The 42,628-nt window shown below is 71.7% G+C and carries 44 protein-coding genes and 4 tRNA genes; 26 read left to right on the top strand and 22 right to left on the bottom strand.

What is annotated here, in order from left to right:
* Positions 1–121: 121 nt before the first annotated feature.
* The 9 genes from QQZ14_RS09715 (at position 122) to QQZ14_RS09675 (ending at position 7,737) form a co-directional block, all read left to right on the top strand.
* Positions 122–1,273, top strand: coding sequence for a molybdopterin-dependent oxidoreductase (locus QQZ14_RS09715; RefSeq protein WP_284534058.1), 1,152 nt, complete (start codon positions 122–124; stop codon positions 1,271–1,273).
* Entirely contained in the window at positions 1,270–1,716 is a 447-nt protein-coding gene (locus tag QQZ14_RS09710; protein WP_284534057.1) for a hypothetical protein, read from the top strand. Before QQZ14_RS09715 ends, QQZ14_RS09710 begins: the two co-directional genes overlap by 4 nt.
* A complete protein-coding gene (locus tag QQZ14_RS09705) occupies positions 1,673–2,350 on the top strand; it encodes a response regulator transcription factor (RefSeq protein ID WP_284534056.1) in 678 nt (225 codons plus the stop codon). Before QQZ14_RS09710 ends, QQZ14_RS09705 begins: the two co-directional genes overlap by 44 nt.
* Positions 2,350–3,516, top strand: a complete 1,167-nt coding sequence (locus QQZ14_RS09700) for a sensor histidine kinase (protein WP_284534059.1) — start codon at positions 2,350–2,352, stop codon at positions 3,514–3,516. The genes QQZ14_RS09705 and QQZ14_RS09700 overlap by 1 nt, the downstream gene beginning before the upstream one ends.
* A 211-nt stretch (positions 3,517–3,727) precedes the next feature.
* Positions 3,728–4,780, top strand: a complete 1,053-nt coding sequence (gene recA / locus QQZ14_RS09695; protein WP_284534055.1) for a recombinase RecA — start codon at positions 3,728–3,730, stop codon at positions 4,778–4,780.
* Between the two features lie 245 nt (positions 4,781–5,025).
* Positions 5,026–5,676, top strand: coding sequence for a regulatory protein RecX (locus tag QQZ14_RS09690; RefSeq protein WP_284534054.1), 651 nt, complete (start codon positions 5,026–5,028; stop codon positions 5,674–5,676).
* Positions 5,666–6,157, top strand: coding sequence for a phosphoribosyltransferase (locus tag QQZ14_RS09685; protein WP_284534053.1), 492 nt, complete (start codon positions 5,666–5,668; stop codon positions 6,155–6,157). Before QQZ14_RS09690 ends, QQZ14_RS09685 begins: the two co-directional genes overlap by 11 nt.
* Entirely contained in the window at positions 6,154–6,858 is a 705-nt protein-coding gene (locus QQZ14_RS09680; RefSeq protein WP_284534052.1) for a GNAT family N-acetyltransferase, read from the top strand. The genes QQZ14_RS09685 and QQZ14_RS09680 overlap by 4 nt, the downstream gene beginning before the upstream one ends.
* 36 nt (positions 6,859–6,894) lie before the next feature.
* Positions 6,895–7,737, top strand: a complete 843-nt coding sequence (locus QQZ14_RS09675) for a PPK2 family polyphosphate kinase (protein WP_284534051.1) — start codon at positions 6,895–6,897, stop codon at positions 7,735–7,737.
* 19 nt (positions 7,738–7,756) lie between these two features.
* Here QQZ14_RS09675 and QQZ14_RS09670 read toward each other — a convergent pair whose 3' ends face one another.
* Positions 7,757–8,416: a hypothetical protein gene (locus QQZ14_RS09670; RefSeq protein WP_284534050.1), complete on the bottom strand. Its 660-nt coding sequence runs from the start codon at positions 8,414–8,416 to the stop codon at positions 7,757–7,759.
* Between the two features lie 142 nt (positions 8,417–8,558).
* Between QQZ14_RS09670 and QQZ14_RS09665 the strand changes: the two genes are divergently transcribed.
* On the top strand, positions 8,559–9,338 hold the full coding sequence (locus QQZ14_RS09665) for a HipA family kinase (protein WP_284534049.1): 780 nt from the start codon (positions 8,559–8,561) through the stop codon (positions 9,336–9,338).
* A complete protein-coding gene (locus QQZ14_RS09660) occupies positions 9,335–9,730 on the top strand; it encodes a DUF3037 domain-containing protein (protein ID WP_284534048.1) in 396 nt (131 codons plus the stop codon). The genes QQZ14_RS09665 and QQZ14_RS09660 overlap by 4 nt, the downstream gene beginning before the upstream one ends.
* A gap of 34 nt (positions 9,731–9,764) precedes the next feature.
* On the opposite strand, the gene QQZ14_RS09655 is transcribed toward QQZ14_RS09660, so the two are convergent.
* From QQZ14_RS09655 to QQZ14_RS09640, 4 genes are all read right to left on the bottom strand, one after another.
* Complete coding sequence (locus QQZ14_RS09655; RefSeq protein ID WP_284534047.1) at positions 9,765–10,508, bottom strand: sirohydrochlorin chelatase; 744 nt, start codon at positions 10,506–10,508, stop codon at positions 9,765–9,767.
* A 100-nt stretch (positions 10,509–10,608) separates the two neighbouring features.
* The gene (locus QQZ14_RS09650) at positions 10,609–11,355 is read right to left on the bottom strand and encodes a phosphoadenylyl-sulfate reductase (RefSeq protein WP_284534046.1); all 747 of its coding nucleotides are present in this window, start codon (positions 11,353–11,355) and stop codon (positions 10,609–10,611) included.
* The gene (locus QQZ14_RS09645) at positions 11,352–11,549 is read right to left on the bottom strand and encodes a hypothetical protein (RefSeq protein WP_284534045.1); all 198 of its coding nucleotides are present in this window, start codon (positions 11,547–11,549) and stop codon (positions 11,352–11,354) included. The genes QQZ14_RS09650 and QQZ14_RS09645 overlap by 4 nt, the downstream gene beginning before the upstream one ends.
* Positions 11,546–13,303, bottom strand: a complete 1,758-nt coding sequence (locus QQZ14_RS09640; protein WP_284534044.1) for a nitrite/sulfite reductase — start codon at positions 13,301–13,303, stop codon at positions 11,546–11,548. The genes QQZ14_RS09645 and QQZ14_RS09640 overlap by 4 nt, the downstream gene beginning before the upstream one ends.
* A gap of 386 nt (positions 13,304–13,689) precedes the next feature.
* Between QQZ14_RS09640 and QQZ14_RS09635 the strand changes: the two genes are divergently transcribed.
* The gene (locus QQZ14_RS09635) at positions 13,690–15,141 is read left to right on the top strand and encodes a glycine hydroxymethyltransferase (protein ID WP_284534043.1); all 1,452 of its coding nucleotides are present in this window, start codon (positions 13,690–13,692) and stop codon (positions 15,139–15,141) included.
* Positions 15,142–15,145: 4 nt separating this feature from the next.
* Here QQZ14_RS09635 and QQZ14_RS09630 read toward each other — a convergent pair whose 3' ends face one another.
* Positions 15,146–16,813 carry an acyl-CoA dehydrogenase family protein gene (locus QQZ14_RS09630; RefSeq protein WP_284534042.1) on the bottom strand — a complete coding sequence of 556 codons (1,668 nt, stop codon included), beginning with the start codon at positions 16,811–16,813 and terminating at the stop codon, positions 15,146–15,148.
* A 17-nt stretch (positions 16,814–16,830) separates the two neighbouring features.
* Here QQZ14_RS09630 and QQZ14_RS09625 point away from each other — a divergent pair, with 17 nt between their 5' ends.
* The 3 genes from QQZ14_RS09625 to QQZ14_RS09615 all read left to right on the top strand — a co-directional run bounded on the left by QQZ14_RS09625 (position 16,831) and on the right by QQZ14_RS09615 (position 21,018).
* A complete protein-coding gene (locus tag QQZ14_RS09625) occupies positions 16,831–17,814 on the top strand; it encodes a YihY/virulence factor BrkB family protein (protein ID WP_284534041.1) in 984 nt (327 codons plus the stop codon).
* A 10-nt stretch (positions 17,815–17,824) separates the two neighbouring features.
* On the top strand, positions 17,825–18,925 hold the full coding sequence (locus QQZ14_RS09620) for a potassium channel family protein (protein WP_284534040.1): 1,101 nt from the start codon (positions 17,825–17,827) through the stop codon (positions 18,923–18,925).
* Between the two features lie 125 nt (positions 18,926–19,050).
* Positions 19,051–21,018, top strand: coding sequence for an ATP-binding protein (locus QQZ14_RS09615; RefSeq protein WP_284534039.1), 1,968 nt, complete (start codon positions 19,051–19,053; stop codon positions 21,016–21,018).
* Here the strand turns inward: QQZ14_RS09615 and QQZ14_RS09610 are convergent.
* The gene (locus QQZ14_RS09610; RefSeq protein ID WP_284534038.1) at positions 20,996–21,343 is read right to left on the bottom strand and encodes an STAS domain-containing protein; all 348 of its coding nucleotides are present in this window, start codon (positions 21,341–21,343) and stop codon (positions 20,996–20,998) included. The genes QQZ14_RS09615 and QQZ14_RS09610 overlap by 23 nt on opposite strands.
* Positions 21,344–21,761: 418 nt before the next feature.
* Between QQZ14_RS09610 and QQZ14_RS09605 the strand changes: the two genes are divergently transcribed.
* On the top strand, positions 21,762–22,058 hold the full coding sequence (locus QQZ14_RS09605; RefSeq protein ID WP_284534037.1) for a hypothetical protein: 297 nt from the start codon (positions 21,762–21,764) through the stop codon (positions 22,056–22,058).
* Between the two features lie 65 nt (positions 22,059–22,123).
* Positions 22,124–23,428: a hypothetical protein gene (locus QQZ14_RS09600; RefSeq protein ID WP_284534036.1), complete on the top strand. Its 1,305-nt coding sequence runs from the start codon at positions 22,124–22,126 to the stop codon at positions 23,426–23,428.
* Between the two features lie 7 nt (positions 23,429–23,435).
* Here the strand turns inward: QQZ14_RS09600 and QQZ14_RS09595 are convergent, their stop codons facing one another.
* Genes QQZ14_RS09595 through QQZ14_RS09580 form a run of 4 tightly spaced genes read right to left on the bottom strand, consistent with a single transcriptional unit; the run spans position 23,436 to position 27,879 of the window.
* Positions 23,436–25,070: an NAD(P)-binding protein gene (locus QQZ14_RS09595; protein ID WP_284534035.1), complete on the bottom strand. Its 1,635-nt coding sequence runs from the start codon at positions 25,068–25,070 to the stop codon at positions 23,436–23,438.
* Between the two features lies 1 nt (position 25,071).
* Positions 25,072–26,112 (bottom strand): thiamine pyrophosphate-dependent enzyme, encoded by a 1,041-nt coding sequence (locus tag QQZ14_RS09590; RefSeq protein ID WP_284534034.1) that lies wholly within the window; start codon positions 26,110–26,112, stop codon positions 25,072–25,074.
* Complete coding sequence (locus QQZ14_RS09585) at positions 26,109–27,314, bottom strand: transketolase C-terminal domain-containing protein (protein WP_284534033.1); 1,206 nt, start codon at positions 27,312–27,314, stop codon at positions 26,109–26,111. Before QQZ14_RS09585 ends, QQZ14_RS09590 begins: the two co-directional genes overlap by 4 nt.
* Positions 27,307–27,879 (bottom strand): 2-oxoacid:acceptor oxidoreductase family protein, encoded by a 573-nt coding sequence (locus tag QQZ14_RS09580; protein ID WP_284534032.1) that lies wholly within the window; start codon positions 27,877–27,879, stop codon positions 27,307–27,309. Before QQZ14_RS09580 ends, QQZ14_RS09585 begins: the two co-directional genes overlap by 8 nt.
* Positions 27,880–28,046: 167 nt before the next feature.
* On the opposite strand from QQZ14_RS09580, the gene QQZ14_RS09575 reads away from it, so the two are divergent.
* Positions 28,047–28,700, top strand: coding sequence for a hypothetical protein (locus QQZ14_RS09575; RefSeq protein ID WP_284534031.1), 654 nt, complete (start codon positions 28,047–28,049; stop codon positions 28,698–28,700).
* Here the strand turns inward: QQZ14_RS09575 and QQZ14_RS09570 are convergent.
* Positions 28,688–29,752, bottom strand: coding sequence for an NAD(P)-dependent alcohol dehydrogenase (locus QQZ14_RS09570; RefSeq protein ID WP_284534030.1), 1,065 nt, complete (start codon positions 29,750–29,752; stop codon positions 28,688–28,690). The genes QQZ14_RS09575 and QQZ14_RS09570 overlap by 13 nt on opposite strands.
* Positions 29,753–29,851: 99 nt before the next feature.
* Positions 29,852–30,376: a cupin domain-containing protein gene (locus tag QQZ14_RS09565; RefSeq protein ID WP_284534029.1), complete on the bottom strand. Its 525-nt coding sequence runs from the start codon at positions 30,374–30,376 to the stop codon at positions 29,852–29,854.
* A gap of 58 nt (positions 30,377–30,434) precedes the next feature.
* On the opposite strand from QQZ14_RS09565, the gene QQZ14_RS09560 reads away from it, so the two are divergent.
* Positions 30,435–31,085, top strand: coding sequence for a TetR/AcrR family transcriptional regulator (locus tag QQZ14_RS09560; protein WP_284534028.1), 651 nt, complete (start codon positions 30,435–30,437; stop codon positions 31,083–31,085).
* On the opposite strand, the gene QQZ14_RS09555 is transcribed toward QQZ14_RS09560, so the two are convergent.
* Positions 31,082–31,315, bottom strand: coding sequence for a hypothetical protein (locus QQZ14_RS09555; protein WP_284534027.1), 234 nt, complete (start codon positions 31,313–31,315; stop codon positions 31,082–31,084). The genes QQZ14_RS09560 and QQZ14_RS09555 overlap by 4 nt on opposite strands.
* Before the next feature lie 181 nt (positions 31,316–31,496).
* Here QQZ14_RS09555 and QQZ14_RS09550 point away from each other — a divergent pair, with 181 nt between their 5' ends.
* A complete protein-coding gene (locus QQZ14_RS09550; RefSeq protein ID WP_284534026.1) occupies positions 31,497–32,495 on the top strand; it encodes a hypothetical protein in 999 nt (332 codons plus the stop codon).
* A 237-nt stretch (positions 32,496–32,732) separates the two neighbouring features.
* Here the strand turns inward: QQZ14_RS09550 and QQZ14_RS09545 are convergent, their stop codons facing one another.
* From QQZ14_RS09545 to QQZ14_RS09530, 4 genes are all read right to left on the bottom strand, one after another.
* Entirely contained in the window at positions 32,733–34,361 is a 1,629-nt protein-coding gene (locus tag QQZ14_RS09545) for a class I SAM-dependent methyltransferase (protein ID WP_284534025.1), read from the bottom strand.
* 293 nt (positions 34,362–34,654) lie between these two features.
* Positions 34,655–34,729, bottom strand: a tRNA-Val gene (locus tag QQZ14_RS09540).
* A gap of 25 nt (positions 34,730–34,754) precedes the next feature.
* Positions 34,755–34,828, bottom strand: a tRNA-Cys gene (locus tag QQZ14_RS09535).
* 31 nt (positions 34,829–34,859) lie between these two features.
* A tRNA-Gly gene (locus tag QQZ14_RS09530) sits at positions 34,860–34,932 on the bottom strand.
* Positions 34,933–35,078: 146 nt separating this feature from the next.
* On the opposite strand from QQZ14_RS09530, the gene QQZ14_RS09525 reads away from it, so the two are divergent.
* The gene (locus tag QQZ14_RS09525) at positions 35,079–35,894 is read left to right on the top strand and encodes an aminotransferase class IV (protein WP_284534024.1); all 816 of its coding nucleotides are present in this window, start codon (positions 35,079–35,081) and stop codon (positions 35,892–35,894) included.
* Positions 35,895–35,913: 19 nt separating this feature from the next.
* Here QQZ14_RS09525 and QQZ14_RS09520 read toward each other — a convergent pair whose 3' ends face one another.
* Positions 35,914–36,345, bottom strand: coding sequence for an SsgA family sporulation/cell division regulator (locus QQZ14_RS09520; protein ID WP_284534023.1), 432 nt, complete (start codon positions 36,343–36,345; stop codon positions 35,914–35,916).
* Positions 36,346–36,502: 157 nt separating this feature from the next.
* Here QQZ14_RS09520 and QQZ14_RS09515 point away from each other — a divergent pair.
* The 3 genes from QQZ14_RS09515 to QQZ14_RS09505 all read left to right on the top strand — a co-directional run bounded on the left by QQZ14_RS09515 (position 36,503) and on the right by QQZ14_RS09505 (position 37,724).
* Positions 36,503–36,574 (top strand) — tRNA-Val (locus QQZ14_RS09515).
* A 125-nt stretch (positions 36,575–36,699) separates the two neighbouring features.
* Positions 36,700–37,023 carry a hypothetical protein gene (locus tag QQZ14_RS09510; RefSeq protein WP_284534022.1) on the top strand — a complete coding sequence of 108 codons (324 nt, stop codon included), beginning with the start codon at positions 36,700–36,702 and terminating at the stop codon, positions 37,021–37,023.
* Positions 37,024–37,298: 275 nt separating this feature from the next.
* Entirely contained in the window at positions 37,299–37,724 is a 426-nt protein-coding gene (locus QQZ14_RS09505; RefSeq protein ID WP_284534021.1) for a hypothetical protein, read from the top strand.
* A gap of 469 nt (positions 37,725–38,193) precedes the next feature.
* On the opposite strand, the gene QQZ14_RS09500 is transcribed toward QQZ14_RS09505, so the two are convergent.
* From QQZ14_RS09500 to QQZ14_RS09490, 3 genes are all read right to left on the bottom strand, one after another.
* Entirely contained in the window at positions 38,194–38,523 is a 330-nt protein-coding gene (locus QQZ14_RS09500; protein ID WP_284534020.1) for a helix-turn-helix domain-containing protein, read from the bottom strand.
* Positions 38,524–38,669: 146 nt separating this feature from the next.
* Entirely contained in the window at positions 38,670–39,089 is a 420-nt protein-coding gene (locus QQZ14_RS09495; RefSeq protein ID WP_284534019.1) for a hypothetical protein, read from the bottom strand.
* Between the two features lie 185 nt (positions 39,090–39,274).
* A complete protein-coding gene (locus tag QQZ14_RS09490; protein ID WP_284534018.1) occupies positions 39,275–40,378 on the bottom strand; it encodes a hypothetical protein in 1,104 nt (367 codons plus the stop codon).
* Between the two features lie 615 nt (positions 40,379–40,993).
* On the opposite strand from QQZ14_RS09490, the gene QQZ14_RS09485 reads away from it, so the two are divergent.
* Entirely contained in the window at positions 40,994–41,416 is a 423-nt protein-coding gene (locus QQZ14_RS09485; protein ID WP_284534017.1) for a hypothetical protein, read from the top strand.
* A 76-nt stretch (positions 41,417–41,492) separates the two neighbouring features.
* Entirely contained in the window at positions 41,493–42,230 is a 738-nt protein-coding gene (locus QQZ14_RS09480) for a tyrosine-type recombinase/integrase (RefSeq protein WP_284534016.1), read from the top strand.
* The last annotated feature ends 398 nt before the right edge of the window (positions 42,231–42,628 follow it).

Here is a 42,628-nt window from a genome sequence, read left to right as displayed (position 1 = left end):
ACCGGACCCCGCAGAACTCATGCTGGACCTTGAAGGTCGAGGATCGTTGGCGGTGGCCCGGTGGGGACCAGGGGTGCATCAGAGGCTCATCCGAAGCCGCCGACGCGAGGAAGGTAGACCAGTGAGGATCCCCTCGGAGGCGGACTTCGCCTCACGCCTGCGCAGCGCGGCGGTCACCGCGCGCGTCGGGCTGTGGCTCGGCGTCTGCTTCGGCATCTGCTTCGTCACCGGGCTGGTCAGCCACTACGCCCAGAACGCCGACCACCCGATCGCCTTCCCGGCCAGTCCGGTCTGGGGGTACCGCGTCACCCAGGGCCTGCACGTGACCACCGGCACGGCCGCAGTGCCGCTGCTGCTGGTCAAGCTGTGGACCGTCTACCCGCGGCTGTTCCTCCGCCCCGCGCGCGGCGCCCGCCGGCTGCTGCTCGACGCGCTCGAGCGGGGCTCGATCGGGGTGCTCGTGGCCGCGGCGGTCTTCCAGCTGGCGACCGGGCTCGCCAACGCGGCCCAGTGGTACCCCTGGAGCTTCTCGTTCCGCTCCACCCACTACGCGATCGCCTGGGTCGCGATCGGGGCGCTCCTGCTGCACGTCGCGGTCAAGCTGCCGGTGATCCGCGGCGCGCTGGCAGCCGGCGTCGAGGACACGGCGTACGACCGTCCCTCGGCCACCGAGCCCGGCGTCCTGAGCCGCCGCGGGCTGCTGCGCACCGCCTGGCTGGCCGCCGGGGTGGCGGTGCTCGCGACGGCCGGCAGCACCGTGCCGGTGCTGCGCCGGGTCTCGGTGCTGGGCGTGCGCTCCGGTGACGGGCCGATGGGGATGCCGGTCAACAAGTCCGCCGCGGCCGCCGGCGTGACGGCCTCGGCGACGAGCGCGGACTACCGGCTGACCGTCGCGCACGGCGGCCGCGAGGTGGCCCTGACCCGCGCCGACCTGGCGGCGATGCCGCAGTCGACCCGCACGCTGCCGATCGCCTGCGTCGAGGGGTGGAGCGCGAACGGCACCTGGACCGGCGTGCCCGTGCGCGACCTCCTCGACCTGGTCGGCGCGCCCCGTGGCGCCGACGTGCTGGTGAGCTCGCTGCAGGAGTCGGGCCCGTACACCACCATCGTCCTGCACGCGAGCTTCGCCGACGACGAGCGCACGCTGCTCGCACTGGCGCTCGGGGGCGAGCCGCTCGCGATCGACCACGGCTACCCGGCCAGGGTCATCGCCCCCGACCGGCCCGGCGTGCTGCAGACGAAGTGGGTGCGGCGGATCGAGGTGGCCGCGTGAGGGCCGTGCTCGGGGCGGCCGGCGTCGTGATCGCGTCGTACGGCGGGTGGCTGCTGGTCACCCGCGGGCACGACCTGCGCGACGTGGCGGTGTGGCTGGCCGCCGGGGTGGTGCTGCACGACGCGGTGCTCGCGCTGGCCACGCTGGCGCTCGGGGCGCTGGCCACGCGGCTGGTCCCGCGCGCCGCCCGGGCGCCGGTGGCGGTCGGCTCCGTCGTGCTCGGCTCGGTCACCCTGCTCGCCGTACCCGTGCTCGGACGGTTCGGCGCCCGCGAGGACAACCCGACGCTGCTCGACCGTGACTACACGGCCGGCTGGCTGGCGCTGGCCGGGCTCACGGTGCTGGCGGTGCTGGTGGCCACGCTCGTACGCTCGCGCACGGACCGGGAAGGAGGCGCAGGTGGCCCGGATCCTCGTCGTCGACGACGACCCCACGGTGCGTGAGGTCGTGGTGTCCTACCTGCGCGCGCACGAGCACGACGTCGTCGAGGCCGCGGACGGCGAGGCCGCCCTGCGGGCCGTGCGCGACCGGCCCGTCGACCTCGTCGTGCTCGACCTGATGCTGCCCGGCATCGACGGCATCGAGGTCTGCCGGCGGCTCCGCGAGACCGGTGACGTCCCGGTGGTCATGCTGACCGCCCTGGGGGAGGAGACCGACCGGGTGATGGGCCTCGAGGTCGGTGCCGACGACTACGTCACCAAGCCGTTCAGCCCCCGGGAGCTCGCGCTCCGGGTCGACTCGGTGCTGCGCCGGTCGGGCGCCTCGCCGGCCCCGCAGCGGCTCGCGGACGGCGACCTGCTCGTCGACGAGGCCGCGCACACCGCCTTCCGCGGTGACCGCCCGCTCGCGCTGACCGCCCGCGAGTTCGACCTGCTGCGCTTCCTGATGGCCCACCCCGGCACGGCGTACTCCCGCGACGACCTGCTCAAGGACGTCTGGGGCTGGTCGATCGGCGACCAGTCGACGGTCACGGTCCACGTGCGGCGGCTGCGGGAGAAGATCGAGGACGACCCGACCCGGCCGGCGCGGCTGCAGACCGTGTGGGGCGTGGGCTACCGCTGGGAGGCGACGCCATGATGGGCGGCGTGACGAGCGACCAGGTGCAGATCGTGCTCGTTGCCGCGGCGTGCGCCGTCGGCGTGGGCGTGGTCGGCCTGCTCGCCGCCTGGCTGGTGCGCCACCTCTCGATCCGGTGGCAGCTCGGCCTCGTGGTCCTGGTCTCGGTCGGCTCTGTGCTGGCCGGCGTGGTCGCCGTCGCGCGGCTGATGTTCATCTCCCCCCACGACCGGCAGGTCGTGAGCCTGGTCGCCGGCGTCTCCGGTCTGGTCGGGATGCTCGTCGCGCTCGCGCTGGGCGCGGCGATCGCCCGCTGGTCGGCCGCGCTGCGCGAGGGCGCCCGGCTGCTCGACGCGCACGGGTCGTACGTCGCCGACCCCCGCGGGCCGAGCGAGCTGCAGGCGCTGGCCGCCGAGCTCGAGCGCACCAGCGAGCGGCTGGCGGAGTCGCGCCTGCGTGAGGCCCGCCTCGAGGAGTCGCGGCGCGAGCTGGTCTCGTGGGTCTCCCACGACCTGCGCACGCCGCTGGCCGGCATGCGGGCGATGACCGAGGCGCTCGAGGACGGCCTGGCCGCCGACCCGGCGCGCTACCAGCGGCAGATCCGCGCCGAGGTCGACCGGATGGTGCGGATGGTCGACGACCTGTTCGAGCTGTCCCGGATCCACGCGGGGGTGCTGCGGATCAGCCCGGAGACGGTGCTGCTGGGCGACCTGGTCAGCGAGGCGATCGCGGGGGCCGACCCGGTCGCACGGGCGCGCAGCGTGCGCCTGGGCGGCAGCGTCGACCACGGCATCGAGGTGACCGCGGACGCGGCCGCGCTCTCGCGGGTGATGACCAACCTGATCATGAACGCGATCCGGCACACGCCGGCCGACGGCTCGGTGGAGATCCGGGGCCGTCTCGTGGACGACGGCACCGAGCAGGCCGTCGAGCTCAGCGTGAGCGACCAGTGCGGCGGGCTGAGCGAGGACGACATGGGCCGGGTCTTCGACCTGGCCTGGCGCGGCGGGGGAGCGGCGCGCACCCCGGCACCGGAGACCGGCGACGGGGTCGAGGGCCCCGGGGCCGGCCTGGGCCTGGCGATCGTGAAGGGGCTCATCGAGGCCCACCGCGGGGTCGTCGCCGTCGAGAACGTCGACGGACCCGCCCCGGCCGGATGCCGGTTCCTGGTCCGGCTGCCCGTCTGAGCCTGGATCCAGGCTGAGCCCGCCGATCGGGCCGCGACACGCCGGGTCCTCCTGCTCGGGTCGAACACGTGTTCGGGCTAGGTTGTGTCCACAGGCACGACGCAGGGCGAGGTCGTCCACAGCTTCGGCGGCGCTGATCAGGGCGCTGTCGGTGGCTCGCTCTAACGTCGCCGATGTGCCTGGACCACGACGAGAGAAGAGGAAGCAGCAGATGGCTGGAGGAGACCGCGAGAAGGCGCTTGACGCCGCGCTCGCCAACATCGAGAAGCAGTTCGGCAAGGGCTCGGTCATGCGACTCGGTGACGAGGTCCGCGCCCCGCTCGAGATCATCCCGAGCGGCTCGATCGCGCTCGACGTCGCACTCGGCCTCGGCGGCTTCCCCCGGGGACGCGTCGTGGAGATCTACGGCCCGGAGTCCTCGGGCAAGACGACCGTCGCCCTGCACGCCGTGGCCAACGCCCAGCGGGCCGGCGGCATCGTCGCGTTCATCGACGCCGAGCACGCGCTCGACCCCGACTACGCGAAGAACCTCGGCGTCGACACCGACGCGCTGCTGGTGTCCCAGCCCGACTCCGGCGAGCAGGCGCTCGAGATCGCGGACATGCTGATCCGCTCGGGCGCCCTCGACCTGATCGTGATCGACTCGGTCGCCGCGCTGGTGCCCCGGGCCGAGATCGAGGGCGAGATGGGCGACAGCCACGTCGGCCTCCAGGCGCGGCTGATGAGCCAGGCGCTGCGCAAGATGACCGGTGCGCTCAACAACTCCAAGACCACGATGATCTTCATCAACCAGCTGCGCGAGAAGATCGGCGTGATGTTCGGCTCGCCCGAGACCACCACCGGCGGCAAGGCGCTGAAGTTCTACGCCTCGGTCCGGCTCGACGTGCGCCGCATCGAGACGCTCAAGGACGGCACCGACATGGTCGGCAACCGCACCCGCGTCAAGGTCGTCAAGAACAAGGTCGCCCCGCCGTTCAAGCAGGCGGAGTTCGACATCATGTACGGCAAGGGCATCAGTCGCGAGGGCGGCCTGATCGACGTCGGCGTCGAGGCCGGCCTGGTCCGCAAGGCCGGTGCTTGGTACACCTACGAGGGCGACCAGCTCGGCCAGGGCAAGGAGAACGCCCGCACCTTCCTGCGCGACAACCCCGACCTGGCCAACGAGCTGGAGAAGAAGATCCTCGAGAAGCTCGGGGTCGGCCCGACGGTCGACCAGGACGTCGCCGAGCTGCCCGCGGAGCCGATCGGTGTCGACGCCTTCTGATCGGTGACTTCGAGGCTCGTCGCTAGCGCTCCTCGCACCTCGATCACCGATCCGGTGGTTGAGGTGCGAGCGAAGCAAGCCACACCGGTGGTTGAGGTGCGAGCGAAGCAAGCCACACCGGTGGTTGAGGTGCGAGCGAAGCGAGCCTCACCGGTGGTTGAGGTGCGAGCGAAGCGAGCCTCACCGGTGGTTGAGGTGCGAGCGAAGCGAGCCTCGAAACCACCATGCCTGCCCTGGAGGCACTCATGACTCTCGACGACCACAGGCCACCTCCCGACTGGCTCGGTGACGTCGCGGCGGGGGTGGATGCGTGGACCAAGCGCACCGCCCCCGCCGGACCCGACGGCAGCGGCGACCGGTCCGCGCCCCCGCCGCCGGACCCGGTCGCCGAGGTGCCGGAGGCCGACCCCGAGTCGGTGGCGCGCAAGATCCTGCTCGACCAGCTCACCGGGCAGGCGCGCAGCCGCAAGGAGCTGAGCGACAAGCTCGCGTCGCGCAACGTCCCCGACGACGTCGCGACCCGGCTCCTCGACCGGTTCGAGGAGGTCGGCCTGATCGACGACGACGCGTTCGCCCGCTCGTGGGTCCAGTCCCGGGGGGCCGGCGGCGGCCGGGCCCTGGCCCGGCGCGCGCTCGCCCAGGAGCTGCGGCGCAAGGGCATCGACGACGAGGTGGCCCGCGCCGCGCTCGACGAGGTCGACCCGGCGGAGGAGGAGGCGGCCGCCCGGGTGCTCGTGCGCAAGAAGCTGCGCTCGATCGCCTCCGTCGACGACACCACGGCGACCCGGCGGCTGGTCGGGATGCTCGCCCGCAAGGGCTACGGCTCGGGCCTCGCGTTCGCGGTGGTCCGAGACGAGCTGGGCCGTGCTGGTAGACAATCGGACTGTGGCGAGTGAGCGCGAGGTCCTGACGTACGAGCTGTTCGGCACCGCGGTGCGAGACCTCGCCCAGCAGGTGGTCGACTCCGGCTACGAGCCCGACCTGGTCCTCTCCATCGCCCGCGGTGGGCTCGGCCTCGGCATGGGTCTGGGCTACGCGCTGGACGTGAAGAACCTCTCCGCGATCAACGTGGAGTTCTACACCGGCGTCGACGAGCGCCTCGAGCTGCCCGTGATGCTGCCGCCCACCCCGGACGCGGTCGACCTGGCCGGCCTCAAGGTGCTGATCGCCGACGACGTCGCCGACACCGGCAAGACCCTCGAGATCGTCCGCGACTTCTGCGCTGACCACGTCGCCGAGGCCCGGATGGCGGTCATCTACGAGAAGCCCTGGACCGTGGTGCACCCCGACTACGTGTGGCGCCGCACCGAGGCCTGGATCGACTTCCCCTGGTCGGCCGAGCCGCCGCTGGTCCGCCGCGACCGGAGGCACGGATGACCGGACACCGGGTGGTCGTCCACGACCGCGGTCGCGACCTCACCGGCATGGTGCACGACGGTGAGTCCTGGGCTGCGGCCGCACGGCGCACCGCCGCCAGCCTGCACGCCGAGCCCGTCCCGCTCGACCTCTCCGGCGAGGTCAAGCAGTTCGTGGTCGACCACGACAACCGGGTGGCGGTGCGCGCGATGACCCGGGGCGACCTGCCGGACGTGACCCGCTGGCGCCAGACCGAGCACATCCGCCGGTGGTGGGCCTCGGAGGGCGAGCCGACCGCGGAGCGGATCGAGGCCCGCTACGGCCCCTGCATCGACGGGATGGAGCCGACCCGGATGTGGGTGGCGGAGATCAACGGCCGCTCGGTGGGCTTCGTCCAGGACTACCGGGTCGGCGACTACCCGGACTTCGCGGTCCTCGGTCCGGACCCCGATGCCATCGGCGTCGACTACGCGCTGTGTGAGGAGTGGAGCGGGCGCGGGTTCGGTCCCCGGGTGCTGTGGGCCTGGATGACCCGGGCCCGCCGGCGGTTCCCCGAGGCGACGACGTACTTCGCCGCCCCCGACCACCGCAACACCGCCTCGCTCCGGATGCTCGCCAAGACCGGGTTCACCCAGGGACTCTGGTTCGACGAGCCCCAGGAGGACGGCTCCGTCGACACCGTGGTCGGCTGCAGCCTCGACGTGCGCCGGGTGCTGGGGTGAGGGTGCCGGCTTGACGGGTGCTGGGATGATGCGTCGATGAACGCCCACGCGCAGGCCATCCCGCCCGGCCCGGTCGACGTCACGGCCTTCCGCACCGACCGCACAGCCGGGGTCAAGGGCGGCAAGACGGCCGGCAAACGGGCCCTGGTCGACCTCGGCCCAGAGCTCTCGGACCTCCAGGAGCGGCTGTTCGCGCAGGGCCGCACCGGGTCCTCGCAGCGGGTGCTCCTGGTGCTCCAGGGTATGGACACCTCGGGCAAGGGCGGGATCCTGCGGCACACGGTCGGACTGGTCGACCCGCAGGGCGTGCGGATCATGTCCTTCAAGGCGCCGACCGAGGAGGAGCGGGCCCACGACTTCCTCTGGCGGATCCGCAAGGCGCTGCCCGGGCCCGGCATCATCGGCGTCTTCGACCGCTCGCACTACGAGGACGTGCTGGTCCCACGGGTGCACGAGCTCGTCGATCCCGACGAGATCGACCGGCGCTACGGCGTGATCAACGACTTCGAGCGCGGCCTCGTCGACGACGGCACCACGATCGTGAAGTGCTTCCTGCACATCTCGCCGGCCGAGCAGAAGAAGCGGCTGCTCGCCCGCCTGGCCCAGCCGACCAAGCACTGGAAGTACAACCCGCACGACATCGAGGAGCGGGCCCGCTGGGCCGACTACCGCCGGGCCTACGAGGTCGCGATCGAGCGCACCAACACCGACGTCGCCCCGTGGCACCTCGTGCCCAGCGACAGCAAGTGGTACCGCAACCTCGCGATCGGCGAGCTGCTGCTGACCACCCTGAAGGGCCTCGACCTCGACTGGCCGGTCGCGGACTTCGACGTGGACGCCGAACGGGCCAGGCTGGCCGACGAGAAGCCGGTCACCTGACCCGTTCGTGGCCGTCCGGTCAGTACTTGTAGGTGTAGTACGTGGGGCTCTGCGTGGCCGCGAACGCCTTGCTCGAGCGGATCGTGAACTTCCAGTAGAACTTGCCCCTGCGCGGAGCCGGGAGCGTGAAGGTCGCCCGGCTCTTGGCGTTGGTGCGCACGGACTTGAACTTCTTCCACTGCTTGCCCTGCTTCTTCAGCACCGTGATCGCGCCCCGGTACTTCGGGCTCACCTTGATCGTCACGATGATGCTGCGCCCCTCCTTGACGCTGATGCCCAGCTTGCGCTGGATGCGGGCCGCGACCGCGTCGGAGGACGGCGAGTAGTCGCCGCTGCCGCTGTAGGTCACGCGGTAGATCGCGTTGCCCTTGGCGGTGATCGAGTCGTAGAGGTAGGCGCTGGACGAGGTCGCGACCGTGGTCCAGGTGGTCTGGCCGGCCAACTGACGCTCGACGGTCAGCGTCCCGTCGTACACCTGCTCACCACTGTCGGTGACCACGTTGATCGAGAGCGAGAGGGTGTCGCCGTAGACCGGGACGCCGGGCTGGGTGCGGTAGCCGGGACCGGCGATCCAGGGCTTGCCGTCGGCACCGACCACGTGGGTCGCGGTGACGGCAGCGGCAGGGGTGGCGGTGGCCACGACCGCGAGGGCCGGGCCGGCCAGGAGGGTGGTTGTCACGGCTGCGACGAGGCGGCGAAGGCGCATCAGGATCCTGTCGGTCAGAAGGAGTGGGAGTGGTCGCCGAGGCGGCCAGCCGTCGACTACCCACGGCGGTCCTCCGATAAACCGATCGGCCGGAGGACCTCGCTAGGGTGTGCCGGTGATCCCCACGGTCTCGGTGACCCGCTACGTCACCCCACTGCGTGAGGGCGGCAGCCTGCCCGGGATCGTCGAGGGCGACGACCTGGGCACCTACGTCTGCAAGTTCCGCGGCGCAGGTCAGGGGGTTCGCGTCCTGGTCGCGGAGGTGATCGTCGGCGAGCTGGCCCGTCGGATCGGGCTCAGCACCCCCCAGCTGGTCGCGCTCGACCTGGATCCCGAGATCGCCCGCTACGAGGCCGACGAGGAGGTCCAGGACCTGCTCAACGCCAGCCCTGGCCTCAACCTCGGCGTCGACTTCCTGCCCGGCGCGTTCGGCTTCGACGCAGAGGTCACCACCGAGACCGGGGTCGCCGGCAAGGTGATGTGGCTCGACGCGTTCTGCGCCAACGTCGACCGGTCCTGGCGCAACCCCAACCTGCTGGTGTGGCACGGCGACCTGTGGGTGATCGACCACGGGGCGGCGCTGTACTTCCACCACGCCTGGCCCGGCGGATCGCTGCTGAAGGACGGCGCACCCGGCCGGTTCGCCGCCCAGCCGTGGGACGCCGGCGACCACGTGCTGCTGTCCCGCGCGCACGAGCTCCCCGCTGCCGACGAGGAGGTCCGTGCGGTGCTGTCGGCCGACGTGTTCGCCGAGCTGCTCGCGGAGGTCCCGGACGTCTGGCTCGAGCCGGTGCCCGGGGCCGAGACGCCCGACGCGCTGCGCTCGGCGTACGTCGACTTCCTCGAGGCGCGGCTGGCCAGCAGCCAGTGGCTCCCGGAGGTGGTGGCTCGATGACCGCCGCAGCGGGGGCCAAGCTCGCCTACCAGTACGTCGTGCTGCGCTGCGTGCCCCGTGTGGACCGCGAGGAGTTCGTCAACGTCGGGGTCGTCGTCTACTGCCAGGCCACGGACTTCCTCGAGGTCGCCTGGCAGGTCGACCGCGACCGGCTGCGCGCGTTCGACCCGCGCCTCGACCTCGACCAGGTCTGTGAGGCGTTGGAGTTCGTCGCGGGGGTGTGCGCCGGCGACGAGCGCGCGGGCGCCGCGGCCGGCAAGCCGATCGGCCAGCGGTTCGGGTTCCTCAAGGCGCCGCGCAGCACCGTCCTGCAGCCCGGCCCCGTGCACGGCGGGCTCACCCAGGACCCGGCCCGCCAGCTCGAGCACCTGGTGGAGAAGCTCGTCGGTTGACCCGCCCGAAAGTTTCGGGCGGGTCAACCTCGACTCAGACGGGGACGAGCTCGACCGCGCCGACGGCGTAGCGGGCCAGGATCGTGCGCGCCACCTCGGGGTGGGCGCCCAGCGGCTCGGAGACCGCGATCGCGCCTGCCTCGACGGCGAGCTCGGCGGCCCGGTCGGGGAGGAACCCGGGCGCCAGGAACAGCGAGGCCACCGCGATGTGGCGGCGACCCTCGGCGCGGAACGCGCGGACCGCCTCGCCGGTCGCCGGGGGAGAGGCCGAGGCGAACGCCGCGGTCACCGGCAGCTTGTGGCGTGAGCCCCACACCCGCGCCAGCCGGGCCACCGCCTGGTTGGCCAGCGGGTCGCTGGAGCCGGCCGCGGCGAGCACGAGCGCGTCGAGCTCACGCACCCGGTGCGCCCGGAGCGCGTCGCGCATGCGCACGTCGAGGACCTCGAGGAACTGGGCCTCCAGGCCGAGGATCGACGTCGCGCGGATCTGCAGCCCCGGGTGCCGGGCCGTCGCGTCGGCGATCGCGCTCGGGACGTCGACCTTGGCGTGGTAGGCCTCGGTGAGCAGAAGCGGGACCACGACGATCTCGTCGAAGCCGGCCTTCACGAGCCGGTCGACGACCGTCGTGAACGACGGCCGGGACAGGTCGAGGAAGGCCTGCTCGATGCGCAGGTCTGGTCGCATGGACCGGACCTCGTCGACCAGGGCCTTGATGGTCGTGGCGGACCTCGGGTCACGGCTGCCGTGAGCGAGGGCCACCAGTGCAGGAGCAGCCATCACGCCGCCTCCTTACCTGTGCGTGTGGTTGGTGCAGGGTCGTGCATTGCGGTGCGAGCACTCCCGGCCACGCTGCCGGTCGTGCGGAGTGACGGGGTCCTCATGAGTGGATCCCGCACTCGGTCTTGGTGGTGCCGGCCCAGCGGCCGCTGCGCGCGTCCTCGCCGGGAGCCACGCGGCGGGTGCACGGCCAGCAGCCGATCGAGGGGTAGCCGTCGTACACGAGCGGGTTCACGAGCACGCCGTTGTCGCTGACGTAGCGCGCGACCTCGTCGTCGGTCCACCGCGCCAGCGGCGAGACCTTGACCTTGGCCCGCTTGGCGTCCCAGCCGATCACCGGCGCGATCACCCGGTGCTTGGTCTCGGCCCGGCGCAGGCCGGTCGCCCACGCGTCGTAGCCGTCGAGGGAGGCCGCGAGCGGCTCGACCTTGCGCAGCTTGCAGCACAGGTCCGGGTCGGTCTTGTACAGGTCCTTGCCGTACGCCGCGTCCTGCTCGGCGACCGACTGCACGGGCGTGATCGTGATCAGGTTGACCGGCAGCGTCGCCTGGACCGCGTCGCGGGTGCCGATGGTCTCGGCGAAGTGGTAGCCGGTGTCGAGGAACACGACGTCGACCCCGGGCGCGACCTTCGAGACGAGGTCGGCCAGCACGGCGTCGCTCATCGAGGAGGTCACGCAGAAGCGCTCGCCGAACGTCGCGACGGCCCACTCGACGATGTTCTCGGCGGGCGCCAGCTCGAGCTCGGCGCCCCAGTGGGACACCAGCTCGCGCAGCTCCTCGGGCGAGCGGCCGGCGGTCTCGGTGCCGCGGTAGTCACGCGCGGACCTCGTGGTGGCGGCGGTCATTGCGGGGCTCCCGGGGTGACCGGATCCGGCCGGACCAGTCCGAGCATCTTCAGGGAGAAGGCGCGCAGGCACCCGCGGCAGTGCCAGGTGCCGTGCGGCGAGCTGACCTCGCCGGTCTCGGAGACGACCTCGTGGGGACGCAGGTCCTCCTCGCCGCAGTAGGGGCAGTGGAACGGAGTGGCGCGCTCGCTCATGCCGTCGCTCCGGCGAGCCTGCGGCCATCGGCCCGGTCGGCCTCGTCACCGCGGAGGAGGTCCTCGTCGGCGCGCGCCACCCAGGCGCTGAACGACTCGCCCTCGGTGCGGTCGGCGAGGTAGTTCGCCACCAGGCTGGTGATGTAGTCGTCCAGCCCGGCGCTGGTCACCTTGTGTGCGCGCAGCTTGCGGCCGAAGTTGGCCTGCAGACCGGTCGCGCCGCCGAGGTGCACCTGGAAGCCCTCGACCTGCTCGCCCTCGTGCATGACCAGCTGGCCCTTGAGCCCGATGTCGCCGACCTGGGTGCGCGCGCAGGCGTTGGGGCAGCCGTTGACGTTCACGGTGATCGGGCCCCCAAGATCGGACTCTGTGAGGTCGGGGAAGCGCCGCTCGAGCTCGTCGACCAGGTCGCGGGCACGGTTCTTGGTGTCGACGATCGCGAGCTTGCAGAACTCCAGGCCCGTGCAGGCCATGGTGTTGCGTCGCCAGGCCGAGGGGCGGGCGGAGAGGCCGATCGCGTCGAGCCGGTCGAGCAGGGCGTCGACGGTCTCCGGCTCCACGCCGATCAGCACGATCTTCTGGTACGGCGTGAGCCGGGCGCCGGCGACGCCGTACTCCTCCATGAGGTCGGCCAGCTGCACCAGGAGCGTGCCGGAGACCCGGCCGGCGGTGGGGGCGATCCCGACGTACCGCTTGCCGTCCTTCTGCTCGTGCACGCCGATGTGGTCGCGGTGCCCGACGGGGGAGGCAGGGGACTCGCAGCTCACGAGCGCCCGGCCGAGGTACTCGTTCTCGAGGACCTCGCGGAACTTCTCCACCCCCCAGTCCTGGACCAGGAACTTCAGGCGCGCGCGCGAGCGCAGCCGGCGGTAGCCGTAGTCGCGGAAGATCGAGGCCACGCCCTCCCAGACGTCGGCGACGTCGTCGAGCGGGATCCACACGCCGAGCTTCTGGGCGAGCATCGGGTTGGCCGCGAGCCCGCCGCCGACCCACAGGTCGAACCCCGGGCCGTGCTCGGGGTGGACGGTGCCGACGAACGAGACGTCGTTGGTCTCGGGGGAGACATCGTGGCCCGGGTGTCCGGTCAGCGCGGTCTTGAACTTGCGGGGGAAGTTCGCGAAGTCGGGGTTGCCGATGTAGCGGCGCTTGATCTCCTCCAGCGCGGCGGAGCCGTCGATGATCTCCTCGCGTGCGACGCCGGCGACGGGCGAGCCCAGGAACGGCCGCGGGGAGTCACCGCACGCCTCGAGGGTGGTGAGGCCCGCTGCCTCGAGCCGCGCCCAGATCGCCGGGACGTCCTCGATCCGGATCCAGTGGTACTGGATGTTCTGGCGGTCGGTGACGTCCGCGGTGTCGCGCGCGAAGTCGACCCCGATAGAGCCCAGGGCGCGCACGGTCGCGGGGGCCAGCAGAGCCCCGTCGGTGCGGACCCGCATCATGAAGAACTCGGCGTCGAGCTCCTCCTCGGACAGCATCGCGGTCTTGCCGCCGTCGAACCCCGGTGCGCGCTGGGTGTAGAGCCCCATCCAGCGGAAGCGGCCGCGCAGGTCCGCGGGGTCGATCGAGGCGAAGCCGTGCTTGGAGTAGATGTGCAGGATCCGCGACTGCACGTTCAGCGGTCCGTCGTCCTTCTTCGCCTGCTCGTTCTTGTTGAGCGGCTCGGTGTAGCCGAAGGCCCATTGGCCCTCGCCGCGCTTGGGACGGGGGACGTCCGTGTGGGCCGGCGGCTTGGCGGTGTAGCGCAGGTCGGTCATGGGGGCATTCCTCGGAAGTCTGGCGAACGACGCTCGAACCGGGCGGGCCACGTCGTCGGGGCCGTCTGCCGGTGAGGTCAGCTGCGCCGGGTTGCTGGCGGGCGGCTGATCAGGAATGCCAACACATCATGCTGCGCGTGCGACCGAGGTCCACGTGGCGTCGAACCACGAGGTAGGCGTGCGTCGCAGCGGAGACCATGTCAAGGAGTCTCACGTGGCGGACGCACATCCCACAAGGCGAAATCCCATGATGTGGGACGACTGTCCGAGATATGAGACAGAATCCGGGCGTAGCCGACGTGCCTGGGGGCCGGCATGAGGTGCAGGTCACACCCGCAGGTGGTCGGCCGGGCCGCGGGAAGGCGCGGGACACTAGGATTTCGACCATGACCAACGAGGCCCGCATCAGCTCCCTGACCAGCAGTGCCTACCAGCAGGCTCTCGAGGTGATCGCCTCGGTCGAGCCGCGGATCGCCGAGGCGACCCGCCAGGAGCTGGTCGACCAGCGGGGATCGCTCAAGCTGATCGCGAGCGAGAACTACGCCTCGCCTGCGGTGCTGCTCACCATGGGCACCTGGTTCAGCGACAAGTACGCCGAGGGCACGGTCGGGCACCGCTTCTACGCCGGCTGCCAGAACGTCGACACCGTCGAGGCCCTCGCTGCGGAGCACGCGCGCGAGCTGTTCGGTGCGCCGTACGCCTATGCGCAGCCGCACTCGGGCATCGACGCCAACCTCGTCGCGTACTGGTCCATCCTCGCCCACCGCGTGGAGACCCCGGCCCTGCAGAAGCTCGGCGCCAGAGGAGTCAACGAGCTGACCGACGCCGACTGGGAGACCCTGCGCAACGAGCTCGGCAACCAGCGGCTGCTCGGCATGTCGCTGGACTCCGGCGGCCACCTGACCCACGGCTTCCGGCCCAACATCAGCGGCAAGATGTTCCACCAGCAGCAGTACGGCACCGACCCGGAGACCGGGCTGCTCGACTACGACGTCGTGCGAGCCAAGGCGAAGGAGTTCAAGCCGCTGGTGCTCGTGGCGGGCTACTCCGCCTACCCGCGCCGGGTGAACTTCGCCAAGATGCGCGAGATCGCCGACGAGGTCGGCGCCACCCTGATGGTCGACATGGCCCACTTCGCCGGGCTGGTGGCCGGCAAGGTCTTCACCGGCGACGAGGACCCGGTGCCGCACGCGCACATCACGACCACCACCACGCACAAGTCGCTGCGCGGCCCCCGCGGCGGCCTGGTGCTGGCGCAGCAGGACTACGCCGCCGACGTCGACCGTGGCTGCCCGATGGTGCTCGGCGGCCCCCTCTCGCACGTGATGGCCGCCAAGGCCGTCGCGCTCGCCGAGGCGCGGCGGCCGGAGTTCCAGACCTACGCGCAGAACGTCGCCGACAACGCCAAGTCGCTGGCCGACGGCTTCCTCTCGCGCGGCGCCCGGCTCGTCACCGGCGGCACCGACAACCACATCGTGCTCGTCGACGTGTCCGGGTTCGGGCTGACGGGCCGCCAGGCCGAGACCGCGCTGCTCGAGGCCGGTGTGGTCACCAACCGCAACTCGATCCCGCAGGACCCCAACGGCGCCTGGTACACCTCCGGCATCCGCCTCGGCACGCCGGCGTTGACCACGCGGGGCTTCGGGCACGACGAGTTCGACCGGGTCGCCGAGCTCATGGTGCACGTGCTGCAGAACACCCAGCCGGGCACCACCAAGGACGGGAAGGCCTCGAAGGCGTCGTACGTCCTCGGCGACGGTGTGGCCGACAAGGTCCGCGCTGCCTCCGCGGAGATGCTCGACAAGCACCCGCTCTACCCCGGCCTCGACCTGGCCTGAGCTTCTAGACCTCCGGGGTCGCGCGCGCCACGATGGCCCGCAGGTCGCCGCCCTCGAGGGTGCCGAAGACGCCGTCGTACGACGTGCCGAAGCGCGACGCGCAGAACACGTCCGCGACCTCGGGGGGCGCGAAGCGCACGAGCAGGGCGCCCTGCAGGCAGGTCGCCATCCGCGCGGCCAGCCGGCGGGCGTTGACCTCCATCCGGTCGGGCTCGCCCATCAGCGTCCCGAGCAGGGCCAGCGTCTCCTCCACGTAGTGGTCGAGACGGTGGTCGCCCCCGCGGGCGCGGCCGACCTCGGTGATCCACGCGTCGAGGACCTCGGGCTCCCGCGACAGGGCGCGCAGCACGTCGAGGGCGTTGACGTTGCCCGAGCCCTCCCAGACGGAGTTCAGCGGCGCCTCGCGGTAGAGCAGCGGGAGACCGGACTCCTCGACGTAGCCGTTGCCGCCCAGGCACTCGAGCGCCTCCGCGACGAGGAACGGGGTGCGCTTGCAGACCCAGAACTTCGCCAGCGGCAGGGCGATCCTGCGGAACGCCGCCTCGTGGGGGTCGCCGACCGCGTCGACCGCGGCGGCGAGTCGCATGGCCAGCGCGGTGGCCGCCTCGGTCTCGACCGCCAGGTCGGCGAGGACGTTCTGCATCAACGGCTTGTCGGCGAGCAGCGACCCGAAGGCCGAGCGGTGCGCCGCGTGCCAGCTGGCCTCGTTGACGGCGCGGCGCATCAGCGACGTCGAGCCGAGCACGCAGTCGAGCCGGGTGGCGGCGACCATCTCGATGATCGTCCGCACGCCGCGGCCCTCGTCGCCGAGCCGGTGCGCGACGGTGCCGTCGAACTCGAGCTCCGAGGAGGCGTTGGACCGGTTGCCGAGCTTGTCCTTGAGTCGCACCACGTCGAGCTGGTTGCGGGTGCCGTCGGGCAGCACGCGGGGGACCACGAAGCAGGTCAGTGCCTGACCCTGGGGCCGCCCCTCGGCCTGGGCGAGCACCAGGAAGACGTCGTTCATCGGGGCCGAGGTGAACCACTTGTGCCCGTGGAGGGTGTACTCGCCGTCGACCGACGTCGGCCGCGCGACCGTCACGTTGGTGCGGACGTCGGAGCCGCCCTGCTTCTCGGTCATGCCCATGCCGGCCAGTGCGCCGCGCTTGGTGGCGGCCAGCCGCACCCCGGGGTCGTAGGACGTGGACGCGAGCAGCGGCGTCCACTCCTTGGCCAGCGCGTCGTCGGTCCGCAGCGCGGGGACGGCGGCGTACGTCATCGAGATCGGGCAGCCGTGGCCGGGCTCGGTGTGCGACCAGGCCATGAAGCCGGCGGCGCGCCGGACGTGGGCGTACGGCGCGCCCGCCTCCTGGAGCTCCCAGGGGCGGGCCGCGAGCCCGTGACTCACGGCGCGGTCCATCAGCCAGTGCCAGGACGGGTGGAAGTCGACCTCGTCGACGCGGTTGCCGTGCCGGTCGTAGGGCTTGAGCCGCGGGTGGAACTCGTTCGCGAGCAGGCCGTGCTCGCGCGCCTCGGCGGTGCCGGCCTCGGCGCCGAGCTCGGTGAGGTCCTCGACCACCTCGGCGGAGGCGTGCCTGGTGACCGCCTCGACGAGGGCGAGGTCGGCCGTGACCACGTTGTGACCCACCAGCGGCGGCGCCTGGTTGGTGGCTACCCGGATGTCTGAACGCATGCGCTTACGGTAGTTCCATGTCCGGGGCGGAGGGTGCGGAGAGCCAGGACCAGACGCCCGGCGTCTCCCCGCTCGTGCTGCGGACCCGCCAGGCGCGCGAGCTGACCTGGCGCCTGGTCGTGACGACGGTGGCCTCGTGCCTGCGCCACCGGGTCACCGGCCTGGCCGCGGAGGCGGCGTTCTTCGCGGTGGTCTCCGTGCCCCCGCTGATCTTCGCGCTCGCCGGCGCCATCGGCTTCGTGACCGACCAGTTCAGCGCGGCCCAGGTGGAGGACGTCCAGCAGGCCGTCATCGACCTGTCCCGCCGCGCGCTCACGGACGGCGCGGTCGACCGGATCATCGTCAAGACGATCGAGGACGTGCAGAAGGGCGGCCGGTTCGACATCATCTCGGTCGGCTTCGTGCTCGCCCTCTGGTCGGGATCCCGCGCCCTGAACGTCTTCGTCGACACCATCACGATCATGCACGGGCTCGGTGGCAGCCGGGGGATCGTGAAGACCCGGGCGCTGTCCTTCCTGCTCTACGTCCTCGCACTGGTCACCGGAGTCGTCTCGATCCCGCTGGTCGTCGCCGGGCCGGACCTGGTCTCGGAGTGGCTGCCGGACAGCGCGGGCGTCCTGATGGCGTTCTACTGGCCGATCGTCATCGTGATCTGCATCTGCTTCCTCGCCACGCTCTACCACGTCTCCGTGCCGGTGCGGACGAACTGGAGCTTCAACCTCCCCGGCGCGACGTTCGCACTGGGCTGCTGGATCGTCGGGTCCGGCCTGCTGCGGTGGTTCCTCACGGTCACTGCCGCCGACTCCGGGTCGATCTACGGGCCACTCGCCGCCCCCATCGCGGTGCTGCTCTGGCTCTACCTCGTCTCGATCGCGGTGCTGATCGGGGCGGCCGTCAACGCGGCGTTCGACACCGTCTTCCCGCAGAAGGCCACCACCCGCGCGAGACTCGAGCTCGTGCAACGGCTACGCCGCCTCGGGACGCGGACGGGCACAGACTAGATTCACCCCCGTGGCAGACGACTCCAGCGACATCACGGTCGGCCGGGCGGTCGGGAAGCTCTCCCTCCCGGACCAGGTGCGCTCGCCGTGGTGGGAACTCGGACGCCGGTTCCTGCTCGCGCTCGCGATCCTGGTCGGTACCGTCCTGCTGGTCTACCTGGACCGCCACAACTACCGCGACGGCAACGACCCGACCGGGAGCGTCGACCTGGTCGACTCGATCTACTACACGACGGTCACGCTCAGCACGACCGGGTACGGCGACATCGCCCCGGTCGCTCCGCACGCCCGCATGATCAACGCGTTCGTCGTCACCCCGCTCCGCATCGCGTTCCTGGTGCTGTTGATCGGGACCACCCTGGAGGTGCTCGCCTCCCAGGGCCGCGAGCTGTTCCGCATCGCCCGCTGGAGGAAGCACATGACAAACCACGTCGTCGTGGTCGGCTACGGCACGAAGGGCCGGGCCGCGGTCGACACGCTGGTCAACAACGGCCAGGACCGCGAGTCGATCGTGGTGGTCGACCCGGGCGCCGAGGCGCTCCAGGAGGCGCACGCCGACGGGCTGGCGGTCGTCACCGGCGACGCGACCCGGCAGGACGTCCTGCGCCGAGCGGGCGTGGGGGAGGCGAGCCAGGTCATCATCACCACCAACCGCGACGACTCCAACGTGCTCTCGACGCTCACCGTGCGCCAGCTCAACCCCGAGGTGTGGATCGTCGCCGCCGTCCGCGAGCAGGAGAACGTCGCGCTGATGCGGCAGTCGGGGGCCAACTCGGTGATCACCTCCTCCGACGCGGTCGGCCGGCTGCTCGGGCTGTCGTCGCTCTCGCCCACCCTCGGGTCGGTGATGGAGGACCTGCTGACGTACGGCGAGGGGCTCGAGGTGGCCGAGCGCGACCTGATGGTCAGCGAGGTCGGCAAGCCGCCGCAGAGCCTGCCCGACCAGGTGATCGCCGTCGTGCGCGACGAGAAGGTCTACCGCTACTTCGACCCGGTGGTCACCCAGCTGGCCCGGGGTGACCGGCTGATCGTCGTACGTCCGGCCAAGGAGCTGCCCTGGGCGCCCCGTCCCGGCACGCACGACGAGGACCTCGCCACCGACGAGGACTGATCTGCAGCGCGTTCCGGCGGGCCTGCGTACCGTGGAGGCGACGCAGGGCTAGCCTGCACCTCACACAGGTGGGGACCTAGTGGGGGGTGGGGAGGCCGGGCGACCGGATGGAGACGCATGCACGCGTGCCCCTCGGGGTAGCCGTCGGGCTGGCCGGGTGCTGGGTGCTGTTCGCGCTGATCGTGCGCGAACCCGCCCTCGACAGCCCCGGGTTCGCGACGGTGTGGCCGGCCGGCGGCGTCGCCGCGCTCTGGTTCCTGCTCCGGGCGGCGCGGCCGCTGAGCATCGACACGGCGCTGCTCGCCGCGGCAGCCGTCGGGGTCAACATGGTCCTCGGCGCGGACCCACCGCTCAACGGGGTGTTCACGGTCACCAACGTGGCGCAGACGCTCTTCGCCGCGTGGCTGCTGCGCCGGTGGTGCCCCGGGCTCTGGGGCTGCGGCGGCGACCGGCCGCTCGACCGCCCGCGGATGCTGCCGCGCTTCGGCACCGCCCTCGCGGTGGCGAGCGCCGCCGGTGCGCTGCTTGGCACCGCGGGTGCGGCCCTCGTCACCGGCCAGCCCGACGTGATGGCCGGTGTGCTGTTCTTCGGCCGCAACCTGGTGAGCGCGCTGATCGTGGTCACCCTCGGAATCGTCCTCGGGCACTGGTTATCCCGGCCCCGTCCGCGGCCCTCGCTGCTGCACGATGCGACGGTCGTGGAGCTGGTCGCCGCGACGGTGTTCACCGGCGCGATGTACGGGCTGGCGTTCGCCTTCGACGCCCTGCCGCTGGTGTTCCCGTTGCTGGGCGCGACCGTCTGGTTCGGGCTCCGGTTCTCCACGGTGGTGGGCGCCGCGCACTCGTTCGCGGTGGGCGTCGCCACCCAGACGCTGACGATGACCGGGGTCGGTCCGTTCGCTGCGGTCGAACGCTCCGACGTGGGGTCCCTGCTCGCCGAGTTCTACATCGCCACGATCGTCGTCACCGGGCTCGCGCTGTCCACCGGCCGCGACGAGCGGCAGGCCTTGGCGGTCGAGCTGCGGCGTACGCAGCAGGAGGCGGTCTACCAGGTCAGCATCCGCGAGGCCGTGATCGGGTCGATGACCGAGGGCCTGTTCGTGCTGGACGACACCGGCGAGCTGCTGGTGCACAACGCTGCGGCGGCCGAGATCTTCGGGCTGCCCGTCGCCGGGCTCACGTGGCAGGAGCTCGCCACGCGGTCGGGGCGGTGGGTCGACGGCGTGCCGATGTCCGAGGCGGAGCGGCCCTCGGTCCGGGCCCTGACGGGGGAGGCGGTCCACGACGCCGAGCTGCTGGTCAAACGCGGCGACGGGACGGACGGAGTCGTCTCGGTCTCGGCGATCCCGCTGCCGCGCGACCAGCTGCGTGGCCGCTCGCGCGCGCTCGTGCTCTTCCGCGACATCTCGACCGAGCACGCTCGCCGCGAGGAGCTGGCCACCTTCGCCGGCGTGGTCGCCCACGACCTGCGCAATCCCCTCGCCGCGATCGACGGCTGGACCGAGATGCTCGCCGACGAGCTCGACGCACACACCCTGACCCCCGACCTGACCCGTGAGTTCGTCTCCCGCGTCCAGTCCTCCTCGCGCCGTATGCACCAGCTGATCCGCGACCTGCTCGCGCACGCCACCAGCGGGCAGCGCGACCTCGAGGTCGGCCAGGTCGACATCGCAGAGCTGGTCGGCGAGGTGGCTGCCGCGCGGCACGCCGAGCTCCAGGTGAGCGTCGAACCGGTCCCGCCCGTGCTCGCCGACCCGGTGCTGATGCGGCAGGTGCTGGACAACCTGGTCGGCAACGCTCTCAAGTACGTCGCACCCGGGGTCGAGCCGCAGGTCACCGTCCGCGGCTGTCGCAGCGACACCCGGATGGTCACGGTGAACGTCGCTGACAACGGCATCGGCATCCCGCCGGGGGAGCAGGAGCGCATCTTCGAGGAGTTCCACCGGGCACACGAGCGCGACTACGAGGGCAGCGGGCTCGGCCTGGCGATCGTGCGGCGGATCATCGCGCGCCACGACGGCACGATCGTGGTGCGCCCGAACCCGACCGGCCAGGGGTCGGTCTTCGAGTTCACCCTCCCGGCGTACGACTGACGCTGGGCGGGTCGGCCGCCACCAGCCGGAAGACCACGTCGAGGCCGCTGAGGGTGGACAGCCGGCGGAACGACGGGCTGGCGGCCGCGAGGTCGAAGGTGCCGTCGCAGGCACGGACGACGGCTGCGGCGCGGGCCAGCTCGCTGAGCGCGGCGATGTCGACGAACGGCGTCTCCCCGGCGTCGACCATGATGCTCAGGCAGCCGCTGCGCATCGCGTCGCCGACGCGGTAGCCGACCTGGGCGGCGGAGAACACGTCGAGGTCACCCCGGACGGCGACGAGCGCGCTCGGGGGCGAGAGGTGACACCGTACTGCTGGCTCCATGGGGTTCCTCCCGGTTGCCCTCGACGGTACGGGTCGCCCGAGCCCGGCACCACACCCTTCCGGGCCGGCCCGTTCGCTGCCGGCGGCCCGGGGATTCCTCCAGATTCCTTCAACCGGCTTCGCCGGAGGCCGATCTCTGCCTACAGTCGTCCTGGATCGTGTCGGTGACCCGAGACGCCGGTGTGATCCTCCTCCGGGAGACGGAACCCGGGGAGCGCTACGTCGACAGGGAGGCGGCTCGAGGTCGTCGCTGCCCTCGGGCCACTCCCTGTCCTCGCGCTCCGGTGCCCGTTCGGGCCCGTTCGCGCAGGCCGATCGCCGGCCCTCTCGGTCGCAGGTCCCAGGGTCCCAGGACCATCGACCCTCCTGCGTCATCGCCGCAGCGCGCAGGCTGGAGGCAGAGGACGGAGGTGGAGTCATGCAGCTCCCTTGGCAGTCGCGCCCGCGCGCGCCGCGCCCGCAGGTCGAGCCGATCCGACTCGACCCCGCCGCCGACGTCGAGGTCCAGCGCAGGCTGGTCGGCCGGCTCACCGGCGAGCAGCTGACCGCGGCCTGGTACCTCTCCAACGACGCCCTGAAGGCAGCCCGGGACCCCCGCCGCGCCCAGCAGCTCGTGGTGCTGCGCGGTCTGATGCTCGACGCGCTCGAGCATCGCGACCCGGCCCGCTACAACCGCTGGCTGCGCGCCGGCGGACCGCCGGTCGAGGCCCGTTAGTCGAGTCGGCCATCGTGGGCATCCCGCCCGCGTAGGCTGGCGCCATGTCTCGGACGACGACTCGGATGACGTCTCGGTGGGTCGTCGCGGCCGCGCTCGGTCTCGCCACGCTCAGCGTTCCTGAGCTCGTGGCGCCAGCGACCGCGGCGGGGGAGACCTGTCGCGAGATAGCGGCGACGATCGTGGGTGTTCCCGAGGGGAGCGTCGAGGGCACCCCGGGCGACGACGTCATCGTCAGCAACGGCGCGACCAGAGTCGACGCCGGTGGCGGCGACGACCTGATCTGCACGACGAACACCGCGGGGCGGGTGTTCGTGCTGACCGGCCCGGGCACCGACGTGGTCGACCGCAGTGGCGACCTCGAGCCGACCGACCCGTCGGTCTCCGGCACCATCGAGCTGAGTGGCGCTGACCAGTTCGTGGGCGGGCCGGGCCGCGACGAGGTCTGGGACGTGAACCCCACCACCGGCCGCATCGCGACCGGCGCGGGCCACGACGACATCCGTATCTACGCGGGCACGACAGACCCGCACGTCGAGATCGACGGCGGTGACGGCAGGGATTCCCTGTCGCTGGGGACCCGCCTCCACGGACGGTGGACGATCGACTTCAGGACCGGCGCCCGGCCCACCTCGCCCCGGACGGTCACCGGGGTCGGGCTGGAGACCTTCGCCGGTGGGACGGCTACCCGTCGCCACCAGGTCGCCGCGAGGGACGAGTACCGGTTCTTCGGCACCGCGGCGGAGGAGTTCGTGCACATGCCGGCGGCCCAGGTCCGCCTGATCCGCTTGGGCGGTGGCGACGACGTCGCCGATCTGGAGGTGTCCAACAGGAGCATCCAGCCGAGCGGGCGAGCGCCGCTCATCGATGGCGGGGCCGGCACCGACGAGATCTCGGTCGGACAGTGGGTGCGGGTCGAGGTGCTCATCGACCTCGCCACCGACCGTTTCGACGTCGGCTTCGGCAACGCCGGTCCGCCGCAGTACCGCATCCCGGGCTTCGAGAACGCCTCCGTCACCACGGCCTCAGCACGGATCGCCGGGGACGCGGGGCCGAACGTCCTCACCACGCTCGCGTGTCCGGAGGTGATGCGAGGCCGGGGTGGCGATGACGTCCTCGTCTTCTCCGGCTACGTGAAGTTCACGAAGACCTGCGAGGAGCCCGGCCAGCGCTTCGCCATGTACGGCGGCCCCGGCGACGACGACCTGCGTGGCTCCTGGCTGGGCAACGACGTGCTGATCGGCGGGCCGGGCGTGGACTCGGCGAACGGCAGCGACGGGTTCGACCGCTGTGCGGCCGAGACCATGACCGAGTGCGAGGCCACGCCGCGCAACCCCCGATCAGCGGGGCCCGCGAAAGATCGAGGCTAGCAGGATCCTAGATCTCCTCGGGCACCATCCGGATCGCGCCGGCCGGGCACTCCGCGGCGCACAGTCCGCAGCCCTTGCAGTAGTCGAGGTCGATCGCGTACGGCGCGTCCGGGTCCCCGGTCTTGGAGATGGCGTTGTCGGGACACACGCCGAAGCAGTTGTCGCACGAGAAGCAGTTGCCGCATGACATGCACCGGCGCGCCTCGTAGAGCGCGTGGTCCGCGTCGAGCGACTGCACGACCTCGTCGAACGTCGAGGAGCGGCGTACCGCCTCGAGCAGCGGACGGTGGGCGCGGGGCGCGTCGGCGAAGTACCAGGTGTTGAGCGCCTCGAAGGCCGCGGGAGACCGCACCTCGGTCCGCGGCGCCGACCGGCCGTGCAGCCAGGCGTCGACGCCGGCCGCGGCGCGGCGACCGTGGCCGATGCCGACGGTGGCCGAGCGCTGGTCGGGCACCATGTCGCCGCCGGCGAACACGCCGGGACGGCCGGTCATCATCTGGTCGTCGACGGTGACGACGCCGTGGTCTACCTCGATGCCGGCGACGCCCTCGAGGAAGCGCAGGTCGGTGTCCTGGCCGAGCGCGAGCACGAGCGAGTCGGCGGGCAGCTCCTCGGTGACGCCGGTGGGCTGGGGGAACCCGGTCTCGTCGAGCTCCATCCGCTCGATGGTCAACGAGCCCTGCTCGACCTGGGTGATCGAGGACAACCAGGTGAACCGGACGCCCTCCTCCTCGGCCTCGCGGACCTCGGCGTCGTGGGCGGGCATCTTGTCGCGGGTACGCCGGTAGACGACCACCGAGTCGGCGGCACCCAGCCGCATCGCGGTGCGCGCGGCGTCGACCGCGGTGTTGCCGCCGCCGTAGACCGCGACCCGGCGCCCCAGCAGGGGGCGCTCGCCGTCGCCGAGCTCGTGGAGCAGGCTGACCGCGTCGACCACGTGCGAGGCGGCGCCGGCCGGGAGGTAGGCGCGCCGACCGATCTGCGCGCCGACGGCGAGGAACGCGGCGTCGTAGCGGCCCTCGCGCATCGTCGCGTCGAGGTCGGTGACCGTGACGCCGAGCTCGAGGCGCACGCCGAGGTCGAGGATCCGTTGGATCTCGGCGTCGAGGACGTCGCGAGGCAGGCGGTACTCCGGGATGCCGTAGCGCATCATCCCGCCGGCCTTGGGAGCCGACTCGACGATCGTGACGGCGTGCCCGAGCCGCGCGAGCTGGTAGGCCGCCGACAGACCGGAGGGCCCGGCGCCGACGACGAGCACCCGCAGGCCGCTCGAGGGGTGGTCCACGCTGACCGTCCAGCCCTGCCGGAGCGCCTCGTCACCGAGGAAGCGCTCGACGGAGTTGATGCCGACGGCCTCGTCGACCTGGCCGCGGTTGCAGCCGGTCTCGCAGGGGTGGTAGCAGATCCGGCCCATCACCGCGGGGAACGGGTTGACCTCCATGATCTTGCGCCACGCGCGCTCGTAGGCGTCACCGCCCTCCTCGGCCTCGTAGAGCCAGGTCCGGACGTCCTCACCGGCCGGGCACCCCTGGTTGCACGGCGGCTGGTTGTGCACGTACATCGGGAGCTCGGTGCGCCAGGAGCCGGTCTTGTTGGCCCGGCTGGTGCCCACGTCGAGCGTGATGGCGAACGGGTGGTCCATGTCAGTCGCTCCCGGTTCCTGGCTCGGTGGCGGTCGGGGTCTCGGTGTCGGCGTCGATCAGGCCGAAGCGGGCGATGTTGCGGTCGGCGCCGGCCTGGATGCGGGCGACCAGATCGGGCCGGGCACGCTTGCCGAACAGGTGCGCGAAGCGCCCCTGGAGGCGGAGGTACTCCTCGACGGGGACCTGGCGGCGGATCGGGGTGACGGCGGTGACCTCGCCGTGCTCGGCCTCGAAGACGGGGAAGATCCCCGACTGCGCGGCGAGCCGGGCCAGCTTGATGGTGTCGCTGGGCCCCGCCGCCCAGCCCAGGGGGCAGGGGACCAGCACGTGGAGGTAGCGGGCGCCGCGGATGCTCATCGCCTTCTCGACCTTGCGCTCGAGGTCGCGCAGGTCGGCGACGGTCGCGGTGGCGACGTACGGGATCTCGTGCGCCATCGCGATGAGCGGCGCCGACTTGCCCTGGCCGAACGAGTTGCCCGGCTCGGGCCCGGCGGTGCCGGTGTTGGCGGTGCGGGCCGCGGCCGGGGTGGCGCCGGAGCGCTGGACGCCGGTGTTCATGTAGCCCTGGTTGTCGTAGCAGACGTACAGCACGTCGTCGTTGCGCTCGAACATGCCCGACAGACAGCCGAACCCGATGTCGACGGTGCCGCCGTCGCCGCCCTGCCCGACCACCCGGGTGTCGCGACCGCGGGCCCGCAGGCCGGCGGCCATGCCGGCTGCGACGGCCGGGGCGTTGCCGAACAGCGAGTGCAGCCAGGCGACCTGCCAGGAGGACTCCGGGTAGGGGGTCGAGAAGACCTCGAGGCAGCCGGTCGCGTTGGCGACCACCACGTCGCCGCCGGCCGCTCGCATGGCCGCGTCGAGCACGTAACGGGCGCCGAGCGCCTCGCCGCAGCCCTGGCAGGCGCGGTGGCCGGAGGTGATCGAGTTGGCGCGGTCGGGGTGCGCCTGCACCGAGCGCTGCTCGAGGTCGAGGAGTCGGTTGCCGGCAGCGAACGTGCCGACCTGGTAGAGCTTGAGATCCGTCACGGGGCCGGTCATGTGGTCCCCCTCCAGGGTGTGCCGGCCCGCTCGAGCAGGTCGTGGTCGAGGTCCAGGAAGTGCAGCTCGTGCTGGTCGAGCCGGCCGGCGAGGACGTCGTCGAGCAGCCGGCGCAGCGAGACGCGGGTGACCGGGCGGCCCCCGAGGCCGGCGACGACGTCGTACACCTCCGGGCCCTGGCCGTGAGCGGAGCGGAGTGCGAGACGGACGTCCTGGCCGACGATGCCGCCGACGCCGGGCGCGAACGCGCGCTCGACGACGACGACCGTGCGGGCGGATGCGAGGGCCTCGCGGACCGCGTCGGCCGGCCAGGGGCGGAAGCAGGAGATGCCGAGCGACCCTGCGGCGACCCCCTCGTCGCGCAGTGCGTCGACGACCTCGTTCACGCCGCCGAGCACCGAGCCCAGGGCGACCACGATCACGTCGGCGTCCTCGGTGCGGTACGGGCGCACCAGCCCGCCGCTGCTCCGGCCGAAGGCGGACTCGAAGTCGGCGGAGATCTTCGGCAGCTCCTCGAGCGCGGCGAGCTGCTGGTCGTGCATGAGGTAGCGGACCTCGGTGAAGGCCTCGGGGCCCACCATCGAGCCGATCGTGATCGGGTCGGCCGGGTCGAGGACCTGACGGGGCACGAACGTCGGCAGGAACGCGTCCACCTGCTCCTGCTCCGGGAGGTCGACGTCCTCGACGGCGTGGGTGAGCACGAAGCCGTCCATGCACACCATCACGGGCAGCGAGAGCCGCTCGGCGAGCACGAACGCCTGCACGTGCAGGTCCACGGCCTCCTGGTTGGAGGCGGCGAACAGCTGGACCCAGCCGGCGTCGCGCTGCGACATGGAGTCGGAGTGGTCGTTCCAGATGTTGATCGGTGCCCCGATCGCGCGGTTGGCGACGGTCATCACGATCGGCAGGCCGAGACCGGAGGCGTTGAAGAGGGCCTCGGCCATGAACAGCAGTCCCTGGCTCGCGGTCGCGGTGTAGGTGCGCGCCCCGACGCCCGAGGCGCCGATGCAGGCCGACATCGCACCGAACTCCGACTCGACCATGAGGTACTCGCAGCCCTCGAGCTCGCCGTTGCGGACGAAGTCGGAGAGGGCCTCCACGATGTGGGTCTGCGGTGAGATCGGGTACGCCGCGATCACGTCCGGACGGCACCGGGCCACGGCCTTGGCGACCGCCTTGGACCCCTCCAGCTGCTCAAACATGGCAGATCACCTCGAACGCTCGGGTGGCGACCTGGACGTTCGCCTCGATGATGGCCGGGGTCAGGACGCCCTCGAAGCGCTGCCGGATCGCGGTCGTCACGGCGTCGAGCGTGACGACGCCGGTGAGCGCGGCGAAGGCCCCGAGCAGCGCGGTGTTCGGCATCGGTCGGCCCAGCAGGTCGCGGGCCATCTCGGTCGCGGGCAGCGTCGCCGCGCGCCCGGGGGCGAGCCAGTCGACGTACCCCTCCAAGCCGATGTCCGCGAACGACCGCGAGGTGTTCACGAGCAGGTACGTGACCGGGGTCGCGCCCTCGAGCACGGCGAGCACGTGCAGCAGGGTCGGATCCTGGATGACCAGCGCATCCGGGACGGAGATCGGCTCGTGGAAGCCGATCGGGAGGTCGTGGATGCGGCAGAAGGACACGACGGGGGCGCCGGTGCGCTCCGACCCGAAGGTCGGGAACGCCTGGCCATGCTGGCCCATGTCGAAAGCGGCGGCGGAGAGCATCTCCGCCGCCGTCACGACACCCTGGCCACCTCGGCCGTGGAACCGGACGTTGAACACGCCATTACATTCGTCGCGCCCGCTTCGACGGCGCAGGGCCGAAGGTCCCCCAGGCTGGCGACGTTCTGCCCCTCGTGCCCGGAGCGCCGGCCCCGTGGGACGGACGTCCCTCGTTCGGCGCACTTTCGGCCCTGCCGACCCGGTCGGCGCGGGCGGATCGTGAGGGCATGACAGGCACACCGGAACGGGTCTTCGAGAGCCGGGCGCGGCGGCGCTACCGCGTGTTGTGGAACGCCGTGGTCGTCCTGCTCGTCGGCGTCGGCATCGTGGCGGGCTCCGTCGCGATCGGATGGGCGCCGCTGGCCGGCATCACCGTGTGCCTGGCGGTGCTCGGGGCGGCGTTCGGCGTCGCCTGGGTCGAGCCGGACGGTGACCGGCGGGTCGCCGGCTCGGTCGGCGCGCGGTACGGCGCCGCCGGTGCCGTGGTCGTCGCCGGGTTCCCCGCGATCGTCGACGGCTGGACCGCCGTGGTGCTGGTCGGCATGACCGTGACCGCGCCCCCGATCGTCGAGATGGTGCTGCGCAGCCTGCGCGGCAAGGCCGCCACGCCCGCCGTGGACGACCCGACCCGGCTCAGCGAGCGCGACCTGGCCGAGCGGTGGCGCTCGTCGTACGACGAGGTGCACCGGGCCGACGCCTCGGCCGAGGAGCTGCTGCAGGTCGTCGCCGAGCGCGGCCGGCTGCTCGACGAGCTCGAGCGCCGCGACCCCCGTCGGTTCCGGGCCTGGCTCGCCGAGACCGCCGAGACCCGTCCGGGCCCGCGTCCCGGCGCCAACCCGGGCAACCAGCCGGGCAGCCAGCCCGGGACTCAGGGCCGGTAGGCCCGGCTCGGCACCACCACGGCGCGTCCGTCGATCTCCCCGCGGGCCAGCCGCGCGTACGCCTCCGCCGACTGGCTGAGCGGGAACGTCGCGGCGTGGACGGTCAGGTGGCCGCGGGCCGCCAGGTCGAGGACCTCGACGAGCTCGGTGCGGTTGCCCCAGTAGGTCGTCTGCACGCTGCACTCGTAGGGCACCCCGAAGAACGAGAACGGCAGGGTGCCGCCGCCCAGCCCGACCACGGTGAGGTCCCCGAGCTGGCGCACCGCCTGGGCGCCTAGCGCGAGGGTCTCGTCCGAGCCCACGAAGTCGAGGACCACGTCGGCCCCGACGCCGTGGGTGAGCTCGCGGACCTCGGCGGCGGTCGCCGGTCCGGGCGTCAGCGCCGCGTCGGCACCGCTCTCGGTGGCCAGCCGGAGGGCCGAGGAGCGCGGGTCGACTGCGATCACGCGGGCGGCGGACAGCGCCCGCAGGATCTGGATCGCGAGGTGGCCGAGGCCGCCGACGCCGACCACCAGGGCCGTCGCGCCGGGCGTCAGCTTCGCGAGGGAGCGCCGTACGGCGTGGTAGGGCGTCAGCCCCGCGTCCGTCAGCGGCGCCGCGGTCGCCGGGTCGAGCCCCTCGGGCAGCGGCACGAGGTGCCGAGCGCCCGGCACCAGCAGGTACTCCGCCATCCCGCCGTCCAGGCCGAGACCGCCGCCGCCGGACGGGACCGGCGCGAGGTCGGGTCGCTCGCAGTAGGTCTCGACGCCCGCGAGGCAGTGCGCGCACACGCCGCAGCCCCACGCCCCGACCACGGCCACCGGCTGGCCCGGCTCGAGTCCGGTGACGCCGGCGCCGAGGGTGTGCACCCATCCCGCGTTCTCGTGGCCCAGGGTGAACGGCGGTGACCAGGGCAGCGCGCCTGGCTCGAACTCGTGCATGAGGTGCAGGTCGGAGTGGCACGCCCCCGCGCCGCCCACCTGGACCAGCACCTCGTCGGCGCCCGGCTCGGGTACCGGCAGCTCCTCGAGCACCGGGTCGGACTTCCACGTGCGCAGCCTGAGCGCCTTCACCACTCCCACCTCCGGTACGAGTCGTCACCCGCAGTGTGCCCGGGGGCGAGCCGGGGCGCAGGAGGCGGCGGGCACGTGCCGGGGAGGAGAAGGTCCCGCCTATTCGGGGATCGGCGGCCCCAGCACCTCGAGGCCGTAGCGCGGGCCGATCTCGGCCCACCGGCCGATCTCCTCGGCCATCGGCCGGCCGTCGCCCTCGGCGGGGATGCGCAGCGCGGTGGCCGGCACACCCACCTCGTCGTAGAGCCGGAGGAGGCCGCCGGGCACGGTCAGCGCCACGAAGCGGGCCGGGTGGTCACCGCGGATGCGGAACGCGTGCGGGAGGCCGCGCGGGAGGTACATGAACCAGCCCGCGGCGAGCTCGAACCTCTCCTCGCCGGCCACGTAGGTCATCTCCCCGTCGAGGAGGTAGAACGCCTCGGCCTCGTGGTGGTGGCGGTGCAGGGGAGTGGCGATCCCGGGCGGCTGGGTGACGACGGCGACGCCCAGCGTGCCGCCGGTGTGCTCGGGCCCGACGAGGTGCTCGAAGATCGAGCCCATCGCCCAGATGCCGCGTCCGGTGCCGGGCTCGCGGGCCACGGCGACGTCGTGCTCGGTGTCGTGCTCGGTGTCGGTGTGCGTCATGGCGACCACCTCAATTGATCCGAACCTGCTTCGGATGAATAGGGGTACGCTAGGCCGCGTGCCCGACCCCGTCAAGCCCCGCCGCTACGTCTCGCCGGCCCGCCGCGACCAGGCGGCGTCGACCCGCCGGGCGGTGCTGGCCGCCGCCCGGGTGCTGTTCACGACCCAGGGCTACGCGGCGACCTCGGTGGCCGACGTCGCCCGCCGTGCCGGGATCTCCGTGGACACCGTCTACGCCAGCGTCGGGCGCAAGCCGCAGCTGCTCCTCGCCGTGCACGACATGGTGCTCGGCTCGGCGGACGAGCCGGTCCCGGCGGAGGAGCGCGACTATGTGCGCCGCATCCGAGCCGCCCCGACCGCCCAGGAGAAGATCCGGCAGTACGCCGAGGCGCTGGCCGGCCTGCTCCCGCAGGTCGTCCCGCTCGACCTGGCGCTGCGCGAGGCGGGCACCCGTGAGTCCGAGTGCCTGAAGGTCCGCGAGTCGATCGGCCGCCGGCGACGGGCGAACATGCGGCTGTTCGCCGCCGACCTGCGCGCCACCGGCCGGCTGCGTCCCGACCTGACCGATGAGCAGGTGGCCGATCTGGTGTGGTCGATGAACTCGCCGGACTACTTCCGGCTGCTCGCCGACGCCGGCTACACCCCGGAGCAGTACGCCGAGCTCGTCGCCGACGTGTGGACGCGGACCCTGCTCGCGCCAGGGGGCTAGCCGGCCGGGCTCACGTGCTCCCGGCGTACCCACTCCAGGTGCGCGCGGGGCCGGATGTTGCCGCCGCCCTCGGCCCACGCGACCAGCGCCTCCCATCGCCCGTCCGGGCAGCGCCGCCAGTCGAGCAGCACGCCGGGGGAGCGGTGCGCCGGGTTGCGGGTGACATTGACCCAGACGTGCCGGGGCGCGGTGTTGCCGCGCTGGCCGGTGTCGCGGTCGGAGGCTCCCACCTGCCCAGAGTAGAACAGGTGTTCGAGTCGAGTGCGGTCCGAGGTCCCAGGACCAAAGGCCCTACGTCACCCGAGGAGGGGCCGGGCGACTCGCGGCTCGGCGGTGTCCCCCGTGAAAGCGTGACGTGTCAGTCCGACGCCTGCACGACCATGACGACCCACGAACGAAATGAGCCGCCTGATGCACGCCCTCGCCCTCTCGATCCTGCCGACGCACGAGACCTGGTTCGAAGAGTCCTCCGCCGGCCACGACTGGGGCTTCTTCCTCTCGCCGCTGCCCCTGGCGCTCGTCGTGGTCATGGTCGCGGTGACCTTCGTGTGGCGCGCGGCGGCCGCCCGGCTGCCCAACCCCGAGCTCGCGGTGCTGGCACGGGTCGGCCGGCTGACCCCGTGGATCCCGCGGCTCCTCGGCATCCACCTGGGTGTCGCGCTGCTCGCGCTGGCGGCGACCGGGGCGTTCCTCACCCCGGCGATCGACGACCTGGACTCGGTGGCGGGCAAGACGCTGCTGCTGGTCGAGGCGGGGCTCGGGATCTGGCTGGTCACCGGCTACCGGCTGCGCCCGGCGGCCGCGCTGGTGCTCGCCTTCGGGCCGGTCCTGGGCGTCGTCTCCGGGCCGGTGGCGCTGCTCGAGTGCGCCAACCTCGCCGCGGTGGCGGCCTTCCTGGTGATCGTGCCCCCGGGTGTCGACCGCCACGGCGCCGTCGCCCCCAGCGCGGACGCCGTCCGGTGGGGCCTGTTCTCGATGCGCATCGGCGTCGGCATCGCGCTGATCGCCCTGGCGTTCACGGAGAAGTTCACCAACCCGGTCCTGGCCCGGATGACCCTGCACGACTTCCCGTCGCTCAACGTCTTCGACCTGGTCGGCATCCCGATGTCCACCGACACGTTCATCGTGGTCGCCGGGTCCGTGGAGCTGCTCTTCGGGCTGCTGGTCATCTCCGGGGCGCTCCCGCAGGTCGCCGTGATGGTCGCTGCCGTGCCGTTCAACGCGACGCTCATCCTGTTCGGTCAGACCGAGCTGGTCGGGCACCTGCCGGTGTACGGCGTCTTCCTCGCCCTGCTGGCCTACGGCTCCGACCCCGCCACGGCGCGGCTGGTGTCATGGCTGCCGTCGCGTCGTACGGCGGACCGCGTGGACCCCGCCAGCGCACCGGCCCCGGTCGAGGTCGCGGTCTGACCTCGAGACGGCTGCTCGTCCTCCCGGCCCCTCGCCGCGCCCTTCGTGGATGCGTCGAGCTTCTCGTCCTCGTCGGCATCCGCCTGACCGCGCACCTCTACGTTCCCGCAAGACAGCGGCGATCCGCTGGCCTGGAGCCAGACGGGTCCGTAGTGTTCTCCCTGAGCCCCGCCGGTGACCCGAGACACCGGCGGGGCTTGCTACGTCTGTGGCTGCTCCGGTGGATCCGGCGTCGGGTCAGGGCTGGCGGGCGATCGCCCGGCATAGGACCGGGTCCTCGTCGCCCCACGGTGCCAACCCGTCCGACTCGACGTCGTAGTCGATCACCCAGCCGCGCTCGCGCAGGTCGGCCAGGAACGCGGCGGCGCTCTGGTAGCGGCGGTAGTGCTTCGGGTGGACCTTCACCCGTTCCTCGTCCTTGTCGGTGCGGAACTCGGCGACGAACAGGTCGCCGGTCCGTGCCTGCGCGTCGATCGCGTCCAGCAGCGCGGCCTGGGTGCGCACGTCGACGGCGTGCAGCACGAAGCGGCTGTAGAAGATCAGCGGACGGTCGACCGCGTCGTCGAGCACCTCGGCGAGCCTGGCCCCGTCCGCCAGGTCGCACACCTCGAAGCGCGCCCCGTCCAGGCCGCCCTGCGCCGCCTTCTCCCGCGCGTGCTCGATGGCCACGCCGGCGCGGTCCAGCCCCAGGACCTTGCGGCCCTGGGTGGCGAAGTAGATCGAGTCCCGGCCGTCGCCGCAGCCGACGTCGATCACGGTGAGGGGGGCCGAGCCCAGGCGGTCCTGCACGAACCGCGCGAACGTCGAGGCGTCGGCATGGACGTTGTGGGCGTAGTAGTCGGCCCAGTAGACCTCGGTGAGCCGCGAGGAGGTCATCACGCCGGTGCGGTCGTTGCCCCGCTTCTCGACACTCCAGATGAAGGCGGTCTTGGGGAGACGCCAGTCCTCGCCGTAGAAGGTCGCCAGCAGCTCCTCGGCGCACACCGGCACCAACGCCGGACGCCCGACGAACTCGATCTCGCGGGTGCCCTTCCAGTCAGCGCTGGTGATCTGCCGCGCACCGGCGTACCCGAAGGGGTGCTGCAGGACGCCGTCGGCGTCGAAGTAGATGTGGAAGATGTCGATGCGGTGCTGGGGCCGGGCCGGGTGGTACACATGGAGTCCGCCGCCCATCGCGCCGACGCGGTAGCCCTTGGCGATCAGCACCTTCGCGATGCTGACCATCTCGTCGGCCGCCTCGGGCCCGGTGGTCGCCGAGCTCACGAAGCTCGTGTCGTAGTCGTTGTCGTGGGCCAGGAAGCCGCCTTCGCGGATCGCCCCCAGCAACGTCCCGTAGGTGATGAACAGGTCGTAGCCGAACTCCTCGGCGAACAGGGCACGCGTCGACTCGTAGAGCGAGCTGACGGCGGACTGCCACACCTCGTCGAGGCGCTTGGAGATCTGCACCACGCCGGTGCGCCCGAGGAGGTGACCCTCGTCGAAGCGCTTCTGGAGGTCCCGCGGCGTCTGGCCGCCGGACCGGGGGGCGCGTAGGAACATGCCGTGCCCGTGGATGGGGAGGACCTGTGAGCCGACCACGACTCGCAGCGGCGTCCCCTTGGGTGCGTAGTCCCAGAGCTGGGAGATCGCGAAGGTGAAGGTCCGGATCTGTCCTCGGCTGTTCCGGCGGTCTCCCTTGGGCGGAGGCAACGACGGCGTGGGGGAGCCCTTGGCGTTCTTGCGGCTGGCAGACATGGCGCCGTCGGGGGTCGCGGTCGTCCTGCTCACCGTCATCGACCCCAGCCGCAGCTCGACCTCAGTCGGCGGGCTGTCGGCAGGCACGGAGACCCACCCGCGCACCTCGCTCTCGGTGAACGCCTCCACCATGCCGCTCAGACGGACTGGTGGTGCGTGCGTGGGCTGCGGCGACCTGCGACGACGAGCTCGGCTGAACAATCTGTACCCCCGGATCGATGAACAGGTGACACCAGGACGTCGCGCTCAGGTCGCTCGGTGTTCACCGGAGTTGATGTCCCAACCTAGCCAGCGTCGGGACGTGACCGCCGCAAGGGCGCGCGGTCTGGGCCTCGCCGTGCGCAGGGCGTCAGTCCGGCAGGCCGGTTTGCACCCGGAAGTGACCGAGCCCCTGCTGCGCGATCGCAGGTCAGGGGCTCGAGTACTGGTGGGCGATACTGGGTTTGAACCAGTGACCTCTTCCGTGTCAAGGAAGCGCGCTACCACTGCGCCAATCGCCCGGGTCTTGAGTTAGTGGGGACTGCGTGGAGGTGGGTACGGGATTTGAACCCGTGTACACGGATTTGCAGTCCGTTGCCTCGCCTCTCGGCCAACCCACCACGGAGGCCAAACCAGGGAGAGACCTCTCCGAGCGGACGACGAGGCTCGAACTCGCGACCTCAACCTTGGCAAGGTTGCGCTCTACCAACTGAGCTACGTCCGCTTGCGCTCCGATCCGGACTCCCGGTCGGCGTGCGTGAGAACAGTAGCCGATGCCCCAGACCATGCAAAATTCACCCCCCGGACCGCGCGTCGTCGCCCCGACGGGGGCCGCCGAGAGCGCCAGGTCCGCCTCCTAGAGTGGGCCGCATGCGTGCCTGGATCAACGGTGACCTGCTGTCCGACGCCACTGCACCGGCGGTGTCCGTCACCGACCACGGGCTCACCGTCGGCGACGGGGTGTTCGAGGCGATCAAGGTGGTCGACGGCCGGCCGTTCGCGCTCGACCGGCACCTCGCGCGGCTGCACCGCTCCGCACGCGGGCTCGGTCTGCCGGACGTCGACGAGGACGCCGTACGCCGCGGGATCGCGGCCGTCCTCGAGGGCGAGCCGCTCCCGCTCGGCCGCCTCCGGATCACCGTCACCGGCGGTCCCGCCCCACTCGGCTCGGGCCGCGGGGACGCGGCGCCGACGGTGATCGTCGTGCTGGACCGGATGTCGGCGTGGCCCGACACCACGAGCGTCGCGACCGTGCCGTACCCCCGCAACGAGCGGGGGGCGCTGGCCGGGCTCAAGACCACGTCGTACGCCGAGAACGTCGTCGCCCTCGCCGCCGCCCGCGAGCGCGGGGCGAGCGAGGCGATCTTCGCCAACCTTGCCGGCCACCTGTGCGAGGGCACCGGATCCAACGTCTTCTACGTCCTCGACGGCGAGCTGCGCACGCCGACGCTGGCGAGCGGCTGCCTGGCCGGCGTCACCCGGGCGCTCGTCCTGGAGTGGTACGGCGGGCACGAGGTCGACGAGCCGATCGAGGTGGTCGAGCGGGCCAGTGAGGTCTTCCTCGTCTCCACGACCCGCGACGTCCAGGCCGTGGCGCGGTGGGACGAGCGTGAGCTGCCCGCGCCGGGACCGGTCACCACCGAGGTGCGCGAGGTCTGGCGCCGCCGGGAGCCCGAGCTGCTCTGAGGTCCTTGGCGCCGTCGGGCTACCCGGCGGGCGAGGTGCGGGTGATCTCGGCGACCAGCTCGTCGAGGTCGATGGACTCCGCGCCGACCGGGACCATGGCCAGGGTGCGGGTTAGGAACCGGTAGAGCTCGTGGGTGTGCAGCTGCGTCACCAGGCGACCGTCGGGGGAGTGGAGCTCCATCACGACCGCGGCACGCCCGTTCTCGTCGATGCTGGGCCACAGCTGGATGTCGCCCTCGCCCGCGGGGTCGGTGAGCCCCTGCAGCAGCAGGTCGCGGCCGACCGCCCACCGCACCTGGTCGCGCGGGCTGCGGAAGGTGATCCACACGGCCCACGGGTCCGCTGCGTCGTACTCGAAGGTGGACGGGAGGTCCACCGAGCGTCCCGAGGCGTCGAGGCACTGGAGCGTGAGGTCCTGGGAGAGGACGCGGGTCTGCGGCTGCTGGGTCACGGTGAGGGGACGGGCCGGTCACCGGTCCGTGACGCGGTTCGCGCGAGCTCGCTCGGGGGTGTCGGGCACCGGTTCGGGGTGGCACCGAATGTGAACCGACCCGATCCGTGCGCTAGAGTCTCCGACCGCACCGCCGTTCGCGGCGGTGCGCCATCTCGGGCGATTGGCGCAGTGGTAGCGCGCTTCGTTCACACCGAAGAGGTCACTGGTTCGAACCCAGTATCGCCCACCGAGAAAGCCCAGGTCAGACGGTCTTGGCTTTCGCTCTTGCGCACGAATCGCGCACTCGTTCCCTGACGATTCCCTAGAAGTGCCCGCGGTGCGATGTCCGCGGGTTCAGGCACCATCGGCGGCGTGGACGACCTCGAGACATCACCTGACGGGCACGTTGACGGCGAGTGGTGGGAGCAGTGGCACCCTGCTGGCTGCTCGCGGATCGCGGCTAGGTTCCGCTCCAGCGCCAAGGAGCGGCCCGAGCACGCGGGCGTCTTCGAAGAGTGCGCGCAAGATGCCGAGCGCCGTGGAGCGCTGCTGGCTCCGGTGGCTGCAGAGCTCGGCCGTGCCGGGCTGGACGTCGTCTTCAGGCTGGCGCGGGACAGGCCGAGCAACGTCACCGCCGAGCTCGTCGACGTGGTGAGGGCAGTGCTGGCTACGCCGCCGCAGCTGCCTCGAGTGTGACGCCGGGGAACAGCGGCACGGTGGTGACAGTTGGTGAGGACGCCAGGACGGCGCCTCGCAGGCCAGGCCACACGCAGGAGGTTGGGGCAGGTAGCGACCCAGCAAGGTCCAGTCGGGGCAGCGACGTGTGGTGGGAGCAGAACGCGTGCCGCGGGTTGTCCCGCCACGGGTCCGCTGCCGGCGAATGGCGTCCGGGGCACTGCGCGCACGATCTATGAGCGCAGCACACAAGACGTGGCTGCAGAGTGTGGTCCCCCCGTTCTCATGGAGTCGACATGTCCGATCTGCTTACCTACCGCGTGGAGTACCCGGACGGGTCCATCCGAGCGTTGTGCGGCGTCGACTGTGCTGAGACGTACGTGGCGGTGACCGGCACGCCGGGCCGGCTCCTGAAGTCGAACCCCAGGCGCATCAAGACGTCATGCATGGCGTGTGCCTCGTGCGGAGAGCTTGTCGCCAAGCCGCCTACCGGGGGGTGTGTAATGCATCCCGACGGCGACTGCCCGGACTTCCACCCACTCGCGACGATTCGTGCCCTGGCCGCCGTGCAAATGCTCCAGGAACGCTCGAGGCGGTTCCTCCCGGCGCGCGGGTTCGAGGATCTGGAACGAACTGCGGAGGGACTCTGGGCCATCGGCCTCGAGGGCACTGCCGAGCGGCTTGCCGGGAAGGTCTGGGACCTCAAGGCCGGCTGGCTGTGACAGACAACGCGGTCACGCGGCCAGTGACAAGGGGGGCAGCGGATCGAGACCACGGGCTCGACTGGTTCGAGAACGTCGGCCTGGACGCGTCGATGGCGTCCCTGGAGCGCCTGTGGCGCGCCTACCGGGAGACGAGGGCTCGCCTGGAAGCGTCCAGCGACGCCGAGGAAGTGTCCCTCGCGGTCGCCGTCAACATCGACCGGCTCTTGACGGTGCGTCGGGACGTCCGGACAGACTGGCCGATCGACGCGGTTGAGCACTGGCGTCGGCTGGTGCGCGGCGGGATGACACCTACACGCGCTCGGCAGGCGGTCATCTTCATCTATGACCCCGGATCCGCCTTGACGGAGGGCCCGACCTCCAGTTGGGCGCCACGACGACCAGGGTGGTGGCCCAGCGTGCAACTGCGACGTGGCCGCACCGGCGATGGAGCGCCCGTGAGGGTCTGCCGACCGGCGGCGGACTGCTCTCAGCTGGCACGACGCATGTGGGCGTACGGGTCGAGAGCCGCGAGCTGTTCGCGGATGCTGGCTGCCGGCCTCGCGTCCCGACGCAGCTTCCGCCTCGCAGCCGCGGGCGCAGCCGGCGCACTGGCCGGCCCGGCCGCGAGGACCGCGGCCGGTGTCCGGACCGGAGCCAGCTCGGTCCGGCCGACAGCGGCGAGCTCGACGGGGTCGAACCGCAGCCCGCGGCCCACACGACGCGCCGGCACCTTCCCTTCGCGGACCAGCCTGTACAGGTAGTCGACGCTGACGTCGAGGTACTGAGCGGCTGGTCCGGACTTGATGAGGGGGGTCACGGAGCGGACGGTGCAGGCGCCACGAAGTCGGTCAATCACCTTCGTATGGGCGGCGTCTGGCGCTGCGGCGTCGGCGCAAGCCGGCACCCGTCGCCCTCATCGAGGACTGCCGAAGGGCGGCGTCCACAGGTCTCGCCGCCGGAACCTCAATCGGGTTGATTGGGGTATTCGAACTGGTAGGGGTAGACGGCGACGTACCGGTCACCGTCTTGGGTGGTGTAGTCGACGTTCACGCTGTTATTGCGGCTGACCGTGCGGCTCACCGGTTCGGCCCGCAATGTAGGCCCGATGCGCAGCACGAGCACCGGCGCCGACCCACCCTTGGTTGGAGGCAGGCAGTAGCCGTCGGCCGGTTGGTAGACGTCGCGATCGCGGGCGGGCTTGAACTCGAGGTAGTTGGTGCTGGGCTGGATGAACGCACCGCGGAAGGCGAGCGGTGATGCCTTTGGGTCTGGGACGAGTGTGACGGCGTTAACTCGAACGGCGGTCGTGCCCTTGTTGAAGAGCTCGATGACGCCGGCGTCTTGGAAGGTGCCTGGCGGGATGTAGGCCCGCCCGAACGTCACCCCGTGTTGATTGCGGAGCTGTAGCGGCCCGCCGGCCGTGGTCTGTCCCGAGCCCGGGCCCTCGGGGCAGGCGGACGCATCCGCCGTGGAGGAGGGTGGCGGGGCCGGCGGGTCGCTGTCGTTGCCTCGGCAGCCGGCGCTCAAGAGCAGGGCCGCCGCCGTCCCTATGGTGATGGCAGACCGCGTCAGCCGTGGCACGGGCGGTGTGGCTGGCAAGGCTCGGCCGGCGGCGGAACGAAGTCGACGTACAGGGCTGATGACTTTGCGATGGTTTCGGCGTTCCCGCCGGAGCAGAACCTGTGGACCTTCCCGCCCTGGTTGAAGGTGACGTTGATGCCAGTCTCGCTGCCGTAGCTGGCGGTCACAGCGAGCGAGCTACCTAGTGCGCCCGCCGACACCGTCGAAGAGTACGTGACGCCCTCGGACGTCTTGAGGTACTTCTGGTCGCGGTTCGTGAACCGGATGGCGTGTGCCCGACCGGAGTTGCACCCCTGGAATCGGGCCTGGTCCTTGTTGACCTCGCCGGTCCACTCGCCGGAGGACTCGGTCACGCACTTCCCGGTGTTCAGCGAGCCGCCGAAGTAGGGGTTGTAGTGGTAGCAGGTGTACTGGCTGGTGACGGCAAGCTCCGGGCGTACCAGGATCGCGCGGCGAGGCTTCGCACGAGTCGCCTTCAGCACCTTGCCGGACTCGAAGGTGCTGACTCCTTCGATGGCGATCTCGCCAGCTGCCTTGTAGCCGCCCTTGTCGACGCCGATGACTGCCTTGATGCTGTTCACGCTCGAAGACTTGATGGTGTAGTTGGCTTCCATGTACCGGGCCGCCTGCACGAACATCAGTCCAGGCCCGCGCAGCACCGTGTCCGTGGCGGCAACACCCGTCGCCACCGTGCCACCCCCGCGAGCGCTCGGTCGCGCGGAGACGGTCTCATCGGTGACCTTCGCAGCAACGAATCCCTTGGGGATCGTGATGGTCGGCTTGGAGTAGTGGCCGGCCGCGATCCGCATGTACCAGGGTCCGTTGCCTCCGCGTAGGTGGGTGAGGACGTCCACGTTGAGCCGGCCGGTGTGCCGGCGGGCCACGGACGCGAGAGTGCTGGACCGGCAGATCTTGATGCTGAAGGCGCCGGTGCGGCTGGTCTTGCCGCCACCGAGCGGCTGGTCGCGCTTGTGCAGGAAGACGGCGATGTCGTGTCGCTTCAGTACCTTCCCACCCCCAGTCACCGCCTTGCCGCGCACGTACATCGGCGAACACGCCGCTTCGGCTGGACCCGCGATGGCCAGCGGCATGAGCGCGGTGGCTACAAGCAAGAGCGCCCCGAGCGCGGCCGCCAGGTGACGCCGAACGCCGACAACAGGCTGGATCGAGATGAGTTTCGTCCTTCCCCCGAGATGGAATGTCGGGTACCTGCCCGTTGGGCAAGGAGTCCAAACCGACTATCAACAGGGGTGCACGCGGCGGTGATCGACCGGCCGCTAACGTCCCATCGAGACGCCCGGCACCTGGGGTCGCACCGTACCCGCGGGCGCCGCCTCGCTGCACTGATGAGTGAGTGATCCGGGTGCGGGTCCCGCGGCAGGGGGCGACCCAGCACAACTCGCTTCCGCGGCGCGAAATCCCGGCGGACTGTCGGCTGGACTGGGACCATCGGGCGGTGGCCGTCCGCAGAGAACGCAACGAGTCCCGGACCTACGCGCTGGTCAGGCTGTACCTGGAGGACGTCCGGGAGATCGAGCGCGTGCTGGCCGACCTCGGGCCGGACACCACCACGGTCGAGGTCTCCAACGGCGAGTGGGAGGCGGCGACGGTCGCGGAAGTCGCCGAGAAGGGCGGGGGGGCCGTTCAGCGAGTTCTCGATCCGCCGCTCCGGCCCGGGGCTCCTGTCGTTCGAGACCCACGGCTCGGTGACACGCGTCTACGTCAGCGACACGGACGACCTGCGGCTGCGCGGGGCCTTCGAGAGGGTCGACTCAGTGGTGCGCGCCGGACGGCGGCCGTGGTACGTCCGCTGGTGGTACTCGGCCCCGGCGTTCGGGATCCTCGGCAATGTCGCCCTGGCCGGGCTCGCGGTCGTCGTGCTCGCCGTCCTGGGCGTCGACTTCCCGGTTTGGGTCCCGGCGGCGTGCGCCGCGGTGGCTGCGACCGCCGCGCTCGGCGCTGCGCACGTGTACCGGACCACTCTGCGGCGCAACGGGCTGGTGTACCTCGTGCCCCGGTCGGCTCGGCCGAACTTCCTTCAGCGCAAGGGCGACGACCTGTGGCTGCTGGTGATCGGTGGCATCTTCGGGGCCGTCGTGACCGTCCTGGCGGGTCGGCTGGCGGGCTGACGGATCGCCTCGGCCCCTCCGCGGTCGAGCGCGGACTGGCGCGGCGCCGTACGGCGCGTCGCGCGACTTCGGCCAGTTGGCTCCCAATGGGGAAGGGCGCGGGGACCTGGTCAGGCTGCTGGCGTACTCAGGCATGCGCTGGGAGGAGCAGGCTGCGCTGCCGGCTGCGCTAGTCGCACCATCGAAACGGACCATCTGGGTCCGCGACACCGCGACTGAGTCCGGCGGCCGGCGCAACCACCGGCACAGTGAGGGCAAGACCCTGGCCGCGCTGCGCCACCTGATCCTGGTCGACCAGGCGCTGCCGGTGGTCCGCCGGATGAACGCGATCCGCAAGCGCGGAGCCGAGCTCGAGCCGGAGCGCGAGGCTCGCCGGCAAGCGCGTGCTGCCAGGACCGGCCGGCCGCCGAAGCGGGTGCCGGCCGTGCAACGCTGGACCCTGCTGATGTGCGGCGAGGGGGGCGGGTTCCAGTCCTACGGGCACTGGCGCAAGCACCTCTACGTCGCCCAGGCGAAGTGCGGTGTCGAGTACGACGCACACGACCTGCGTCACGTTTGCGCGAGCGTCCTCTATGCGGCGGGGGAGGGCCCGAGCGTCATCACCTCGCAGATGGGTCACGAGGACGAGCGGACCACCAGACGCATCTACCGGCACCTGTTCGCCGTCGACCACACCGAGGTCGCGCGCCGCGTGTCGGCGAAGATCGCCGCAATCACCGAGGCCGAGCGGGCCGCCGCGGAGGACGCGGCCGCCGCCGAAGACGGCGGCGCTGGCGGTACGGTGGCCGTGGAGCCAGACGACGACTGGTTGTGAGAGCAGACGTTCCAGATCGGCGTCGTCCTTACCCGTCCGCTGGTGGGGAATGGGGGCGGATTCCCTAGGGATTCCCTAGACAGAGTGACACGCAACCGCCTGGAACCACCCAGAAAGCACCCGATCTGACCTGCGATAACCGTTCCCTGGAGCGTCGTCAAGCCACGCTCAGGACCTGAAAGCGCTTCGTTCACACCGAAGAGGTCACTGGTTCGAACCCAGTATCGCCCACCAGCGTTGTTGCAGGTGAGAGGCCGGTTTCCCACTCAGGCCTGACTCGTGCCACTTGACCGTGGATCGGTGACCGTTGTGGCGTCTTCGCAGGTGAGCGCGTTGCGGCGTCGCTGATTGACACACCCCGGGGCTCGGTAGGGTCCGGCCGGTGGTGTTCGTGCGGA

It is taken from the genome of Nocardioides sp. T2.26MG-1 (assembly GCF_950101795.1).
Classification (GTDB): Bacteria; Actinomycetota; Actinomycetes; order Propionibacteriales; family Nocardioidaceae; genus Nocardioides.
This window is presented reverse-complemented; position numbering and strand designations above follow the sequence as displayed.

Excerpts from the sequence above, each read along its gene's own strand:
- QQZ14_RS09700 (WP_284534059.1), top strand. The coding sequence starts at position 2,350 with ATGGGCGGCGTGACGAGCGACCAGGTGCAGATCGTGCTCGTTGCCGCG.
- recA (WP_284534055.1), top strand. The coding sequence starts at position 3,728 with ATGGCTGGAGGAGACCGCGAGAAGGCGCTTGACGCCGCGCTCGCCAAC.
- QQZ14_RS09690 (WP_284534054.1), top strand. The coding sequence starts at position 5,026 with ATGACTCTCGACGACCACAGGCCACCTCCCGACTGGCTCGGTGACGTC.
- QQZ14_RS09680 (WP_284534052.1), top strand. The coding sequence starts at position 6,154 with ATGACCGGACACCGGGTGGTCGTCCACGACCGCGGTCGCGACCTCACC.
- QQZ14_RS09675 (WP_284534051.1), top strand. The coding sequence starts at position 6,895 with ATGAACGCCCACGCGCAGGCCATCCCGCCCGGCCCGGTCGACGTCACG.
- QQZ14_RS09660 (WP_284534048.1), top strand. The coding sequence starts at position 9,335 with ATGACCGCCGCAGCGGGGGCCAAGCTCGCCTACCAGTACGTCGTGCTG.
- QQZ14_RS09655 (WP_284534047.1), bottom strand. The coding sequence starts at position 10,508 with ATGGCTGCTCCTGCACTGGTGGCCCTCGCTCACGGCAGCCGTGACCCG.
- QQZ14_RS09650 (WP_284534046.1), bottom strand. The coding sequence starts at position 11,355 with ATGACCGCCGCCACCACGAGGTCCGCGCGTGACTACCGCGGCACCGAG.
- QQZ14_RS09645 (WP_284534045.1), bottom strand. The coding sequence starts at position 11,549 with ATGAGCGAGCGCGCCACTCCGTTCCACTGCCCCTACTGCGGCGAGGAG.
- QQZ14_RS09640 (WP_284534044.1), bottom strand. The coding sequence starts at position 13,303 with ATGACCGACCTGCGCTACACCGCCAAGCCGCCGGCCCACACGGACGTC.
- QQZ14_RS09635 (WP_284534043.1), top strand. The coding sequence starts at position 13,690 with ATGACCAACGAGGCCCGCATCAGCTCCCTGACCAGCAGTGCCTACCAG.
- QQZ14_RS09630 (WP_284534042.1), bottom strand. The coding sequence starts at position 16,813 with ATGCGTTCAGACATCCGGGTAGCCACCAACCAGGCGCCGCCGCTGGTG.
- QQZ14_RS09625 (WP_284534041.1), top strand. The coding sequence starts at position 16,831 with ATGTCCGGGGCGGAGGGTGCGGAGAGCCAGGACCAGACGCCCGGCGTC.
- QQZ14_RS09610 (WP_284534038.1), bottom strand. The coding sequence starts at position 21,343 with ATGGAGCCAGCAGTACGGTGTCACCTCTCGCCCCCGAGCGCGCTCGTC.
- QQZ14_RS09605 (WP_284534037.1), top strand. The coding sequence starts at position 21,762 with ATGCAGCTCCCTTGGCAGTCGCGCCCGCGCGCGCCGCGCCCGCAGGTC.
- QQZ14_RS09600 (WP_284534036.1), top strand. The coding sequence starts at position 22,124 with ATGACGTCTCGGTGGGTCGTCGCGGCCGCGCTCGGTCTCGCCACGCTC.
- QQZ14_RS09595 (WP_284534035.1), bottom strand. The coding sequence starts at position 25,070 with ATGGACCACCCGTTCGCCATCACGCTCGACGTGGGCACCAGCCGGGCC.
- QQZ14_RS09590 (WP_284534034.1), bottom strand. The coding sequence starts at position 26,112 with ATGACCGGCCCCGTGACGGATCTCAAGCTCTACCAGGTCGGCACGTTC.
- QQZ14_RS09585 (WP_284534033.1), bottom strand. The coding sequence starts at position 27,314 with ATGTTTGAGCAGCTGGAGGGGTCCAAGGCGGTCGCCAAGGCCGTGGCC.
- QQZ14_RS09575 (WP_284534031.1), top strand. The coding sequence starts at position 28,047 with ATGACAGGCACACCGGAACGGGTCTTCGAGAGCCGGGCGCGGCGGCGC.
- QQZ14_RS09565 (WP_284534029.1), bottom strand. The coding sequence starts at position 30,376 with ATGACGCACACCGACACCGAGCACGACACCGAGCACGACGTCGCCGTG.
- QQZ14_RS09550 (WP_284534026.1), top strand. The coding sequence starts at position 31,497 with ATGCACGCCCTCGCCCTCTCGATCCTGCCGACGCACGAGACCTGGTTC.
- QQZ14_RS09545 (WP_284534025.1), bottom strand. The coding sequence starts at position 34,361 with ATGGTGGAGGCGTTCACCGAGAGCGAGGTGCGCGGGTGGGTCTCCGTG.
- QQZ14_RS09525 (WP_284534024.1), top strand. The coding sequence starts at position 35,079 with ATGCGTGCCTGGATCAACGGTGACCTGCTGTCCGACGCCACTGCACCG.
- QQZ14_RS09505 (WP_284534021.1), top strand. The coding sequence starts at position 37,299 with ATGTCCGATCTGCTTACCTACCGCGTGGAGTACCCGGACGGGTCCATC.
- QQZ14_RS09490 (WP_284534018.1), bottom strand. The coding sequence starts at position 40,378 with ATGCCGCTGGCCATCGCGGGTCCAGCCGAAGCGGCGTGTTCGCCGATG.